General features: G+C 66.7%; 60 protein-coding genes (1 of these 60 cut by a window edge). 30 read left to right on the top strand and 30 right to left on the bottom strand.

Annotated elements, in window-relative coordinates; all coding sequences use genetic code 11:
• Both N825_RS22725 and N825_RS22720 read left to right on the top strand, forming a co-directional pair.
• Positions 1–87, top strand: the final stretch of a protein-coding gene (locus N825_RS22725; protein WP_037457390.1) for a zinc-dependent alcohol dehydrogenase family protein. 921 nt of this gene lie to the left of the window's left edge; only the last 87 of its 1008 coding nucleotides appear in the window; its start codon lies beyond the left edge, outside the window; the stop codon is at positions 85–87.
• 90 nt (positions 88–177) lie between these two features.
• Positions 178–1269 carry an Ldh family oxidoreductase gene (locus N825_RS22720; RefSeq protein WP_037457387.1) on the top strand — a complete coding sequence of 364 codons (1092 nt, stop codon included), beginning with the start codon at positions 178–180 and terminating at the stop codon, positions 1267–1269.
• Between the two features lie 70 nt (positions 1270–1339).
• On the opposite strand, the gene N825_RS22715 is transcribed toward N825_RS22720, so the two are convergent.
• From N825_RS22715 to N825_RS22705, 3 genes are all read right to left on the bottom strand, one after another.
• Positions 1340–1840 carry a CreA family protein gene (locus tag N825_RS22715; RefSeq protein ID WP_037457385.1) on the bottom strand — a complete coding sequence of 167 codons (501 nt, stop codon included), beginning with the start codon at positions 1838–1840 and terminating at the stop codon, positions 1340–1342.
• Between the two features lie 26 nt (positions 1841–1866).
• Entirely contained in the window at positions 1867–2079 is a 213-nt protein-coding gene (locus tag N825_RS22710; RefSeq protein WP_037457384.1) for a hypothetical protein, read from the bottom strand.
• A gap of 77 nt (positions 2080–2156) precedes the next feature.
• Entirely contained in the window at positions 2157–3077 is a 921-nt protein-coding gene (locus tag N825_RS22705) for a bestrophin family protein (RefSeq protein ID WP_037457382.1), read from the bottom strand.
• A 216-nt stretch (positions 3078–3293) separates the two neighbouring features.
• Between N825_RS22705 and N825_RS22700 the strand changes: the two genes are divergently transcribed.
• Positions 3294–3602 carry a BrnT family toxin gene (locus tag N825_RS22700; RefSeq protein ID WP_037457380.1) on the top strand — a complete coding sequence of 103 codons (309 nt, stop codon included), beginning with the start codon at positions 3294–3296 and terminating at the stop codon, positions 3600–3602.
• Positions 3550–3861 (top strand): BrnA antitoxin family protein, encoded by a 312-nt coding sequence (locus tag N825_RS22695; RefSeq protein ID WP_051512783.1) that lies wholly within the window; start codon positions 3550–3552, stop codon positions 3859–3861. Before N825_RS22700 ends, N825_RS22695 begins: the two co-directional genes overlap by 53 nt.
• 122 nt (positions 3862–3983) lie before the next feature.
• Here the strand turns inward: N825_RS22695 and N825_RS22690 are convergent, their stop codons facing one another.
• Positions 3984–4496, bottom strand: coding sequence for a MarR family winged helix-turn-helix transcriptional regulator (locus N825_RS22690; protein WP_051512782.1), 513 nt, complete (start codon positions 4494–4496; stop codon positions 3984–3986).
• Between the two features lie 84 nt (positions 4497–4580).
• On the opposite strand from N825_RS22690, the gene N825_RS22685 reads away from it, so the two are divergent.
• Both N825_RS22685 and N825_RS22680 read left to right on the top strand, forming a co-directional pair.
• Positions 4581–5126 carry a DUF417 family protein gene (locus N825_RS22685; protein WP_084164994.1) on the top strand — a complete coding sequence of 182 codons (546 nt, stop codon included), beginning with the start codon at positions 4581–4583 and terminating at the stop codon, positions 5124–5126.
• A 111-nt stretch (positions 5127–5237) separates the two neighbouring features.
• Complete coding sequence (locus N825_RS22680; RefSeq protein ID WP_037457375.1) at positions 5238–6086, top strand: hypothetical protein; 849 nt, start codon at positions 5238–5240, stop codon at positions 6084–6086.
• A 143-nt stretch (positions 6087–6229) separates the two neighbouring features.
• Here N825_RS22680 and N825_RS22675 read toward each other — a convergent pair whose 3' ends face one another.
• Positions 6230–6751, bottom strand: a complete 522-nt coding sequence (locus N825_RS22675) for a hypothetical protein (protein ID WP_157619490.1) — start codon at positions 6749–6751, stop codon at positions 6230–6232.
• Between the two features lie 139 nt (positions 6752–6890).
• On the opposite strand from N825_RS22675, the gene N825_RS22670 reads away from it, so the two are divergent.
• A complete protein-coding gene (locus tag N825_RS22670) occupies positions 6891–7646 on the top strand; it encodes a hypothetical protein (protein WP_157619489.1) in 756 nt (251 codons plus the stop codon).
• 74 nt (positions 7647–7720) lie between these two features.
• Here N825_RS22670 and N825_RS22665 read toward each other — a convergent pair whose 3' ends face one another.
• Complete coding sequence (locus N825_RS22665; protein ID WP_037457369.1) at positions 7721–8584, bottom strand: LysR family transcriptional regulator; 864 nt, start codon at positions 8582–8584, stop codon at positions 7721–7723.
• Positions 8585–8665: 81 nt separating this feature from the next.
• Between N825_RS22665 and N825_RS22660 the strand changes: the two genes are divergently transcribed.
• Positions 8666–8863: a YjiS-like domain-containing protein gene (locus N825_RS22660; RefSeq protein WP_037457367.1), complete on the top strand. Its 198-nt coding sequence runs from the start codon at positions 8666–8668 to the stop codon at positions 8861–8863.
• A gap of 33 nt (positions 8864–8896) precedes the next feature.
• Here N825_RS22660 and bla read toward each other — a convergent pair whose 3' ends face one another.
• Positions 8897–9784 (bottom strand): class A beta-lactamase, encoded by an 888-nt coding sequence (bla, locus tag N825_RS22655; RefSeq protein ID WP_037457364.1) that lies wholly within the window; start codon positions 9782–9784, stop codon positions 8897–8899.
• Between the two features lie 68 nt (positions 9785–9852).
• Positions 9853–10836: a LysR substrate-binding domain-containing protein gene (locus tag N825_RS22650; protein WP_051512781.1), complete on the bottom strand. Its 984-nt coding sequence runs from the start codon at positions 10834–10836 to the stop codon at positions 9853–9855.
• Positions 10837–11102: 266 nt separating this feature from the next.
• Here N825_RS22650 and N825_RS22645 point away from each other — a divergent pair, with 266 nt between their 5' ends.
• The 8 genes from N825_RS22645 to N825_RS22615 all read left to right on the top strand — a co-directional run bounded on the left by N825_RS22645 (position 11103) and on the right by N825_RS22615 (position 20311).
• Entirely contained in the window at positions 11103–12665 is a 1563-nt protein-coding gene (locus N825_RS22645) for an ABC transporter substrate-binding protein (protein WP_037457362.1), read from the top strand.
• Positions 12666–12736: 71 nt separating this feature from the next.
• A complete protein-coding gene (locus N825_RS22640; protein WP_037457360.1) occupies positions 12737–13687 on the top strand; it encodes an ABC transporter permease in 951 nt (316 codons plus the stop codon).
• A gap of 8 nt (positions 13688–13695) precedes the next feature.
• Positions 13696–15579: a dipeptide/oligopeptide/nickel ABC transporter permease/ATP-binding protein gene (locus N825_RS22635; protein ID WP_037457358.1), complete on the top strand. Its 1884-nt coding sequence runs from the start codon at positions 13696–13698 to the stop codon at positions 15577–15579.
• Positions 15579–16598: an ABC transporter ATP-binding protein gene (locus N825_RS22630; protein WP_051512780.1), complete on the top strand. Its 1020-nt coding sequence runs from the start codon at positions 15579–15581 to the stop codon at positions 16596–16598. Before N825_RS22635 ends, N825_RS22630 begins: the two co-directional genes overlap by 1 nt.
• A gap of 175 nt (positions 16599–16773) precedes the next feature.
• Positions 16774–17001 carry a hypothetical protein gene (locus tag N825_RS39075; protein WP_157619488.1) on the top strand — a complete coding sequence of 76 codons (228 nt, stop codon included), beginning with the start codon at positions 16774–16776 and terminating at the stop codon, positions 16999–17001.
• A complete protein-coding gene (locus tag N825_RS22625; RefSeq protein ID WP_198038842.1) occupies positions 16949–17611 on the top strand; it encodes a hypothetical protein in 663 nt (220 codons plus the stop codon). Before N825_RS39075 ends, N825_RS22625 begins: the two co-directional genes overlap by 53 nt.
• Before the next feature lie 258 nt (positions 17612–17869).
• Positions 17870–19126: a lactonase family protein gene (locus N825_RS22620; RefSeq protein ID WP_051512778.1), complete on the top strand. Its 1257-nt coding sequence runs from the start codon at positions 17870–17872 to the stop codon at positions 19124–19126.
• A gap of 12 nt (positions 19127–19138) precedes the next feature.
• Positions 19139–20311 carry a sensor histidine kinase gene (locus tag N825_RS22615; RefSeq protein ID WP_037457356.1) on the top strand — a complete coding sequence of 391 codons (1173 nt, stop codon included), beginning with the start codon at positions 19139–19141 and terminating at the stop codon, positions 20309–20311.
• Between the two features lie 70 nt (positions 20312–20381).
• Here the strand turns inward: N825_RS22615 and N825_RS22610 are convergent, their stop codons facing one another.
• From N825_RS22610 to N825_RS22595, 4 genes are all read right to left on the bottom strand, one after another.
• Positions 20382–20852 (bottom strand): SRPBCC family protein, encoded by a 471-nt coding sequence (locus N825_RS22610; protein ID WP_037457355.1) that lies wholly within the window; start codon positions 20850–20852, stop codon positions 20382–20384.
• Positions 20849–21193: an ArsR/SmtB family transcription factor gene (locus tag N825_RS22605; protein WP_037457354.1), complete on the bottom strand. Its 345-nt coding sequence runs from the start codon at positions 21191–21193 to the stop codon at positions 20849–20851. The genes N825_RS22610 and N825_RS22605 overlap by 4 nt, the downstream gene beginning before the upstream one ends.
• A gap of 119 nt (positions 21194–21312) precedes the next feature.
• Positions 21313–21915, bottom strand: coding sequence for a TetR/AcrR family transcriptional regulator (locus N825_RS22600; protein WP_037457351.1), 603 nt, complete (start codon positions 21913–21915; stop codon positions 21313–21315).
• Between the two features lie 18 nt (positions 21916–21933).
• A complete protein-coding gene (locus N825_RS22595) occupies positions 21934–22515 on the bottom strand; it encodes an NADPH-dependent FMN reductase (protein WP_037457349.1) in 582 nt (193 codons plus the stop codon).
• Between the two features lie 181 nt (positions 22516–22696).
• Here N825_RS22595 and N825_RS22590 point away from each other — a divergent pair, with 181 nt between their 5' ends.
• A complete protein-coding gene (locus tag N825_RS22590) occupies positions 22697–23752 on the top strand; it encodes an HAD family hydrolase (protein WP_037457347.1) in 1056 nt (351 codons plus the stop codon).
• 40 nt (positions 23753–23792) lie between these two features.
• On the opposite strand, the gene N825_RS22585 is transcribed toward N825_RS22590, so the two are convergent.
• Positions 23793–24824 (bottom strand): purine-nucleoside phosphorylase, encoded by a 1032-nt coding sequence (locus tag N825_RS22585; RefSeq protein ID WP_051512777.1) that lies wholly within the window; start codon positions 24822–24824, stop codon positions 23793–23795.
• Positions 24825–24943: 119 nt separating this feature from the next.
• Here N825_RS22585 and N825_RS22580 point away from each other — a divergent pair, with 119 nt between their 5' ends.
• Together N825_RS22580 and N825_RS22575 are read left to right on the top strand one after the other, a co-directional pair.
• On the top strand, positions 24944–26173 hold the full coding sequence (locus N825_RS22580) for an MFS transporter (RefSeq protein ID WP_037457346.1): 1230 nt from the start codon (positions 24944–24946) through the stop codon (positions 26171–26173).
• A 63-nt stretch (positions 26174–26236) separates the two neighbouring features.
• Positions 26237–27886, top strand: coding sequence for an acetolactate synthase large subunit (locus N825_RS22575; protein ID WP_037457344.1), 1650 nt, complete (start codon positions 26237–26239; stop codon positions 27884–27886).
• A gap of 85 nt (positions 27887–27971) precedes the next feature.
• On the opposite strand, the gene N825_RS22570 is transcribed toward N825_RS22575, so the two are convergent.
• Together N825_RS22570 and N825_RS22565 are read right to left on the bottom strand one after the other, a co-directional pair.
• A complete protein-coding gene (locus N825_RS22570) occupies positions 27972–28979 on the bottom strand; it encodes a TerC family protein (protein WP_037457342.1) in 1008 nt (335 codons plus the stop codon).
• Between the two features lie 216 nt (positions 28980–29195).
• Positions 29196–30077: a LysR family transcriptional regulator gene (locus N825_RS22565; protein ID WP_051512776.1), complete on the bottom strand. Its 882-nt coding sequence runs from the start codon at positions 30075–30077 to the stop codon at positions 29196–29198.
• A 154-nt stretch (positions 30078–30231) separates the two neighbouring features.
• On the opposite strand from N825_RS22565, the gene N825_RS22560 reads away from it, so the two are divergent.
• Together N825_RS22560 and N825_RS22555 are read left to right on the top strand one after the other, a co-directional pair.
• Positions 30232–32289: a hydantoinase/oxoprolinase family protein gene (locus N825_RS22560; protein ID WP_037457340.1), complete on the top strand. Its 2058-nt coding sequence runs from the start codon at positions 30232–30234 to the stop codon at positions 32287–32289.
• A complete protein-coding gene (locus N825_RS22555; RefSeq protein ID WP_037457338.1) occupies positions 32286–34010 on the top strand; it encodes a hydantoinase B/oxoprolinase family protein in 1725 nt (574 codons plus the stop codon). Before N825_RS22560 ends, N825_RS22555 begins: the two co-directional genes overlap by 4 nt.
• 27 nt (positions 34011–34037) lie before the next feature.
• On the opposite strand, the gene N825_RS22550 is transcribed toward N825_RS22555, so the two are convergent.
• Positions 34038–34934 carry a LysR family transcriptional regulator gene (locus tag N825_RS22550; RefSeq protein ID WP_037457336.1) on the bottom strand — a complete coding sequence of 299 codons (897 nt, stop codon included), beginning with the start codon at positions 34932–34934 and terminating at the stop codon, positions 34038–34040.
• A gap of 154 nt (positions 34935–35088) precedes the next feature.
• On the opposite strand from N825_RS22550, the gene N825_RS22545 reads away from it, so the two are divergent.
• A complete protein-coding gene (locus N825_RS22545) occupies positions 35089–35742 on the top strand; it encodes a hydrolase (RefSeq protein ID WP_037457506.1) in 654 nt (217 codons plus the stop codon).
• A gap of 94 nt (positions 35743–35836) precedes the next feature.
• Here the strand turns inward: N825_RS22545 and N825_RS22540 are convergent, their stop codons facing one another.
• Entirely contained in the window at positions 35837–36010 is a 174-nt protein-coding gene (locus tag N825_RS22540; RefSeq protein WP_084164982.1) for a HigA family addiction module antitoxin, read from the bottom strand.
• Positions 36011–36018: 8 nt separating this feature from the next.
• Positions 36019–36978 carry a LysR substrate-binding domain-containing protein gene (locus N825_RS22535; RefSeq protein WP_051512775.1) on the bottom strand — a complete coding sequence of 320 codons (960 nt, stop codon included), beginning with the start codon at positions 36976–36978 and terminating at the stop codon, positions 36019–36021.
• Positions 36979–37098: 120 nt separating this feature from the next.
• On the opposite strand from N825_RS22535, the gene N825_RS22530 reads away from it, so the two are divergent.
• The 5 genes from N825_RS22530 to N825_RS22510 all read left to right on the top strand — a co-directional run bounded on the left by N825_RS22530 (position 37099) and on the right by N825_RS22510 (position 41195).
• Positions 37099–38214: an NAD(P)/FAD-dependent oxidoreductase gene (locus N825_RS22530; RefSeq protein WP_037457334.1), complete on the top strand. Its 1116-nt coding sequence runs from the start codon at positions 37099–37101 to the stop codon at positions 38212–38214.
• A 32-nt stretch (positions 38215–38246) separates the two neighbouring features.
• Positions 38247–38543 (top strand): (2Fe-2S)-binding protein, encoded by a 297-nt coding sequence (locus N825_RS22525; protein ID WP_037457332.1) that lies wholly within the window; start codon positions 38247–38249, stop codon positions 38541–38543.
• Positions 38540–39979, top strand: a complete 1440-nt coding sequence (locus N825_RS22520) for an FAD/NAD(P)-dependent oxidoreductase (protein ID WP_245613204.1) — start codon at positions 38540–38542, stop codon at positions 39977–39979. The genes N825_RS22525 and N825_RS22520 overlap by 4 nt, the downstream gene beginning before the upstream one ends.
• Positions 39980–40009: 30 nt before the next feature.
• Positions 40010–40366 (top strand): RidA family protein, encoded by a 357-nt coding sequence (locus N825_RS22515; protein ID WP_245613203.1) that lies wholly within the window; start codon positions 40010–40012, stop codon positions 40364–40366.
• 184 nt (positions 40367–40550) lie between these two features.
• Positions 40551–41195 carry a hypothetical protein gene (locus tag N825_RS22510; protein WP_037457329.1) on the top strand — a complete coding sequence of 215 codons (645 nt, stop codon included), beginning with the start codon at positions 40551–40553 and terminating at the stop codon, positions 41193–41195.
• Between the two features lie 32 nt (positions 41196–41227).
• Here N825_RS22510 and N825_RS22505 read toward each other — a convergent pair whose 3' ends face one another.
• From N825_RS22505 to N825_RS22460, 11 genes are all read right to left on the bottom strand, one after another.
• Positions 41228–42046 carry a transglutaminase-like domain-containing protein gene (locus tag N825_RS22505; protein WP_037457327.1) on the bottom strand — a complete coding sequence of 273 codons (819 nt, stop codon included), beginning with the start codon at positions 42044–42046 and terminating at the stop codon, positions 41228–41230.
• Entirely contained in the window at positions 42036–42941 is a 906-nt protein-coding gene (locus tag N825_RS22500) for a transglutaminase family protein (protein WP_037457325.1), read from the bottom strand. The genes N825_RS22505 and N825_RS22500 overlap by 11 nt, the downstream gene beginning before the upstream one ends.
• Before the next feature lie 110 nt (positions 42942–43051).
• Positions 43052–43180, bottom strand: a complete 129-nt coding sequence (locus N825_RS40825) for a hypothetical protein (RefSeq protein ID WP_281174375.1) — start codon at positions 43178–43180, stop codon at positions 43052–43054.
• Positions 43181–43332: 152 nt separating this feature from the next.
• On the bottom strand, positions 43333–44352 hold the full coding sequence (locus tag N825_RS22495) for a Gfo/Idh/MocA family protein (RefSeq protein ID WP_037457323.1): 1020 nt from the start codon (positions 44350–44352) through the stop codon (positions 43333–43335).
• Complete coding sequence (locus N825_RS22490; RefSeq protein ID WP_037457321.1) at positions 44349–44690, bottom strand: cupin domain-containing protein; 342 nt, start codon at positions 44688–44690, stop codon at positions 44349–44351. The genes N825_RS22495 and N825_RS22490 overlap by 4 nt, the downstream gene beginning before the upstream one ends.
• Before the next feature lie 29 nt (positions 44691–44719).
• Positions 44720–45496 carry a 2-dehydro-3-deoxy-D-gluconate 5-dehydrogenase KduD gene (gene kduD / locus N825_RS22485; RefSeq protein ID WP_281174374.1) on the bottom strand — a complete coding sequence of 259 codons (777 nt, stop codon included), beginning with the start codon at positions 45494–45496 and terminating at the stop codon, positions 44720–44722.
• Positions 45493–46329, bottom strand: a complete 837-nt coding sequence (gene kduI, locus N825_RS22480) for a 5-dehydro-4-deoxy-D-glucuronate isomerase (RefSeq protein WP_037457319.1) — start codon at positions 46327–46329, stop codon at positions 45493–45495. The genes kduD and kduI overlap by 4 nt, the downstream gene beginning before the upstream one ends.
• A gap of 42 nt (positions 46330–46371) precedes the next feature.
• A complete protein-coding gene (locus N825_RS22475) occupies positions 46372–47115 on the bottom strand; it encodes a GntR family transcriptional regulator (protein ID WP_037457318.1) in 744 nt (247 codons plus the stop codon).
• Between the two features lie 31 nt (positions 47116–47146).
• Positions 47147–48442 (bottom strand): TRAP transporter large permease, encoded by a 1296-nt coding sequence (locus tag N825_RS22470; protein WP_037457316.1) that lies wholly within the window; start codon positions 48440–48442, stop codon positions 47147–47149.
• Positions 48433–49008, bottom strand: a complete 576-nt coding sequence (locus N825_RS22465; protein WP_084164980.1) for a TRAP transporter small permease — start codon at positions 49006–49008, stop codon at positions 48433–48435. The genes N825_RS22470 and N825_RS22465 overlap by 10 nt, the downstream gene beginning before the upstream one ends.
• Positions 49009–49022: 14 nt before the next feature.
• Positions 49023–50009: a TRAP transporter substrate-binding protein gene (locus N825_RS22460; protein WP_037457314.1), complete on the bottom strand. Its 987-nt coding sequence runs from the start codon at positions 50007–50009 to the stop codon at positions 49023–49025.
• A gap of 436 nt (positions 50010–50445) precedes the next feature.
• Here N825_RS22460 and acnB point away from each other — a divergent pair, with 436 nt between their 5' ends.
• The 3 genes from acnB to N825_RS22445 all read left to right on the top strand — a co-directional run bounded on the left by acnB (position 50446) and on the right by N825_RS22445 (position 55291).
• On the top strand, positions 50446–53034 hold the full coding sequence (acnB, locus tag N825_RS22455) for a bifunctional aconitate hydratase 2/2-methylisocitrate dehydratase (RefSeq protein WP_037457312.1): 2589 nt from the start codon (positions 50446–50448) through the stop codon (positions 53032–53034).
• 153 nt (positions 53035–53187) lie between these two features.
• The gene (lptE, locus tag N825_RS22450) at positions 53188–53757 is read left to right on the top strand and encodes an LPS assembly lipoprotein LptE (protein ID WP_198038829.1); all 570 of its coding nucleotides are present in this window, start codon (positions 53188–53190) and stop codon (positions 53755–53757) included.
• A gap of 172 nt (positions 53758–53929) precedes the next feature.
• A complete protein-coding gene (locus tag N825_RS22445) occupies positions 53930–55291 on the top strand; it encodes an MFS family transporter (protein WP_281174373.1) in 1362 nt (453 codons plus the stop codon).
• Here the strand turns inward: N825_RS22445 and N825_RS22440 are convergent.
• Entirely contained in the window at positions 55282–55647 is a 366-nt protein-coding gene (locus N825_RS22440) for an aconitase family protein (protein ID WP_037457308.1), read from the bottom strand. The two genes, N825_RS22445 and N825_RS22440, sit on opposite strands and share 10 nt — an antisense overlap.
• Positions 55648–55693 lie beyond the last annotated feature (46 nt).

Genomic DNA, 55693 nt, shown 5'->3' with positions numbered 1-55693 from the left:
AAGAGCTTTGGTCTTGGAGAGATCGCCGACGCGTTCCGGCTCCAGGAATCGGGTGGGCACTTCGGGAAGATCTGCCTCGAGTATTGAGGCGGGTTCCGACGGTTCGGAGTTTCCATCCCCTGGAAATCTGGTAATACCAGAAGCGACAACAAACCGACGGGATGGAGACGCTCCCCAATGGAAAAATTCGCCGATTACCGGCTCCGCGCGCCCGAGCTGGGCTCCTTCATCGTTCAACTGCTGTCCCGCGCCGGAGCCGACGATCCCAGCGCTGCGGCGGTGTCGCGCGCCGTGGTGGACGCGTCCGCTCGCGGATTCGACACCCATGGCGTGCGGCTGCTGCCCCACTACATGCGGACGCTGAAGGGCGGGCGGATCAACCGGAGCCCAAATCTCGGCTTCACCAAGTCCGCTCCGGCGATCGGCCACCTGGACGCCGACAACGGGTTCGGCCATCCGGCCAGCTACCGCGCGATCGAGGAAGGCATGGCGATGGCCGACGCCACGGGCATCGCGGCGGTGACGGTCCGCAACTCGTCGCACCACGGCGCCACCGGCTGCTACACCATCGTGGCGGCCGAGAACGGCTACACCGCGATCGGGATGACCAACACCGACAGCATCGTGGTTCCCCATGGGGGCACCAAGGCGTTCTACGGCACCAATCCAATCAGCTTCGCGGTGCCGGTCGTGGGTGAGCAGCCGCTGCTGCTGGACATGGCGACCAGCAGCGTGCCCCTGAACCGGGTGTTCCTGCGCCGCGCCACCGGCGCTCCCCTGCCGCCCGAGGTCGCCGTCGACGCCGACGGCGAGATGACCACCGACGCGCACGCGGCGCAGGCGCTGCTGCCGCTGGGCGGCTTGATGTTCGGCCACAAGGGGGCCGGGCTCGCCTGCATGGTCGATCTGCTGTGTTCGGCCTTCGCCGGCATGGGCCATGGCGCCACGCTGATGCCGTTCGGCGGCCCGGATTTCAGCACGCCCTGCCCCCTCGGGCACTTCTTCCTGATCCTGAAGCCGGAGCTGTTCCAGCCGCTCGATGGCTTCAACGACAGCGTCGCGGCCTTCCTGAAGGACTTGCGGAGCCAGCCGGCCCACCCCGGCACGCGCGTCATGGCGCCGGGCGATCCGGAGCGGGAAGCCATCGCCGACCGCGAGGCCAACGGCGTGCCGATCGACCCGGTGACCTGGGCGGCGCTCCAGGAGTTGGGCGGCGAGTTCGATCTGACAGCACCCGTTCCGGTTTCCCAGTCGTTCCACGAGGAGTGAGGGTGCGGGTTGGGGAATGACGCCGCGGCGTCATTCCCCCTTGGGTTCCAATCCGGCTCCGATCTCGAGCCTAATCGGGCTTTCCGTTGGTCCAGGAGACCTGTTCGTCGAACAGCGGGATGGTCGAGACGGCCATCTTGGCGCTACCCTCCTTGATCTGCCGCGAATAGGAGACGTAGACGAGCGAGTTGTTCTTCTTGTCGTAGATTCGACGCACGACCAGTGATTTGAAGATCAGGCTTTGGCGCTCGCTGAAGATCTCGTCGCCATTCTTGTCGGTGTCGATCTCTCCGATGACGATCGGCCCGGTTTGGCGGCAGGCGATCGATGAGTTTGACGGATCCTGGAACCAGTCTCCCTGCCGCAGCCGGTCGATCAGCCCTCGGCTGAAATAGGTCATGTGGCAGGTGACGCCCTGGATTTCGGGATCGCTGATGGCCTCGATGACGATGTCGTTGCCGGTCCAGTCGGTCCCGATCTTGCCAACCTCCTCGGCCGAGGCGGAAATCGGTGCGGATGTCGCCAAGGCCGCTGTCAGGGCGGCCGCGAGCGCGAGGGCGTTGCGCGGCATTCTCTTCCTCTTCTCCATGCGCGGCCTCAGTACCGGCCCGGCATTCCGCTGCCACCGCCGACCTGCTCGCCGCCGCCGCTGGCGCTATCACCGTCGCCTCCGCGGGTGGCGTAGTAGGCCTTGATCTCGGCGTCCAACTCGTCCCGGCGGCGCGCGTCGGGTGAATCCGCCGGCGCGTCGGTGAGCCGGGAGAACTCCTGCATGGCCTTCTCGAATTCCTCGGTGCTGTTGATCGGCATGGTGGCCTCCGTCTTTGGTTTGTTGATCTTGGGTCTGTTGGATGAGTAACACCCGAGACCGTGTCACGGCCCCGGTGTCACATCAGGCAGTAGTCGACCGGCTTGAGCGGGGCCGGAAGGTCGGTCTCGCCCACGGCTTCCAGAAGGTCGATCTCGACGCGCCGGCATATCGTGTTGAGCGGCAGGTCGTTGGCCAGCAGGCCGAACGGCTCCTCGATCTCGTCGCCGATCGCGTCGAGGCCGAAGAACGTGTAGGAGACCAGCCCGACCACGAAGGGCGTCATGAAACCCGTGGTGTCGACCAGACCGAACGGCAGCGCGAAGCAGTACAGGTAGGCGGTGCGGTGCAGCAGCAGCGCGTAGGAGAAAGGCAGCGGCGTGTGGCGGATGCGTTCGCACCCGGCCTGGACCCCCGCCAGCGCGGTGATGTCGCCTTCCATCTGGGCCACCATCATCGGGTCGAGGCGGCCGGCGGCGGCGAGGGCGGCGACATCGCGGCTGAGCAGGCGCAGGATTTGGTCGGGTGGGTTGGCCGAGGATGCCACGGCTTTGGCGTCGACCCCGGTCAGCCAGGAGGCGCTCTCGTCGTCGGTGGTGCCGCGCACGTGGTGCTTGAGCGAATAGGTGAACGCGATCAGCCGGCGCGCCATGACGCGCGGGAGGTCGTCATCCTCCGCGGCGGGCCGGGCGTGCGTGGTGAGCAGGCGCGCGACCGTGCGGGTCCGGATCACCAACTCGCCCCACAGCTTGCGCCCCTCCCACCAGCGGTCGTAGCTCGCGGTGTTGCGGAACCCCAGGAAGATGGCGAGCGCCAGACCGATCAGGCTGAACGGGATCGGCGTCAGCGTCACCTTGTGGTCGAACAGGGTTCCGTGCGCCATCGTGACCAAGGCCGCGACCCCGATGGTGCAGAACACCTGCCATTTGATGCGCGGGACGATCGAGCCCCGCATGATGAAGAATAGCTCGAATGCCGATGGACGTTTTCGGACGATCATGACGCTCTCGTTGTTCCGGTCTCAGGGAACAGCGACGCCATGGTTTTGTGCGGTCCGGGGGTGCGTGGGGAGTGCCCGTCCACGCGATGCGGCGCTTTCGATGGCCTGCGCCAAGGTGGTATGAGCGTGGCGCGGGGTGAGGGGATGGATGATCGCGACGCCGTCCATCAACCCGCTTGAGCTTTTCAAGTTTCGTAGCTACGATTGTAGTGCGGAATGCCGATTGAGGAAACCGCGCCGATGTTCGAGTGGGATGACAATAAGAACAACGGTAATATCGCCAAGCATGGAATCGACTTCAATGCGGCCATGGAAATCTGGAGCGGCCATGTGATCGAGGTCACCGACGTTCGACAAAAGTATGGTGAGGATAGGTTCGTAGCATTTGGGGAGTTGAACGGCAGAGTGCTGGCGGTGGTGTTCACATGGCGGGGCTCGACCCGCAGGATAATTTCAGCGAGGAGTGCGGATCGTGGCGAACGAGCAGAATATCACAAGGCGATCACTGACCGATCGAAGACCTGACCAGAGCGATTGGAAGCGGGTCCACGCCCTGACCGATGAAGAGATAGCGCAAGCGGTCGCGGACGATCCCGACGCCGCCCCGATCATGGACGCTGCTTGGTTCGCCGAGGCCGCGAAGCGGTTGCCGGCCAAGAAGCAGTTGACGCTACGCTTGGACGAGGATGTGATCGAGTTCTTCAAGGGCCAGGGCGACGGATACCAGACGCGCATGAACGCCGTGCTGCGCGCTTTCATGGAGCACGCCAAGCAGGCGGGGTGACGGTGCCTCGGGCCAGTTGGATCCTCCGCATCCGCTCATTCACGGATCGGCAACAAAGTTCGATCGCCGTGGCTCCGGACCAAGAGCCGGCGAACTGACGCAAAGCCGCTGATGGCGGTTGGTCACGCCTGAGAATCCAGCAACTCATCGACAGGACAGTTCCCACATACGGCCTCGTCGCAAAGACGACAGACCGAATAGGCGTGGTCGACGTTCTCCACGATCCCACGCAGCAGCTTCTCGGTCAGCGCGCCGAAAGTGGCGCGCTCGTCCGCGTCGAGCCGGTCGAGCAGCCGCTCGAGACTGTCCAGCCGCGCGGCCCGGATGGTCGCGCAGGCCCGTCTCCCCGCTTCGGTCAGTTTGAGCGCCACCGCGCGACGATCATGCTCGGAAGCCTCCCGGATCACCACCCCGTCGGCCACGAGACGGTCGACCAGACGCACCGCGCCCGGGTGCGAGAGCCCGAGCGCGCGCCTAAGCCGGTCGATCGACATGCCCGGATCATGGGCGAGCAGCGATATGGCGGCGGCCGCCGGCCCCGGTTCCGGCGCTGCGGCCTGGGCCTCGCGGAGCAGGGCATCGGTGATGGCCAGGGCGAGCGCGCCGACGATGTTGGCGGTCCTATTTTGGGTCATGAGGTAAATTATATGCGCGAAGCATAGACATCAATATTCAAATCATATTATATGCTTCACGCATATAATTTTTTGGAGGAACCCATGCCCAACAATCCCACTCGTCCCGCCTTCGGCGTGGATGTCTTTCTCTCTCGGACGGACCCGCGCAACCGGGCCGCATCCGCCGGTCGCGCCGTGGCTCTCGCTGGTGTCGTCCTGCCGCTGTTCCTGATCGGCATCCTGAAGTTCACACAGGTCGAGATCGACGCGCTCAAGCCGCTCATCGGTGGGACGCCCTGGCTCGCTTGGCTTTATCCCGTCTTCGGCGAGGCGGGGGCATCGTATCTGCTCGGTGTCGTCGAGATCATCACCGCGGCGCTGTTCGTGGCCTCGCCCTGGTCGGCGCTCGCGGGGGTCGCCGCCGGCGCGCTTGGCTCGTTGACCTTCGCCGTCACCACCTCCACCATGTTCGCGCTACCGATCTGGGAGGGGTCGCTGGGTGGCTTCCCGTGGCTCAACGCCACCGGGCAGTTCCTGATCAAGGACGTGGCGCTCCTCGGCATCAGCCTCCTCGTATTCGGTGGGGGCGCCGCAAGCCTTTCGCGGGGTCACAACCCTGGATCAGGCGGACACGCGGTTCGTGGATAGGCGGGCGTCGCCGCCCGTGCCCTTCCCTCGCCTGTGCCGCCCCATGACAGGCGCAAGGGGGTTTCGGAGGAGCGGTTTTCCACTATGATGGGATTTTCGAGAGGGTGATCCATGGCCAACCAAAACTGGTCCCGCTTTCCCAAGACCTACACGGTGGCGTCACGCCTCGGCGATGGCCGCAAGATGGCCACGCTTCAAGAACTCGAGACGGTGATTGAGAAGGTTCTCGACGGAAAGCTGGGGGACTTGGATGGCAACTCGAGCACCGACCCGGACACACCCAAGCTTCTGAACATCATTCTCGACAGGGATATGCCCGCCCGTAGCCTCGATCCCCAGTCGGAAACCGGGATTCACAAGCTTTTCGAGAACAAGACCAGACTTAAGACCATCATGGACTCTTTCCATGAGGAGAACAGAAAAACCGGCCTGGAAATAGGTGCGAAAGCGGCCGTCGCGGTTGAAAAATTCTATGTAGACTATCTCTGGCTCGAGGCGTTGTTGCGCTCCGGCGTATCGGTTTCCGAGAAGATCGCGGAGAAGGCTCTCATCAACACATCCCAGCACTTCTCCGTCGCGTACTATTTCCTGGCACGCAAGAATAAGCTCAACCGTCCAAAGGCCCCCGGTTTGGCGCCAGGCAACGCCCTCAAGGCCCTGCTGGCCTCCGACCCGGCGTCCCTACCGCCCCTGTCTCTGGAGGAATTGGTCGAGCGGATCATCCAGCGCACGGAGGATGAACCCACACGGTCGAGTCTCAGCCATGACTACGCCAGACCCTTCTATCACATCCCGTTTGGCGCCTATCCCTCGGCCGCTTTGAAGGTGCTGGGCGATGTGTTTCATGATCCGTGGATAGCCGTGAACACTTGGGCCGCCGCTCATGGGGGATGGGCCTACCATGACGAGATCGAGCGGACCGCCGAGGACGCGATCAAGGACTACAGGAGAGCGGCGTGACGTTTGGCGACGAATGCGCCGTTTAAGGCATCCTCAAGTCAGGTGGGAACCGTTGTGGAAACACTCTGGGATGGCCATTCCACTCTTGGATGGCCCATTCCCCAGGATGTCGCGCCATCCTGTTCCATTGACGGTCCGCACGCTCAGCGGGACCGGAACGACCAGGACATGCGCGCGATGATGTCCTGGTAGAAGGATTTCTGCTCCACCGGAATGCTGATGAACAGGGTGTTCGCCGCGGACTGGTCGCCGTCGATCTCGGTGCGCTGATAATAGATCCGATCACCGTCATGGCCGCTCAGCACGAACCAGTCCCCCTTCGAGCGCTCGTACGTGATCGAGGCCGAACGGGCCATGAGATCCCGTTTGGTCAGGGCCATCACTTCGCGGGTCGATGTTCCCGGCGCGATCCCAGCGCCAGACATCGAGAACCATGACAACCCGTCGTCCGAGGTGAAACGAAAGCCGTCGCGTGATGGGCTCATCGCGGGGAAGACCCGGGTGGGATAGCAGACGGTCGCTCCCAGGTGGGGATCGTCGAAGCGCTCGAACACGATGTTCCCCTGGTACGTCCTATAGTCGGCGCTGCCGGCCGGACACTCCGCCGCGCTCGGGCTGGCCGCACCTCCCGCCAGTATTCCGACGAAAGCCAGTGCCGCCAACACGGTCGACCGTCCTCGCCCGACCTTCCGGAGGGATTTCGGACGCTCTCTTTCCAAACAGGAACCGACACGCCGCATGTTCTGTTGGGGTCGTGCTCGTCCAGGAATCCTCATTTTCGCCTCACCTGTTAAAGGGAATCACATGGCACGTTCGTCTAACAGGATCACCCACGCGACGTTGATGGCCCTGACGCTTTTCTCCGCCAGCCCCGTCCTGGCACAGCAGGGGGACACGATGCCGGAGGCGGGGCAACCAACCGCCGGTGACCAGACTCCTGGTGGACAATCCGCCAGCGGTCTACTGGCGCGGCAGGACGGGGACGCGTTCGGACCCGTGCGGTTCGAAGCGGGCAAAGCTCCCTTCGCGCTCCGCAACAACAACTGGGTCGCCATCAAGGGTCCAAACATCAGGGGAGAATGGCCGGGACAGACAGGCGCCAACCGGCACGGCTTCGCCCGGTTCGACGACCCGGCATACTCGATCAGCGGCTTCATCGAACTGATGAGGATCTATCACGACCGCCACGGCGCGAAATCGGCGGTGGAGATCCTGCAGCGCTACTCGCCATCGGGGGACTGCTCGGGCGCGCCATCCTTGCCACCCAATGAGCGGCGTGACGGCGGCGGCTGCGTCGAGAACCAGAAGAACGCTCCAGTCACGGCGACCCGCGCTGCGCGCGCCGTCGGCCTCGCGCCGACCGACGACCTCGACTTGTTCGGCTCCAATGGGGAGATCAAACACCCGGACCGCCTGAGGGCGCTGATCGACGCCGTCGTGACGCAGGAGGTCGGAGCCAGTCACTGTCCCCAGCCGCCGCGGGGCGAGGGCTGGATCGGCTGCAAGGTCGATGACGACATCTACGCCCGCGCGGTCGATCTGCTGGATGGCAATGGCTGATTGAAACTTGGCCAAGACAGCACCCACGCGTCATCCGGCGGCGGTCGGACGCCGATCATCTCTACGCCGTCCGCTCAGGCCGTGCCGAAGGCAGAGCGGATCGCCGCCTCCATGGCGAGGGAGGCTTCCGTCACCGCCTCCCGGCGCCGCAGGATCAGCGCGGACGGTGGCAGCGCTGGAAAGTGGTCGCTCTCCCTCAGCACGCGCATCGGGGGCTCCACGGTGCTTTCCGCCAGGACGCCGACCGCCAGTCCGGCGGAGATCGCCGCCTTGACGCCGGAAATGCTCTCGCTGGTATAGGCGATGCGGTAGGGCCGGCCGATCCGCTCCAACGCCTTGATCGCCGAATCCCGCCACCAGCAATCCCGATCGAACAAGGCGAGCGGCGCCGGTTCGGCCGGATCGAGTTTCAGCTCGGGATGGGCCACCCAGATCGTCCGCTCGGTCAGCAGCACGGTGCCGACACGATCCAAAGGATCGGCGGCGTGGACGGCGAGGTCGAGTTCGCCGCGCTCGATCGCATTGGGGAACCGTCCGCTGAACCCGCAGCGGACGATCACCTCCACCGCCGGATGGCGGGCCGCGAATGTCGCCAGCACCTTTTCCAGGACGCCGGTCCCGTAATCCTCCGGGATGCCGACGCGGACACGTCCCAGGAGTGGCTTGGCGAAAAGATCGCCGATGCGGTCGATCTCGGAAAGCGCCCGCTTGGCCGCCGGCAGCAAGGTCTCGCCGGCTTCGGTCAGCGTCATGCCGCGCGCCTCCCGGTGGAACAGCTTGACCGAAAGCGCGTCCTCGAGCTTGCGGATCTGCACGCTGATGGCCGACTGCGTCCGCCCGAGCCCATCGGCGGCCCGCGTCAAGTTACGGGCCTCGGCCACGATCAGGAAGGTCTGGAGAAGATCGCTTTCGATCCTGGAGCGTTCGTTTTTATTCATGCCAACGATAATATCTATTCGTTTGTGAGAACGCTAGCGGAAGCCGATCCTCATGACATGAGCGGTCATAGGGAGGATCCCATGGACAACGGTGTCACCTTCGCTTCACTGGCCGGCATGGCCAGGAACCTGATGGGCTTTCTGGAAGAGAATGCGGTGAAGAGGTCGAGGGGCGGTGATTACGAAGAGCTGAGCAGGCTCCATGATCATCTGCTGGATGACGTTGGACTGACCCGCCACCAAGTGGAGGAGTTGAGGCGCAAGCGGGGATCGGCCTGAAGTCCAACAGGCCGATCCCCGCCTCGCTGGCGCTTACGCCTTGGCCCAGCCCGTCACCACGCGGGCGACTGCGGCTATCGCGGCACTCCGGTCGTCCATGGAGGCCTTTGTCTCGGTCAGGTAGACGCTGACAACCAGGGGCGCGCGTCCGGGCGGCCAGAACACGCCGATGTCGTTGGCCGTGCCATGGTCGCCGCTGCCGGTCTTGTCGCCGACGCGCCAGTCCTTGGGTACCCCCGCCCGCAGGCGGGCGTCGCCGGTCTTGTTGGCGACGAGCCACGCCGCGAGGTGGTCGCGGGAGGCTGGCGACAGGGCGTCGCCGAGGACCAGCTTCCGCAGGGTCTCGGTCATCGCGGCCGGGGTGGTGGTGTCGCGGGGGTCGCCGGGAGTGCTCTCGTTCAATTCGGTCTCGATCCGGTCGAGCCGGGTCATGGCATCTCCCAGCGAGCGGGCGTACTCGGTCATCCCGGCCGGCCCACCGATATTCGCCAGCAAGAGATTGGCGGCCGTGTTGTCGCTTTGGGTGATCCCCGCCTCGCACAGCTCAGCCAGCGTCATGCCGTCGCCGCCGACGCGGTCCTTGGTGACGGGCGAGTAGGTCACGAGATCGCCGGCCCCGAAGCGGATGCGGCGGTCGAGCTTCTCGCGCCCGGCATCGACGCGCGTCAGGAGGGCGGCGGACGCCACCACCTTGAAGGTACTGCACATCGGGAAACGCTGGCCGGAGCGATATTCGAGGCGGCGACCCGTTCCGGTATCGTGGACGGCCACGCCCAGCCGGCCGGAAATCCCAGTCTCGATCCGGGCGAGATCGGCCGCCGGACCGGTTTCGGCGGCGGCGGCGAGGGGCTGGCGAACCAGCGTGGCTCCGGCCAGGAGCGTTCCGAGGCCCAGCGAGAAGTGGCGGCGCGTCAGTAACATTCGAAGTCCTTATCTGCAACCAAAGGCTAGCAATCGGCCCCGTGTTTAGCAGGTGTGGCACAGGGATTCTACCCGGCCGTCGGCAGCCAGGGGCCGGTCAGATCGCTGAAGGCGCGCCTCGCCTCGGATGTGGGCAAGGCGTCGAAGCGGTCCATCAGATCCGCCAGGAAGCCGCCGCCGGCATCGCGCGCCATGTCCCTGAACTGTTCGGCCAAGCCCGTGACCGGCCGTTGCGGCGGGAACACCATCAGCGTGCGGAAGGTTATGCGCGGCACGAAGGGCTTGACCACGAGGCTGCCGACGGGAACCGCGTCCAGGCAGAACGGGTTGACCAGACCGACGCCGGCGCCGCGCTGGACGAAATGGCAGACCGACAGTGCGTAATGGGTTTCCACCACGATCCGGCGCCTAGCACCCAGCCGATCGAAGATGGTGTCGATCCGGCGCCGCGCCCTGTCGGTGCGGGAAAGCGAGATGAACGGCTCCTCCGCGATGTCCTGGGCGGTGATGACCGGACGGTCGGCCATCGGGTGGCCGAGCGGCAGGACGCAGACGGCGGGCGGCATCGCGAACAGCTCGGTCACCACGCCGGCGGTCTCGATCTCCTCCGCCGCGAACCCCAGGTCGAACTGCCCGGTCGCCACCAGATCGCGGACGGTGTCGGAATTGGCGGTCTCCATCGTGATCGATACCTGAGCCGCCCTGCCGTCCAGGAACTCCGCGATCAGCTTCGGGATCAGCGAGAAGCCCAGCGCCGGCAGGGCCGCGATGCGCAGGTTGCCGGTGCCGTAGCTGCGGATGTCGGCGGCGGCCACCTTCAGCCGGTCGAGCGCCAGGAAGGAGCGGTCGACCTCCTTGTGGAACAGGATGCCCTCCTGGGTCGGGACCAGCCTGCCGTTGACCCGCTCGAACAGACGCAGCTGGGTCGACTGTTCCAGCTGCTTCAGCAGGCGGCTGATCGCCGGCTGGGAGACGCCCAGCAGTTCCGCGGCGCGGGTCGTGGTGCCGACCGCCATGATTGCGTGGAAGGCCTCGATCTGTCGGAAGAACACCGCTCACCTATAACAAGGATGAATAGGTCTGTAAGGACTCCATATTTGCGGCTATATGGCCCTTTCGCCTAGCATCATATGCAATGAAGCCCAGGAAAGAAAAGGGCGAGAAGAATCCAGGAACAGGTGGTCGTGTTCCAAGCATAAGCCATGGCTAATCGATTGGCATGAATGTGTTTTGGACTGTCGCCGCGGGAGCACTCGATTTCCGCCACCAGGAGATCCGTGTCGTCTTTTTGAATGGCAGCAGTGGAGGCTGAAAAGTAATGCGGCATACTTCCTCGAACGGCGGGTTCGCCACCACGCGCAGGACGTTCCTTGGCGGCGTCGGCGCCGCCGGCGCGCTGATCATGGCCGGCGGGTTCCCGATCGGCATCGCGCGCGCCCAGTCCGGCAAGAGCCTGTCCTTCGCGCTGTCCTCCTATCCGCCCAGCCTGCATCCGTTCGAATATACCGGCACCGCGTCGCTGACCGTCAAGCTGCTGATCTTCCGGGGCCTGCTGTCGTATGACACCGACGGCAAGATCCGCCCGGAACTGGCGGAATCCTGGACCCAGCCGACGCCGACCACCTATGAGTTCACCCTGCGGGAAAACGCCCGCTTCCACGACGGCTCGCCGGTCGAGGCCGAGGACGTCAAGTTCTCCTATGAGACGATCGGGGCCGAGAAGTCCACCGCCCATCTGCGCGTCGATTTCCAGAACGTCTCCGCGATCGAGGTGATCGAGCCGCGCCGGATCAGGATCACGCTCACCTCGCCGCGCGCCACCTTCCTGGACCTGCTGGCCAACGGGTACGCCGTGATCGTGTCGCGGAACTCCAAGGCGCCCAACTTCGTCGGCGCCGGCCCGTTCGAGGTCGCCGGGATCGAGCGCGGCACCTCGATCCAGATGAAGGCGTTCGGCGGCTATTACAAAGCCGGGCACCCGAAGGTCCAAGGCATCCGCTTCATCGCCATGCCGGACGAGAGCCTGCGCCGCGCGGCGCTGGAATCCGGCGATGTCGACATCATCGAATACGTGCCGACCCAGGATTTCGCGCGGTTCCGCGACAGCGCCGGGACGACGCTTGAATCGGTCGACGGCCCGTTCATGTACCTGACGTTCAACGCCCAGAAAGGCCCCTTCGCCGACGCCCGCGTGCGCCGGGCCGTAGCCTATGCCATCGACCGCGACGCCTTGAACGCCGCGGGATTCTCGGGTGTTGGGAAACCCATCTACGGCCTCGCGATTCCGCCGAACCCGGCCTATGACCCGGACGCGGTCAAGGACCGCTGGAGCCACGACCCGGACAAGGCCAAGGCCCTGCTGAAGGAGGCCGGCGTCGGCGGCGGCCTGGTCACCTCGCTGCTCGCCACCTCGCAATACAGCCAGCACAACGACACGGCGCTGGTCGTCCAGCAGAACCTGGCGGAGGTCGGCATCATGGCCGAACTGAACCTGCCGGACTGGGGCACCCGCGTGACGCTGGGCAACCGTGGACAGTACGAGATCGCGGTGCAGGGCACGGCTGGGGCCTACAACGACCCGGACGCCATGACCGCCTATATCGCGGGAGGTCAGTCGGCCAGCTACACCCGCTCGTTCGGTTTCGAGAATGCCCGGATCGACGAGCTGCTCCAGAAGGGGCGGTCCGAACTGGACGTCGCCAAGCGCCGCGAGATCTACGCCGAGGTCGAGACCCTGGCGCTCCAGGAAGTCCCGATCCTGCCGCTGCTGTGGCGTCCGCAAGCCTACGGCCTGACGAAGAAGGTGAGCGGCTTCAAGGCGCTGCCCGGCTTCCTCAGCTTCCAGACCGGTCTCGTCCTGGAAGACGTCGAGCTGGGCTGAAGCCGGGATACCGGGCGCACCCCTCCATCCTCTCCCAAGGCCGGCCCCCAGGGGTCGCCCGTGAGGTTCGCATGCATTACATCCTGCGCCGTTGCATGACGGCGACGGCCACACTGTTCGCGGTGGCGACGCTGATCTTCCTGCTGCTGCACATCGTGCCCGGCGATCCGGCCGAGATCCTGCTGAGCGGCGGCGGCGTGGCGCCCAGCCCGGAAAGCGTCGAGGCGATGCGGGTCCAGCTCGGGCTCGACCGGCCCCTGCTGGAGCAGTATGGGAGCTATCTCGCCCGCATCGCGACCGGCGACCTGGGGCAGTCGTTCCAGGACGGCTTCCCGATCGCGACCGAGATCATCACCCGCCTGCCCCGCACGTTGGAACTGGTGCTGGCCGCGACCCTGATCTCCGTCATCATAGGCTTGCCGGCGGGATTGGCGGCGGCGCTGAAGCGGGGCGGCGCGCTGGATGGCTTCCTGTCGTCGCTGGCCAGCTTCGGGTTGTCGATCCCGATCTTCGTGACCGGCACGCTGCTGATCCTGTTGTTCTCGCAGACCCTGCGGATCGTGCCGGCCGGCGGCTATGTCGACTTCCTGGAAAGCCCGGCGGAGCATGTCATCTACCTGTTGATGCCGGCGGCCAGCATCGCTGTCGGGCTGATCCCCGTCGTCTTCCGCATGGTGCGGGCCTCGATCCTGGAGTTCCTGGAGAAGGAGTGGGTCCGCACCGCCCGCGCCAAGGGCCTGTTGGAGCGGACCGTCCTGATCCGCCACGTGATCCGCAACTCGCTTTCGCCGGTGGTGACCGTGCTGGGCCTCCACATGGGCACGCTGCTGGGCGGCACGGTGCTGGTCGAGTACGTCTTCAACTGGCCGGGGCTGAGCGGAATGCTGGTGCGGGCGGTCGAGCAGCGCGACTACCCCGCCGTCCAGGGCATCGTGCTGGTGATCTGCCTGCTGTTCGTCCTGATCAATCTGGCGGTCGACCTGATCTACGGGATTCTCGATCCCCGCGTGCGTTACGAGTGAGTCCTGGGATGATCAAGCACACGACCCTCATCTTCGCCGCCCTGTTCCTCACCACCATCGTCCTCCTCGCGGTCGCGGCCCCGATGCTGCCTCTGGTCGATCCGGTCAAGATGGACATCCTGGGCCGCATGGCCGGACCGTCGCTGGCCCACCCGCTGGGGCAGGACGAATATGGCCGCGACGTGCTCAGCCGGATCGCGTTCGGCGCGCGGGCCTCGCTCGGCGTGGCGCTGACCGGCGCCATCCTGGCGGCGCTGGTCGGCGTCACTCTGGGACTGGTCGGGGCCTATTTCCAGGGATGGGCGGAACAGGCGACGATGCGTCCGCTCGACGTGATCCTGTCGTTCCCGCCCATGCTACTGGCCCTGCTGGCGGTCACCCTGATGGGCCCCGGCGTCCAGACGCTGTCGGTCATCCTGGCGCTGCTGTTCGCGCCGACCTATGCCCGCGTCACCTTCGGCGAGGTGCTGACGGTGCGCAACCAGGAATACATCGAGGCCGCCAAGGCCCTGGGCCACCGGCCCACCCGGATCCTGGCTCGGACCATCCTGCCCAATGTCGCGGGCCCCATCCTGGTGCAGTTCTCGCTGGTCGTGGCGGCCGGCATCGTATTGGAATCCGGCCTCAGCTTCCTGGGGCTGGGCGTCGTGCCGCCGACGCCCTCCTGGGGCCTGATGGTGCGCGGCGCGCGGCCCTTCATGGAGGCCAATCCGCTGGGATTGATCTGGCCCTGCGTGGCGCTGGTCCTGACCGTCTTCTCAATCAACCGGATCTGCGACGCGATGCGCGACCTGTTCGATCCCAAGGCCTCGGCCGCGGTACTGCCGGTCTCGCGCCTGCTGGCCGGAACCGGCATCGGCCGGTCCCGCGCGCGGCCGGCGGCGCCCGCCGCCTTCGACGGCACCTTGCTGGACATCCGCCACCTGTCGACCGAGATCTCGACACCGCGCGGCACCATCCGGGCGATCGACGGCGTGTCGCTCCAGGTCAAGCCCGGCGAGGCGGTGGCGCTGGTCGGCGAGTCCGGGTCGGGCAAGTCGATGACCGGGCTGTCGGTGATGCAGCTGCTGCCACGCAAGGTCGGGCGGATCGCCGATGGCGAGGTCTGGTACGCGTCGCGCGACGGCCAGCGCACCGATCTGGCCCATGTCCCGGCCAACCTGTTCCGGAGATTCCGCGGCCGGGAAATGGCGATGGTGTTCCAGGAACCCATGGCGAGCCTCAACCCGGTCTACACCGTCGGTTTCCAGCTGATCGAGGCGCTGACCGCGCATGGCCAGATGACCAAGCGGGACGCCTGGGACGGGGCCAGACGCATGCTGGAGCGGGTCGGCATCCCCGATCCGGAACGCCGCCTGAACGAGTATCCGCACCAGCTCTCCGGCGGCATGCGGCAGCGCGTCGCCATCGCCATCGCCCTGTGCGGCGATCCCAGCCTGATCATCGCGGACGAGCCGACGACCGCGCTCGACGTGACGATCCAGGCGCAGATCCTGGACCTGCTGGAGGAGATCCAGGCGGCCGCCGGCATCGGCTTGGTCTTCATCACCCACAACCTGGGCGTCGTCGCCGAGATCGCCGACCGGGTGGTCGTGATGTATTGCGGGCAGGTGATCGAGGAAGGTCCGGTCGACGACATCTTCCACAATCCGCGCCATCCCTACACGCGTGGACTGCTGGCGAGCGTGCCGCGGCCGGAGGACATGGCGGGCCAGCACAAGCGCCTGTCGTCCATCCCCGGAACGGTGCCCAGTCCGCTGGCCCTGCCGCCGGGCTGCCGCTTCGCGCCGCGTTGCGACCACGCCACCAGCGCCTGCGTCGTGGCGGTGCCGGAACTGGAGGCGGTTTCGGCCAACCAGAACACCCGCTGCATCCGCTGGAAAGAGATTTGATGACCGAAGCCATCCTGGAAGTCACCAACCTGCGGAAGCACTACACCTCGACCCGCGGGTTGTTCAGCCGCGGGAGCGCTCCGGTCAAGGCGGTGGACGATGTCAGCTTCTCGATCGCTCCCGGCGAGGTGCTGGGGCTGGTCGGCGAGTCCGGGTCGGGCAAGAGCACGGTCGGCCGCACGGTGCTGCGCCTGCACGAGCCGACCTCCGGCACCATCCGCTTCGGCGGCGAGGACATCACCAAGGCCCCGGCTGGGCGGATGCGCGAGCTGCGGCGGGAGATGCAGATCGTCTTCCAGGACCCGTTCGGCAGCCTGAACCCCCGCTCGCGCGTCAGCGAAATCATCGGCGAGGCGCTCGACCTGCTGGGCTCCCTGCCCCGCGACCAGAAGCGGGACCGCGTCGTCGACCTGCTCCAGCAGGTCGGTCTGTCGGGCGATCACCTGCGCCGGTTCCCCCACGAGTTCTCGGGCGGCCAGCGCCAGCGGCTGGGCATCGCGCGGGCCCTGGCTGTGCGGCCGAAGCTGATCGTGGCCGACGAGCCGGTGGCGGCGCTGGACGTTTCGATCCAAGCGCAGATCATGAACCTGCTGGTCGATCTCCAGCGCGAGATCGGCGTCGCCATGCTGTTCATCTCCCACGACCTGGGGCTGGTCGAGTTCATCGCCGACCGGGTGATGGTGATGTATCTGGGCCGCATCGTCGAGGTGGCTCCCGCCCGCGACATCTACGCCAACCCCCGGCACCCCTACACCAAGGCGCTGCTGTCGGCGGCCCCCGTCGCCGATCCAAGGCTGGCGAAGCGGCGGGAGCGGATCCTGCTGCAAGGCGAGTTGCCGAGCCCGGCCAACCCTCCCAGCGGCTGCACCTTCCGCACCCGCTGCCCCTTCGCCCTGCCTGAGTGCGCCGGCGAACGGCCGGCCTACCGCAAGGTCGCCGACCAGCATTTCCACGCCTGCATCCGCGACGACATCGCGGGCGGCGAGGAGGTCCGTGAGGTCATGGCGCTGGCGACCTGAGGGTATCGGGATGGTCATTCCATGACCCTACCGGGTGGACTCGGTGACCTACGAGACGCCGTGACCGCTCGACCGTCTTGTCCGCCGGTCATTATCCGCTTGCCTCACCCGGTGACCGGCATTAAATCAACATCGCATACCAAGATGAGGTCGCCGAGATTAGGGAGTGGATGCCGTGAGGGTTATCGGCAGACGCAAGATCGAAGAGTTTGGCGCGCGGTGCCCATCCCCCGACACGATCCACTGGATTGCCGACTTCGCCCGCCGCGCTCCGCGTGTTGTTCCGAAAGGAATCTACCGCTATCGCAGTCACGAGGAGGCCGACCGGGACGTGAAGGAATGGGTGGCCAATGGCGTGGTGGAGCGACTTCAAGAAATGGCTCGGCGGCGCAAATCCACCTGATCACGTCGTCGATGCCGATTTGCCCACCTGTCGCGCGGCGACATGGGAAGATGTCCTAATGGTCACCGGCCTGCTGGAGCGGCACGCGGCCAAATACGTCCTGGTCGGTGGCTACGCCTTGATGGTGAATGGCATTGTTCGCCAGACCGGTGATGTTGACATCTTGGTGGAGAATTCCGTCGAAAACAACGCCAAGTGGATCGCCGCCATGGCTGAGCTTCCGGACCGCGAAGCCGCCGTGCTGATCGGTGAGGACGCCCCCTTCCCTAGGGAGGATGGCCCGTATGGCGACGACGAAGGCCCCTGTGTGTTGCGAATCGCCGACGTCATTGTGGTGGACGTCATGCGGAGGGCGTGCGGCCTGACATTCGCTCAGTTGGAGGAAAACATCGTTCGCGTCGATGTCGGCGACGGTCCTGAGATCAGCGTGCTCGACCTCTACGGTCTGTGGTTGACAAAGCAAGCTCCGCGCGACAAGGACCGTGCCGACAAAGCGCAAATCGAGTATGCGTTGACCCAACTGCAGGCTTGGCCCGCCGATCACGAGGCGCGTCTCGTGTCCCTTCGAAAGACGATGGAATCGAGGAACATCCCATCGTTCGAGCCCTGAAGCGGAGCGCATGGCACACCGGGGGGATCCATCGCGGCCTCGGCGAAAAACAACTGCGCCAATCTACGAAGGTCTGATCGAGACAAATGACGGCATCCGACATGTGGTGGGTCCGTGAGCCAAACATATCGGCATGGTCTTTCGTTGTTACTGAAATTCTCCCCCTCGGCGTGATTGGGAAACCCGGTCTATGATGCCGGCAACGACAACGAGTGGGGCGGCGTCACGCGCCCCCGGCCTGGGGTGGAGACTTGATCGATGCGGGAAGAAAAGCGGCATGACCTGGAGCGGGCGGATGGCGAACCGGCGGCGGGCGGTCCGATCGACCGGCGCCAATTCATGGCGACATGCGCCACGACCACCGCGGCGGCGGCGCTTTTGCCAGCCTTGACCGGAGTGGCCGTGCCGAACCCCGCCGCCGCGGCGACGCCCGCGCGCTTCGCTTATGTCGGGTCCTACACCAAGGAGCCACCGAGCGGCGGCAGCGAGAACCCGGTCGGGCTATCGGTGTTCCGGGTCGATCCGGAGTCCGGCGCATTCACGCTGATCCAGCAGGTGCCGAGCGCCAACCCGTCCTTCGTGGCGCTCGACCCAACCCAGCGTTTCCTCTACCTCATAAACGAGATCGACGACTACCAGGGCCAGAAAACGGGATCGGCCGAGGCGTATTCCATCAATCCCCAGACCGGCACCATCGCGCTGTTGAACCGGCAATCCGTGATGGGCACCATCCCGGGACACCTGACCGTCGATCCGACCGGCAAATACCTGATCGTCGCCAACTACATGGGCGGCAACTTCGTGACCCTGCCGATCGAGGCCGATGGAAGCCTGGGCGCCGTCAAGGGCACCTTCGCCAACAAGGGCGACGGCCCCAACGCCGAGCGGCAGGAGGGTCCCCACCCGCACATCGTCGTCTTCGATCAGGCCGGACGCTTCATCGCCACCGCCGATCTGGGTGTCGACAAGGTCCAGACCCTGCGGCTCGAAAACGGTAACCTGTTCCTGGTCGGCGAGGCGTCCATGGCGCCCGGAGCGGGACCGCGCCATGTGGTGTTCCACCCCAACGGCCGCCTGCTCTATGTCATCAACGAGTTGAACGCGACCATCACCGCGCTGGAATACGATCCAGCGACCGGTGAGCTGGGCCGCCAGACGCAGACGGTCTCGACCGAGCCCACAGGCTACACGGGGCCGCACAGCACCGCCGAGATCGCCATCCATCCCAATGGCAAGTTCCTCTACGGCTCGAACCGGGGTCACAACAGCATCGCCGGGTTCGCGATCGATCCGGCCAACGGCATGCTGACGCCGATCGGCCACACGACGCACGGCATCGCGTTCCCGCGCAACTTCGCCATCGATCCGAGCGGGGCGTGGCTGCACGTCGCAAACCAGAAAGGCGACGACATCGTTCAGTTCAGGGTCGACCAGGGGACGGGGCGGCTCACGCCGACCGGCCACGTGACGCGATCGGTGACGCCGGTGGCTATCGTGTTCTCGACCAAGGCCTGAGGCTGGGATCCGGTGGTCGAGCGGCAGCCGGGATGGGCGGAACAGCAGGACGCGCTGGCCGAGTTCGGCCAGTTCGCCCTGTCCTCGCTGGACCTCGATCACATCCTGCGAAAGGCGTGTGAGCTGGTGGCGCGTGGGCTTCAGGCCCCGATCGCCAAGATCGTGCAGAACATCCCTGGTCGCGACGACCTGTTGCTCCGGGTGGCGCTCGGGATCCCTCCCGAGATCGCCGTGGCCGGGGTCACGACGGTTCCGGGCGGCAAAGGGTCCGCCGCCGGCTATGCCCTGCTGGAGGACGGGCCGGTCATCTCCCACATCCCGACCGAAACCCGGTTCGAGGTTTCCGAGGTGGTGCGCAGGTGCCGGGTGGTCGTCTCGGCGAATGTCGTGATCAAGGGAGCGGGCGAGGCGTTCGGGGCGCTGGAGGTCGATACGCTGACCGAGCGGACCTTCACGCCATCCGACATCAGCTTTCTGCGGAACCACGCCAACCTGATCGCCGCGGCGGTCGAGCGGCATAAGGCCCACCGCGAGCGCGTCGCCGCCGCCGAGGAGCGCGCCGTCCTGCTCCGCGAACTCCAACACCGCACCCAGAACGACATGGTGGTCATCACGTCGATGCTGAGGATGGAGGCGCGGCGCGCCAAGCATAACGAAACCCGGCGCCGGCTGGAGAGCGTCGGCCAGCGGGTCGAGGTCCTGGCGCTGGTCTACCGCCGCCTCTACCTGACGGGATCGGCCGACGCGGTGAACCTCTCCACATACTTGGACGAGTTGGTCGAGCGGCGCTTCCTGATGCACGGCTTCGAGAAGGACGACACCGTCAAGCTCGACCTGCGGCTGGAGCCGATCGAGGTCGATCACAATCAAGCCGTCGCGATCGGGCTGATCGTCAACGAACTGGTCACCAACAGCCTGAAATACGCCTTTCCGCTGCGCCAGGGGCTGGTCACCGTCACGCTGGAACGCATCGAGCCGGACAAGGCGCGACTGACCGTGGGGGATGACGGGATCGGACTATCCGCATCCGACAAGGCCAAGGACCGGGGACTTGGTTTGGAACTCATCCCCGTGCTCGCGAAGATGGCTCAAGGCCAGATGGACATGACGCCGCGCAGCGTCGGGACGGCGGCGGTCCTGACGTTCTCCCCCGCCGCCTCCCCCGCCGCCGCGGATGGGGTTTGAAGGGCCGTGTCCGGAGATGGGGTGTGGCGCCGCCGCCGGCCGGGGAGCCATGCCTCATCCTTCCGGCGGATCACTCCAGATTTTCGACGACGGCCGCCAGTTGGTCGATGGCCGTCCCCCAACCTTCCTGAAAGCCCAATTCATCGTGCTTGCGGCTGTCGTCAGCGTTCCTATGCATCACCTGGGCCGAATAGCGGGTGCCGTGACCTTCGGCCGCGAAGGTGATGATCGCGGTCAGCGCCAGCCAAGGCTCCGTTGGCCGCCAGCCCTCCGAAAGGGTCGTTGTCCAGACCAGACGACGTTCGGGAACGATGTCGAGGAAGCACCCCTCGACATGGGGCTTGAAGTCACCGTCACCCTCGCGCATCCGTGTCTCGAAGCCGCCGCCGGGACGCAGATCCAGCTTGATCACCTCACATTCGAAGGGACGCGGGATCCACCACTTGGCCAGATGCTCGGGTCTGCTCCACGCCTTCCAGACCTTGCCCGGCGTGGCGTTGATGAAACGCGAGATGGATAGGTCGTTGTCGGCGGCGGTCATGCGTCATCATCCTCGGTCATCTGGTTTTCCACGTAAGCGGCCAGCCGGTCGGCGCCCGCCCGCCAGAGCGCGCGCTGCTCGGACAGCCACGTCTCGACCTCCAGCAGCCGCTGGGGCCTTATGCTGCAAGTCCGCACGCGGCCGCTCTTCCCCGTCGCGATCAGTCCGCTGTCCTCAAGCACTCGCAGATGCTTCAGGAAGGCGGGCAGCCCCATGTCGAAGGGTTCCGCGAGTTCCTTGACCGCCTTGGGTCCTGTCATCAGACGGTGGATCACCGCCCTTCTGGTCGGGTCCGCCAGTGCGTGAAAAGCGGTGTCCAAAGACGCGCCACGGTTTTCCATGTGGTGAACCATATCACTTGGTTCACCGATTGGCAAACTATAGTTTGGCGATCGGGGCGGGCTTGGGTGCGCGGCGGGTCGGCGGTCAGATCGTCCCGACGGTTTTCACCCGGCAAGCCTCACCGCGCATAGCCCCGCGTGAAGACGGCGAGCGCCTCGTCGATCAGGTGGTCGATCTCCCGCTGGGTGACGGGTGTCGGCAGGCCGCAGACCGCCCGGTGCAGGGCCTCGAACAGGATCATGTCGTGGAACAGCGTGGCGGCGCGATGGGGCTCCACCGGCGCTTCGGCCGGCTGGCGCGAGGCGATGAACTCGGTCAGGATGCGGCACGAGGTTTCCGGACCATGGGCGCCCCAGGCGCGGCCGATCTCCGGGAAGCGGGCGGACTCGGCGATCACCAGCCGGTAGAGCGCCAAGTGCCAATCCTGGAGCAGTTCCGCCAAGAGGGCGGAGCCAAGGACGCGAAGGCCCTGCTCCAGCGACAGGCCGGTCAGGTCGCGGGCCTTCAGCTTCGCGTTGATCTCGTCGCACAAGGTTTCGACGACGGCGACGAACAGGCCGTCCTTGCCGCCGAAGTGGCTGTAGACATTGGTCTTCGAGCCCCCCGCCCGGGCGATGATGTCATCGACACTGACACCGTCGTAGCCGCGCTCCAGGAACAGGTCGGTCGCCGCCCTCCGGATAAGGCCGCACCGTTCGGTTCCGCGCCGGGTCGTTCGCATCGGACGGCGGCCTTTGGCTCAGGCCGCTTGGGACAGGCGGACGATCCTGATTTCCTCGATCAGGTCATCCACGGCGGCCAGCGCGAAATCGATCGACGCGGCGTCGGTCAGGCGGCCATCGGTGATCTTTTCGTGGACTGCGGGAATGACGACCTGGGGCCGCGCGATGACGCGGGCGAGACAGCCCGACAGCGTCTCGCGGACTTGGTACTGGGCGCGGACGCCACCCGTGAAGCCGGGAGAGGCCGTCATGATCAGGGAGGGCTTGCCCTTCAGCGGCGACTTCATGGCCGGGCGCGACGCCCAGTCCAGCGCGTTCTTCAGCACGCCGGACATGCCGTAATTGTACTCCGGCGATACCGCGATCAATCCGTCGGCTTCGGCGATGGCGCGCTTGAAGGCGAACACGGAGTCGGGCGCCGTCTCGTTGTCGATGTCCTGATCGTAGAGCGGAAGGTCGTTCAGCGGATGGATGATCAATTCCGCCTTGCCGCCGAGTTTGTCCTGGAGCGTGCGTAGGATGGCGGTGCAGTTGGAGGCCCGGCGCAGGCTGCCGGAGATGCCGAGGATGCGGACGGGAGACGGGGTGCTCGAAGTCATGGCTGTTCCAGAAGGTCGGGTGAGTGTTTTGCCAGATTCATACCATACGGTATCGTATTTGATCCAATGCTTATTTGGCGTGATCGGGAATGCGAAGGTCGCATTCTCACAAGCCGAAACCGCCAAATTCCCGAAAATTGCGGGCTGTCGCCGCTTTCGCGTCACTGGAGGAGGGGAACCGATGACCTTGTTGAAGAGCCTGCTGGCAGGAGTCCTGCTGATCGGATCGACGGTCGCCGCCGTCGCGCAAGAGCTTCCGCACTGGCCTCCCGAGGCGGCGGCCACGCTGAAGGAGATGATCGGCAAGCACGCCAACAAGGGCGCCTACGCCGTGTTCGACATGGACAACACGTTGTACCGGTACGACCTCGAGGAATCCCTCCTGCCGTTCCTGGAGATGAAGGGCGTGCTGACCCGCGATCGGCTGGATCCCTCGCTGAGACTGATCGAGTTCCGAGACAAGCCGGACCACAAGGAAAGCCTCAACAGCTATTATTACCGGCTGTGCGAGATCGACGATCAGGTCTGCTATCCCTGGGTGGCCCAGGTGTTCTCCGGCTTCACGCTGCGGGAGCTGAAGGGCCATGTCGACGAGTTGATGGCCTACGGCAAGCCGATCCCCAGCGACTATTACGATGGCGAGACGGTCAAGGCGATCGAGATCAATCCGCCCAAGCCCTACACCGGCCAGCGGGAGTTGGTGAACCTGCTGATGAAGAACGGCATCGAGGTCTACGTGATGTCCGCCGCCAGCGAGGAACTGGTCCGGATGGTCGCCTCCGATCCGAAATACGGCTACAACATCAAGCCGCAAAACGTCATCGGCGTCTCGATGCTGCTGAAGGACCGCGCCACCGGCGCCCTGACGACGGCGCGGAAACTGGTCGCCGAGAAGAAATACGACTGGCCGGCGACGATGGACATGGAGATGACGCCCTACCTGTGGGCGCCGATGACCTGGTTCTCCGGCAAGCACGCCGCCATCCTGTCCTATATCGACGAGTGGCGGAAGCCGGTCCTGGTCGCCGGCGACACGCCGGTCAGCGATGGACCGATGCTGTTCCAGGCGACCGACGTGGAGAACGGCGGCGTGCGCGTCTGGGTTGACCGGCGGGAGAAGTACCTGAAGCAGATCCAGTCGATGCAGGCGGCCAACGCGGCGCGGCAGAAGGAGCTTGGCCTGCCGGTAACAGCCGACAAGAACTGGGTGACGGTGAAGTCCCAGGACATCCAGTAACCGGAACCGAAATCGGAACGGCCGCGACGGCGGCCGGTCCTCAGTTGCCGGGGGCCGGCACTCCCTCCCGCCAGTCGGCCCAGTGGGCGACGATGTGGTCGGTCATCCGGGCCCCGACCGAGGCGATGTTCTCGACCGTCTCGGCGAAACCGCCCGCCGTCTGGCCGGGAGCCGGGTCGAGGTGCTGGAGGGTGGTCTCGGTGGGGTTGCCCTGGTCATAGTTGACGGCGCCGCGCAGGCTCATCACCCGCTGGTCGCCGTGGAGCCGCTTGATCACCAGCGTGACCGCGGCGGCCTCCATCTCGGTGATCACGTAGTCGTCGGCGCCGTAGAGCTTGGCGATGTACTGCGCCTGTTCGGACATGCCCGGCCCGTGGAAGAAGGTGTCGCCGGTCATGTGGGTTCCGGTGCCGACGAAGGGCGCCCGGCGGGCGGCCTCCTGCGGATAGCGCTGGCGATAGGCCCGCGCGGCGTCGGAATCCTTGAGAGGGGTGTCGGCGGTCAGGCGCATCGCCCAGGCCACCAGATCGGGGTTGAGGTGGAACAAGCGATACGCCTCGTAACCCTTGCGCGGCATGAAGGTCGAAGCGCCCGGCTCGCCTTCCTCCGGAGCCCAGCGGTGGCCGAGATCGTAGTCGACCAGCCACGTCGCCCAATTGACCTCCCCGATGGTGCCGCGCGCGGGCGGCGTGCCGGCGACGCCGGAGATGATGAAATAGGCTTGCGACAGGTCGAACCGCGGATCGAGCAGGATCGCCTGCATCGACGAGGACGAGTTGACCTTGCCCATGCCAAGGACGGAGCCGCAGACGCCGTCGGCGTCGCAGTGGACCGGATTGAGGGCGCCCTTGACGGGGGTCGGTTCGCTGGTCTTCCAGTAGCGTTCGTACCAATGCTGGAACTCGCCGGCGCGGTCGCCGGTGTTCTTGCCGATCTCGAACATCGACGCCACGAAGACCTTGACCTTGATGGGAGCCGTCTCTGCGGCATTGGCGCCGGAGCCGAACGCGGTGACGGCGAGGGGAAGGCAAAGGGGGAGGACCAGGGCGAGGCGGCGGGCGGCGTTCCGCATTCAACGAACTCCATCGATCGGAAAAGCGGCAAGATAAGCCAAAGCCCGGGGCGTTTCCCTCACCCATTCAGTGAAAAATGGATGCATGCGGTTCCGGCCGCGCGGTGGTATGACCGGGCATGCCCTTCGTCGCCTTCCTTCAGGACAACGCCCGCTGGCTGGCCGCCGGGCTCCTGATGTTCTTCTGCTCCTCGCCCGGACAGACCTTCTTCATCTCGCTCTCGGCCGGCGACATCCGGGGCGAGTATGGCCTGTCGCATGGCGAATTCGGCTCGCTCTACATGGCGGCCACCTTGGCGAGCGCGCTGACGCTGACGCGGATCGGGCAGATGGTGGACCGGCATGGCACGCGTCGGATCGTTCTGGCCGTCGTGCCCATGCTGGCGCTGGCGGCGGCCTGCATGGCTGTGTCCTGGCACGTCGCCACGCTGGCCCTGTCGTTGTATCTGCTGCGCCTGTTCGGGCAGGGCATGATGAGCCATACGGCTTTCACCGTGATGGGACGCTGGTTCCGGGCGCGGCGGGGACAGGCGATGTCGCTGACGACGCTCGGCATGAACGCGGGGGAAGCCGTGTTCCCGCCGCTGTTCGTGCTGCTGTCCGCATCGCTCGGATGGCGGAACGTCTGGTGGTTGACCGCCGGCGCCCTGATCCTGGTGGCGTTGCCGGTGATCTCGGCGCTGAGCGCGGTCGAGCGGACGCCCGAGCCGCCGGGGCCGCTCGCCACCCGGACGACCGTGCGGGACTGGACCCGGGCGGAGGTGCTGCGCGATCCCCTATTCTACCTGACGCTGCTGGCGATGGTGCCGCCGGCCTTCATCGGCAACAGCATCTTCTTCCATCAGGTCCATCTGGTGGAACTGCGGGGCTGGTCCCTGGAGGTCTTCGCCTCGTCGTTCACGCTCTACGCCGGGTTGACCATCGTCTTCACCCTCATCTCGGGCCAATTGGTCGACCGGATGTCGGGGGTGGCACTGCTGCCGGTCTACCTGCTGCCGCTGGGGTTTGGCTGCGCGCTGCTCGGCACCGTCGAGGCGCCGTGGATCTGCTTCGTCTTCATGGGCTTGTACGGGGTGTCGAACGGCTTCTCCTTCACCCTGTTCGGCACGCTGTGGGCGGAACTGTACGGAGTGCGGCATGCCGGATCGATCCGCGCGGTGATCATGGCGATCCTGGTCTTCGCCTCGGCGTTGGGTCCCGGCGTCACCGGGTTCCTGATCGACCTCGGCGTCGACTACCCGTCGCAGATCGTCGCGATGGGTGTCTACTGCGCGGCCGTCTCCCTGTTGATGGTGCCGGTCGGGCGGCGGCTGCGGGCGCGGGTTCGCCATGACGTCGGTTCCACTTGAACATGATCGCCGCGGCATCAAGTGCCACTGGAAACGGGTGACCAACCACGGGAGTGATGAACGATGACCAAAGGCTCGGACCTGCTGGTCGCGGCGCTGGAGAACGAAGGCGTCGATCGGATTTTCGGCATCCCCGGCGAGGAGAACCTGGACGTGGTCGAATCGCTGCGCCAGTCCAAGATAGAACTCGTGCTCCCCCGCCATGAACAGGCCGCGGCCTTCATGGCGGCGACCCACGGCCGGCTGACGGGCCGACCGGGTGTCTGCATCGCGACGCTGGGTCCGGGAGCGCTGAACTTCTCGACTGGCGCCGCCTATGCCCATCTGGGCGCCATGCCGATGATCATGATCACGGGACAGAAGCCGATCATGACCGCCCGACAGGCGCGCTTCCAAATCGTCGACGTGGTGGCGTCCATGAGGCCGCTGACCAAGCTGACGCGGACGATCGTCAGCGCCGCGTCGATCCCGACCATCGTCCGCGACAGCTTCCGCGTCGCCATGGAGGAACGGCCGGGACCCGTTCATCTGGAACTGCCGGAGGATATCGCCGCCGAGGACGCCGACGCGCCGATCGTCCCGGTCCACCCGATCGACCGGCCCGTGGCGCATCCCGCGGCGCTCGACCGCGCCGCCGCGATGATCCTGGCCGCGAAGCGCCCGCTGATCATGATCGGGGCCGCCGGCAATCGGCCCCGACTGGTGGGCGCGTTGTCAGATTTCGTGCACCGGGTGCGCCTGCCCTTCTTCAACACCCAGATGGGCAAGGGTGCCGTCACTGGCGGCTCGAACCTGTACATGGGCACGGCGGCGCTGTCCGAGCGGGACTATGTGCACCAGGCGATCGACAGGGCCGACCTGATCATCTCGATCGGTCACGACACCGTCGAGAAGCCTCCCTTCATCATGGGCGCCCAGGGACCGACGGTGATCCATATCGGCTTCACCACCGCCAGCGTCGAGCAGGTCTTCTTCCCGCACGCCGAGGTGATCGGCGATATCGGCGCCAGCCTGCCGATGCTGGCCGACCGGCTGGAGGGCAAGCTGGAGCCCGATGGCTCCTTCGCGGAGCTGAGGCAAAGCATCCTCGCGCACATCAACGACCGCGCGGAGGAGGACCGCTTCCCAGTGACGCCGCAGCGCTTGGTCCATGACGTGCGGGCGGTGATGCCGGAGGACGGCATCGTGGCGCTCGACAACGGCATGTACAAGATCTGGTTCGCCCGCAACTACCGCACCCATGTCGCCAACACGCTGCTGCTGGACAACGCGCTCGCCACCATGGGTGCTGGATTGCCCTCCGCGATGATGGCGGCGCTGTCGCACCCCGACCGGCGCGTCATGGCGGTGTGCGGCGACGGCGGCTTCATGATGAACTCGCAGGAGATGGAGACCGCCGTCAGGCTCGGCCTTAACCTGGTGGTGGTCGTCCTGGACGACGGCGCCTATGGCATGATCCGGTGGAAACAGGCGGTCGACAGCTTCACCGACTATGGCATGACCTTCACCAACCCCGACTTCGTGACCTACGCCCAAGCCTATGGGGCGCGGGGGCATCGCGTCGAGGCGGTGGCGGATCTGGCGCCGACGCTGGAAGCCGCCCTTTCTGCGGGCGGCGTCCACATCGTCGCGGTACCGGTCGACTACTCCGAGAACACCCGCGTCCTGGTGGACGAACTGCGCGCCGCCGTGCCCGAGCGGACGGCGGGGTGAGACGAACTCGTTCGGCGGCCGTGAAAGCGGAGGGGGAGGCCGCCGAAATCCGGCGGCCTCCCCCGTCAACGACGCCAAGCCCTGGTTAGCCGTCGGCCTCGCGGGGGCCCGCCGGCAGGGCCGGCTCGCGGTGGGTCTTCCACAGCGAGAAGAGCACGCCCGCGGTCAGCAGGCCGAAGGTCACCGACAGCGAGATGGCGGGGTCGAGCTTGCCGTAGAACTGGTTCCAGAAGATCTTGCCGCCGATGAAGATCAGCACCGCCGCCAACGCGATCTTGAGATACTTGAACCGGTGGACCATCGCCGCCAGCGCGAAGTAGAGGGCGCGCAGACCCAGGATGGCGAAGATGTTCGACGTGTAGACGATGAACGGGTCGGTGGTGATGGCGAGGATCGCCGGCACGCTGTCGACGGCGAAGACCAGGTCGGCGAATTCGACCATCATCAGGGCCAGCAGCAGCGGCGTCGCGTGACGGGCCAGCTTGCCGGTCGAGGGGTCGGGCAGCGTCACCCAGAAGCGGTTGCCGTGAAGCTCGGACGTCACCCGCAGGTGCCGGCGCAGGAAGCGCAGCATCGGGTTGTCCTCGACCGCGGGCATGCTGTCGCCGATCACCAGCATCTTGATGCCGGTGGCGATCAGGAAGGCGCCGAAGATGTAGAGCAGCCACGAGAATTCGGTGACCAGCGCCGCGCCCAGGCCGATCATGATGGCGCGCAGCACGATGACGCCCAGGATACCCCAGAACAGCACCCGGTGCTGGTAGAGGCGCGGCACCGCGAAGTAGCTGAAGATCAGGCTGATGACGAAGACGTTGTCCATCGCCAGCGCCTTCTCCAGCGCGAAGCCGGTGAAGTACTGCATGCCGGGGGTGGGGCCCAGATACCACCAGACCCAGCCGCCGAACGCGGCGGCGATGGCGATGTAGAAGGCGGAAAGCCAAAGGCTCTCGCCGACGCCGATCTCGTGATCCTTCTTGTTGAGGACGCCAAGGTCGAAGGCCAGCAGGGCCGTCACGACGCCGAGGAACAGCAGCCAGACCCAGGTCGGCTTGCCCAGGAAGGGGTGAAGAAAAAATTCCGTGAGGAGTTCCATGTCAACCTCTGCGAGGACGACGACGGCCTTGGATCAAGCCGCCGCGTCACGTCCGACATCACGACCCGGGAGGGGTCGCCAGAGGGGCCCGGACTGAAACAACGCATGAGATGGAGGTGGTTTCTCTTGGCGCAAGGGGTGGTATCGGTTTTTTCTCTTCATTAACATTCCACCGGCGACAGCTTCTGCTTGGAAGCCGCTGGGGGAACCCGCCGGTCAGGCGAGGCCCCATTCCGCCAGCACCGCGTGGCGCAGGATCTCCACGGCGGGATCGGGACGGTCGCGCCGCTTCGTCACCAGATAGAGCGGCACCTCGCGCCGGCCCTTCTCCCAGATGACCACCCTGTGGTCGTCCGCGACCTTGCGCGCGACCTCCTCGCGGAGGATGCAGGCGCCGACCCCCGAGGCCACCAGCGTGACGATGGTCTCCTCGCGGTCGGCCTCGGTGATGTGGGTCAGGGACAGGTTGCGCTGGGCGAACATGTCCCTGACGATGTGCGGGTAGGAGCCGTTCTCCGGCGTCCAGATCCACGGCAGCCGCGCGATGTCGGTCCAGTCCGCCCCCTCCACCCGGTCGCGCCACGCGGCCGGCAGCGTCACCAGATAGGTGATGCGGGCCAGTTCCACGGCGTCGGCGTCGGACGGCAGGTTGGGTCCCAGGAAGAAGCCGGCGTCGAGCGTCCCCGCCCGCACGCTGGTGGTGACCCAGCCCGATAGGCCCTGCTGGACGTCCACCCTGATGCTGGGCGCCTCCTGGTGGATCCGGGTCAGGATGCCGCCCGTCCGCATCAGGTCGGCGCCGACGATGATTCCCAACCGCACCCGCGACGGCGGGGCCGCGACCACCGCCCTGCCCTTCTCCAGGAAGCCGGACATGGCCGCCAGCACCTCCTCCGCCGGGCCGAGCAGTTGGGCGCCGGCGTCGGACAGGCGGATCTTCTTGCCATCCCGGATGAACAGGTCGGCGCCCAACTCCTGTTCCAGCGCGCGGATCTGGCCGCTGACCGCCGGCTGGCTCAGGTTCAGCCGCTCGGCGGCGCGCGTGAAGTTGGAGAACCGGGCGACGGTCGCGAACGCCCTGAGATGAACCAGATCCATACCCGTGTCCCACACCTGCACCTGACCGCCGGGCGATGCGCTTGGACGGTCATCATAAGCCCTGCTTATCAAAGACCATCGGAAATGACCATTGGCCGAGATACCTGCCGGCCGCCTAGGCTCCCGGCGGATCGGAATACCTTGGGAGCGCTTCATGTATCGAATTGGCGTCGACGTCGGTGGCACCTTCACCGACTTCACCGTGCTGGATCAGCGGTCGGGCGAGGTGTCCTTCCACAAGGTCTCGTCCACCCCGTCCGACCCGTCGGAGGCGATCCGCGTCGGGATCAGCCAGTTGCTCGACCAGTTCGACATCGCGCCGAACGAAGTTGGCTTCGTCGGTCACGGCACGACCGTCGCCACCAACCTGATCATCGAGCGGAAGGGCGTTCCCACCGCCCTGATCACGACCAAGGGCTTCCGCGACGTGCTGGAGATCGGCCGCCAGACGCGGCCCAACCTCTATGACTACCGCGACGTCAAGCCGGCCCCGCTGGTGCCGCGCGCGCTGCGTTTCGAGGTCGAGGAGCGGATCGGCGCCGACGGCGCCGTCAAGCGGCCGGTGGCGCTGGACCAAGTCGACGCGGTGATCGAGCGGATCAAGGCGGCCGGCGTCAAGGCGGTGGCGATCTGCTTCCTGCACGCATACCGCAATCCGGAGCACGAGACGCTGGTCCGCGACCGCGTCCGGGCGGCGGCGCCCGACATCTACGTCACCGCGTCGTCCGACCTGCTGCCGGAGTTCCGCGAGTTCGAGCGGTTGTCCACGACCGTCCTCAACGCCTATGCCGGCCCGCGCATGCAGACCTACCTGGACCGGCTATCCAACGGCGTGCGCGAGTTGGGCATGCCCGTAACACCCTACACCATCCATTCCAACGGCGGGCTGATGTCGATCCCGACCGTCCGCCAATACCCCGTGCGGACCTGCTTGTCGGGCCCGGCGGCCGGTGTGGTCGGCGGCGCCATGGTGGCGCGGGAAGCGGGGTTCGGCGAGGTCATCACCTTCGACGTCGGTGGCACCAGCACCGACGTGTCGCTGATCGCCGGAAGCCGGCCGCAGTTCACCTCCAGCCGGACGGTGGCGGACTATCCGGTCAAGATCCCGATGGTCGACATCCATGTGATCGGCGCCGGCGGCGGCAGCATCGCCTGGCTGGACGACGCCGGAGCCATGAAGGTGGGGCCGTTCAGCGCCGGCGCGGTCCCCGGGCCGGTCGCCTATGGCCGCGGCGGTACCCTGCCGACGGCGACCGACGCCAACATCGTGCTGCACCGGCTGAACCCCAAAACGCTGCTGCGCGGCAAGCTGCCGGTGGACGAGGCGGCGGCCCGCCGGGTGATCGAGGACAAGCTGGCGATCCCCTTGGGCCTGTCGGTCGAGGAGGTCGCCTCCGGCATCCTCCGCATCGCCAACGCCAACATGGGCCGGGCGATCCGCTCCGTCTCGACCGAGCGCGGTTTCGACCTGTCCAAGTTCGCCCTGATGGCGTTCGGCGGGGCCGGCCCGCTGCACGCCTGCGAGGTCGCGGCGGAATGCGGTGTTCCCACCGTCATCGTGCCGCGCGAGCCGGGCACCATGTGCGCCCGCGGCATCCTGCTGTCGGATGTCAGCCTGGACTTCGTCCGCACCCGCATCGCCGCCGCCAGCGCGGAGGTCTGGGACTCTGTCGGCGGGTTCTTCGAGGACATGCGGGCCGAGGGCGACGGCTGGCTGGACGGCGAGAAGGTGGCACCGGAGATGCGCCGGTTCCAGCAGCAGGTCGACGCCCGCTACGAGGGCCAGAACTTCGAGGTCAGCGTCGAGGTGCCGGCCGGCGAGGCCATGGCCCTGGAGACGTTCCTGGAGCGCTTCGCCGCCGCCCACAAGACCGAGTACGGCTATGACATTCCCGGCCGCACGGTCGAGATCGTCAATTGCCGGACCAAGGCGGTGGGTCTGGTCGCCAAGCCCTATGACGACTTTCGGGCACCGTCCGGCAGCACGCTGGAAGGCTCGCTGATCGAGCATAGGACTGTGTGGTTCAACGCCGACACCGGCAGGATCGACACCCCGGTCTACGAGCGCGGCAAGATGCCCCTGGAGACGATGGTTTCCGGCCCGGCGATCGTGGAGGAGATGAGTTCCACCACCGTCATCCCGCCGGACACGCGCTTCCAGCTCGACCGCAACGGCAACATCATCATCTCCATCGTCGGAGGCAAGCAATGACCGGTTCCCAGGGCACGGCCAATCGGAACAACGCCACCCAAAACAGCAGGATCGCCGATCCGATCGGCATGGAGGTCTTCACCAACCGCCTGCTGACCATCACCGAGGAGATGGGCAACACGCTGATCCGGTCGTCCTTCTCGACCAACATCAAAGAGCGGCGCGACTGCTCGGTCGGCCTGTTCGACCGCGCCGGCCGCCTGGTGGCGCAGGCCTCGCACATCCCGATCCACCTGGGATCGCTGCGTGGCAGCGTCCGCGCCGTGCTGGAGCGCTTCCCGGTCGAGACGATGAATCCGGGCGAGGCCTATATCAGCAACGATCCGTACCTGGCCGGCGGCACGCACATGCCGGACATCTCGATCGTGACGCCAATGTTCGCGGACGGCGAGGTCCGGTTCTTCGCGGCCAACATCGCCCACCACTCCGACGTGGGCGGCAGCGTGCCGGGCTCGATCTCGGCCGGCGCCCGCACCGTGTTCGAGGAGGGCATCCGCATCCCGCCGCTCAAGGTCATGAAGGGTGGTGCGATCGACGAGGAGATGCTGTACTTCATCGCCCAGAACACGCGGGAGCCGGAGGAGCGCATCCTGGACCTCAAGGTCCAGATCGCCACCAACCAGCGCGGCATCCAGGCTTTGGACGACCTCGTCCGCCGGATGGGCCTGGACGCCGTCACCCAAGCGATCGAGGATGTGCTGAGCTACACCGCGATCCGCCTGCAGCGCCGGATCGCCGAACTGGAAGGCAAGCGGGGAAGCTTCACCTGCCATCTGGACGACGACGGCTCGGGTGGCGATCCCGTGCCGATCAAGGCGACGGTCTGGGTCGAGAACGGCACCCTGGTGGTCGATTTCGACGGCACCGGCCCCCAGGCCAGGGGGGCGCTGAACGTCACGACCAGCGCGCTGGAGGCGACCGTCTTCTACGCCACACGCGCCCTGCTCGATCCGCGGCTGATGCCGAACGAGGGCATGATGCGGTCGATCGACATCCGGGCGGACAAGGGGCTGATCGTCAACGCCCAGTTCCCCGCCGCCGTCGGTGCCCGAAGCATCACCTGCCAGAAGGCGGCGCGCGCGATCTTCGGCGCCTTCCGCGAGATCCTGTCCGAGGACAAGGCGCTGTCGTCGGGCAACGACGACCTGCCGACCATCGTCTTCTCGGCGCGGCACGCCCGGCGCGAGGGCACCTATGTCTATCTGGAGACGCTGGGCGGCGGCGGCCCGGCCTCCAGCCAGATGGACGGCATGAGCGCCATCCACGTCCACGTGACCAACACCTCGAACCTGCCGGTCGAGGCGCTGGAGAACGAGTACCCGCTGTCCGTCGACGAATACGCCCTGGTCGAAGGCTCCGGCGGCGCCGGCCGGCATCGCGGCGGATTGGGCATCGCGCGCCAGATCTCCGCCTTGAGCGATGGCACGATCTTCTCGGCCCGCTCCGACGGCCACAAGTTCGCGGCCAGCGGCGTCGCCGGCGGCAAGGACGGGGCCACCGCCCGGCTCTACCGCAACCACGGCACCGACCGGGAGGAATCGTTGAACTCCAAGGTGACGCATCTGGTGCTGACGACCGGCGAGAGCATCCGCATCGAGACCCCCGGCGCCGGCGGCTTCGGCGATCCCGCCGAGCGAGACCGCGAGGCGATCGAACGCGACATCCGTGACGGCTTGATCACTGCGGAGGCGGCGGCCGTCGATTACGGTCCCCGCGGCTGACCGCGGCTCCAGGCGCAGGCGTCGGCCTCACACGGGGCCGGCGCCAGTGAAGGGCGGTTGCTGGTCGAAATACTCGATCAGGAGTTCGGTCAGGATCCGGATTTTCCGGGCCGGATGCTGACCTGGCGGGCGGACGACATAGGCGCCCGCCGGGGGTGGTGGATGACGTGTCATGACCGGCACGAGCGCCCCGGAGGCCAGATGTCCATGGGTGAGGCAGTCGGGCAGGTACGCGATCCCGAGCCCCGCCGTCGCGGCGGCGACCAGGGCCACGCCGTTGTCGGCCTTGAAGCGTCCCTGCGGACGAACCGTCACGATCTTGTCACCATCCATGAATTGCCAGGATTCGGTGCCCTGCATGAGGGCTTCATGGGCGACGATCTCCTCCGGTGTCTCGGGCGACCCATGCTCCTTGACATAGTCGGGACTGGCGACGAGCTTCCCGAAGATCGGACCCACGCGTCTCGCGATCAGATTCGAGTCCGGTAGATAGCCCACGCGTATCGCGCAATCGTAACCCTCGGCGATCAGATCGACGAAGCGATCACTATAGCAGGTCTGGATTTGGAGCCGGGGATGGCGTCGCGCCATTTCCGCGAGCACGGGAGCGAAGTGGGTCGGGCCGAATGACAGCGGCGCCGCGACCCGCAAGCGGCCACGCAGGTCACCGGCGGGCAGGATCGTTTCCTTGGCCACGTCGATCTCGGCGCAAACCCTGGCCGCATGGTCCCGGAAAGTGGCCCCGGCCTCCGTGAGGGCGGCCCCGCGTGTCGTTCGCGCGAGAAGCTGGACGCCAAGTTCCGCTTCGAGCCGGAGAAGGCGACGACTGACGATCGACTTGGACACGCCGAGCCGAAGGGCCGCCGGTGAAATCCCGCCGGCATCGGCGACCTCCACGAATGTCCGCAACTCCTCGATATCCAACCCAGCGTTCCCCATTCCGCGACACAGCTTGGCATGAAAGGACGCTACCGCATGCCGTTAGGGAACGGCAATGTCGTTGGCGGGCAATGGCGCCGCTGGCGCATGTCTCCCGCAAGAAACAAGGCCGCCCACGATGGCGGCGAGGGATGTAATGATGACGTTTCGTAACGGCCTTTCTTCGCTTCTTCGTCCCGAGGACTCGGTCCTCGTTCTGATCGACCACCAGCCTTACCAGCTCGCGAACGTGAACAGTCACGAACCGCAGATGGTGATCAACAATACCGCGGGTTTGGCGAAAGCCGCCAAGGCCTTCGGTGTCCCCACGATCCTGACCACCGTGATCGCCGAACGCGGCGGTCTGCTCTTCCCTCAGATCACCGATGTGTTCCCTGGGCAGGAAGTGATCGACCGCACGTTGATCAACACCTGGGAAGATCGGAAGGTCGTGGACGCGGTCAAGGCGACGGGTCGCAAGCAGCTGGTCATCGCGGGGCTCTGGACCGAGGTGTGCGTCGCGATGCCGACGATCCAGGCCCTGGGCGAAGGCTGGGATGTCACCGTGATCACCGATGCGTCCGGCGGAGTTTCGGTCGAAGCCCATGCGGTCGCCATCCAGCGCATGATCGCCGCCGGCGCGAACATGATGACTTGGCTGGCGCTGGCGGCCGAATGGCAGCGCGACTGGGCCAGGGCCGATCAAGCCGCCGCGTTGACGGAAGTCATCAAGCAGCACGCCGGCGGCAGCGGCATCGCGTACCTGTGGGAGCAGCAGCTGCTCAACACGCCCGTACCCGGCACCGCGCGATGATCTGAGCGGGGATGCCGGGATCGCCGATCACGCGCATCGCGGAAAGCGGATCGCTGATCGCGGCCCCGGCATCCCGCATCACCAGAAGGGCCGGTTAGCCTGCGGTCGCGGCGGTGACGCTCCCACGATCGTCGCACAGCTCGTCGACGTGTTCGCGTTGAACGCCCATCGCCTCGGCCAGGGCGCTTTGGGTGAGACCCAGCGGCACCATGAACTCTCCGGTCAAGACCTCTCCGACGGTGGCCGGCTTCCGTTTGGTCGTCAGCATGCTTCACCTCACCTGTGGGTATGACCGTCAAGGATGGGCACCGTTAGCCCAAGTTGGTCCTCGCCGGCGACCTTGGCGGTCACGGCGACCATCTCGGCGATGACGGCTTGGACGGTGCGGTCCAGTTTGCTGCTTTCGCGCATCGCGATGGCGAAGCGGAACTGACGGCCGTCCAGATCGACGGGGAGGGAGACGCCGCCGCGGGCTTGGTGGTCGCGGGCCGTGAAGGAGTCCACCACCGCGACGCCCAGGCCGCGCAGGACGAAGGCCGAGACCATCTGGGACAGGTGCGTGTCGACGCGGGCGGTGGCGGTGAAGCGGCCGGCGCGCGTCAGTTGGTCCAGCATGTCTCCCGTCACGGTATCGCCAGAGAAGCGGATGAAGGGCCAGTCCGCCAGATCCTCCAGCGTGATGGCGCGCCCATCGGACAATGGGCGGCTGGCCAGCGGATGCCCCGCCGGCAGGATGCAGCGGTAGGGAACGTCCAGCATCTCCACCGCCGTCAGCTCGCCGAGATTCGCGGGGGCGACGAGTCCGAGCGTCGCCTGCCGGCTTTCCACCAGACGGAGCACGTTGATCGTCCGCACCGCCAGCACCCGCACGGACAATTCCGGCCGGGCCGCCAGCACGCCGACCAGGGCGTCGGGGATCAGCGTATGGGCCAGCGCCGGCATCGCGGCGATGATCAGGCCCATGCGCCGGCCGCGGCCGATCTCGCGCGCCCGATGGTCGATCCGCTCCATACCGCTGAAATAGCGCTCGACCTCGTCCAGCAGGTCGAAAGCGGCCAGCGACGGCGTCACGCGCCCATTGGCCCGCTCGAACAGCAGATATCCAAGGTCGGCCTCGAGGTCGCGGATGATCCGGCTGACAGCGGGCTGCGATACGTTGAGGCTGTCGGCGGCGGCGGAAACGGTGCCATGGAGCATCACCGCGCGAAACGCTTCGATCTGCCGGTGGGAAATCATTCTCTATAACATCGCGGCATAGCGGGAGAGTTTGTTGATATTGGACTTATGGGGGGCCGTCAATGACCATGCGGCATCCTCCAGGGGCGATCTTCAACAGGCATGGGACGACACCCAGTAATGTCCGGAACATCTGAACAAGACGTCATCGTCGTGGGCGGCGGGCTGATCGGGATCGCGTCCGCGCTGGGTCTGCGCCAGCTGGGACTGTCGGTCCTGCTGCTCGACGAGGGCGACGTGGCGCATCGGGCGGCCCGCGGCAACTTCGGCCTCGTCTGGCTTCAGAGCAAGGGCGGCGGTTCCGGGGATTACGTCCGGTGGACCCGGCGCAGCATAGACCATTGGCCGGACTTCAGCCGCGAGCTGACGGAGCTGACCGGCATCGACCTGGGCTATCGCCGGCCCGGTGGCTATCACCTGTGCCTGTCCGACACGGAATTCGCCAGCCGGTCGGCCCTGGTCGATCGCATCGCACCCAACCAGCCGGACGACGCCAAGACCGTCATGCTCGACGCGGCGGAGGTCCGCCGGCGCATCGACGGGGTCGGCGAAGGGGTGGTTGGCGCGTCGTATAACGAACTCGACGGCGACTGCAATTCGCTGGCGTTGTTCCGGGCGCTGCACGAGGGCTTCAACCGGCTGGGCGGCAGATACAAGCCGAGCGTCCGGGTCGACGCGGTCGAGCGGGACGGCGGCGCCTATCGGGTGCGGACCGGCGAGGACAGCTTCGGGGCGTCCAAGGTGGTGTTCGCGGCGGGGCTGGGGCTGAACCGCTTCGCCGGTCAGGTCGGGATGCCCGAGATCGTTCGGCCCCAGCGCGGCCAGATCATCGTGACCGAGCGGCTGCGGCCGTTCCTGTCGATGGTGTTCTCCCAGATCCGGCAGTTGCCCAACGGCACCGTGCTGATCGGCGACACCAAGGAGGACGCCGGGTTCGACAACGGCACCACCTCGATCATCATGCGCGAACTGGCCGAGCGGGCGGTCAAGACCCTGCCCCACTTGGCCAACGTCAACATCGTCCGCGCCTGGGGCGCGCTGCGCGTGCTGACCCACGACGGTTTGCCCTGTTACGAGGAGGCGCCGGACTGGCCGGGCGTCTTCTTCGCGACCTCGCACAGCGCCGTGACGCTGGCGCCGGGACACGCCCGGGAGTTCGCCCGCTGGGTGGCTTTCGGCGAGGCGCCTCCGGACCTGCTGGGCTTCTCGTCGGCCCGGTTCCGGGCGGCGGCCTGACCCTCCTCCCTTCCATCCATCCTGGAGTTTCCATGTTCCACAGGCTGCCGGTTCCGGACGGGGAAACCGTGTCCTTCACCATCGACGGGACCCCGGCGGAAGCCCGCGTGGGCGATACCGTCGCGGCGGCCCTGCTGGTCAACGGCGTCCCCCATTGCCGCACGACACCGGTTTCCGGCAGTCCGCGGGGCCCCTATTGCATGATGGGCGTCTGCTTCGACTGCCTCGTCACGATCGATGGCGTCGGCAACCGCCAAGCCTGCCAGGAGCGCGTCGCCCCGGGAATGCGGGTGGCCACCCAGATGGGGTCGCGGGAGCTCGATCGATGACCGCCAGCCCCATGACCAGCCAGAAACCCGCCGATCTCGTCGTGATCGGCGCCGGACCGGCCGGTCTCGCCGCCGCGGCGCTCGCCGCCGGCCATGGCATCCGCACCCTGCTGCTGGACGAGCAACCGGCGCCGGGCGGCCAGATCTACCGGGGCGTCACGCGCACGCCGATCGGCGATCCGCGCGTGCTGGGGCCGGACTACCGGCGCGGCCAGGATCTCGTCGCGGCGTTCGAGAGCAGTGGAGCCAAGCGGGTGGTGGGCGCCTCGGTCTGGAGCCTGACGCGGGACGCCGAGGCGGGCCTGGAGATCGGCTACTCCGTGGCGGGAGCCGGCACCTTGATCCAGGCGCCGCGGGTGATCCTGGCGACCGGCGCGATGGAGCGCCCGTTTCCCATTCCCGGCTGGACGCTGCCCGGCGTGATGGGGGCTGGGGCGGCGCAGACCCTGCTGAAAACCTCCGCCCTGGTGCCCGACGGTCCCTTGGTGCTGGCGGGCACGGGACCGCTGCTCTGGCTGCTGGCGGTCCAGTATGTCCGCGCGGGGGTTTCCATCGGCGCGATCCTGGACACGACGCCGCGGGCGAACTGGCGCGCCGCCCTGCCCCACATGGCCGGCTTTGTGCGCTCGTCCTACGCGATCAAGGGATTGAAGCAGCTGCGCGAGGCGCGCTCGAAGGTCCGGGTGATCTCCCAGGTCACCGGATTGCGGGCGCTGGGATCGGACCGGATCGAGGCGGTGGCGTTCCGCCGGGGCGATGGGGCCGAGGAGCGGATGCCGGCGGCGACGCTGCTGCTGCACCAAGGCGTGATCCCGAACCCCAACCTCGCCAGCGCCGCTGGCTGCGCCCAGGACTGGAACCCCGACCAGCTCTGCTGGATGCCGCGCACCGACGTGTGGAACGCCTCGACCGTCGACGGCGTCTGGATCGCCGGTGATGGCGCCGGCATTGGCGGCGCCATCGCGGCGGAGCATCAGGGCCGGCTGGCCGCGGTGGCGGCACTGAGCGCGATGGGCGTCCTCGACGGTGCCGGCCAGGACCGCGAGGCGGCGCCGATCCGGAAGGCGCTGGCCGGGGCGACGCGCGGCCGGCGCTTCCTGGATGCGCTATACCGGCCGGCGGACCAGTTCCGCGTTCCCGAGGACGACACCCTCGTCTGCCGGTGCGAGGAGGTGACGGCGGGTCAGCTGCGCGAGGCGGTGCGGCTGGGCTGCACGGGCCCCAACCAGACCAAGACGTTCCTCCGCTGCGGCATGGGGCCGTGTCAGGGCCGCCTGTGCGGCACCACCGTCACCGAGTTGATCGCGGCGGAGCGGCGGGTGCCGGCCTCCGAGGTCGGCCACTACCGGCTGCGCCCTCCCATTAAGCCCATCACGCTGGCCGAGCTGGCGGCGGTGTCGAAGGACGACATCCCCGCCGTCGCGGCGGAGCGCTGAGAACCTCCCCTTCGAAGCAACGGAAGAAGAATGATGATCGAACGTATCGAGAAGACCAAGATCATGCACCGCGTCGTCCGCCACAACGGCGTGCTCTATATCGGCGGTCTGATCGCCGACGATTGCGACGGCGGCATGGGCTCGCAGACCCGCCAGATCTGCGCCAAGCTGGACAAGCTGCTGGCGACGGCCGGCTCCGACAAGACCAAGCTGCTGTCCGCCACCCTCTATGTCACCGATATCGACGCCAAGGCGGAGATGAACGAGGCTTGGCTGGAATGGCTCGACGGGACCGACCTGCCGGCCCGCGCCACCATCGGCGTCGCCACACTGGGCGGCCCGACCGTCAAGATCGAGATCGTGGTGACGGCCGCCGCCACGGAGTGACGTCGAATCCCATGCCATAGGCCCATAAATCCATAGGATGGGATGGCGAAGGGGGTCCGGATGGGGCATGGTCGCGCTTATGGACGCGGCCCCTGCCCGTCCGTGTGATCGCGCCGGTACCCGGCACGCTTCGCTCCCATCGGACCAGCGGTGGAGCGGATGACACGATATCCTTGGAGACCCCATGGCGAAGATCCCCGTCGAGGCGCACGACACCATTTTCAAGCGCTGGGAGTCGGGCGAGACCCTGGCGGCGATCGCCAAGGACCACGGCGTGTCCGGACCGGCGATCCGCTACATCGTCAAGAAGATGGAGGAGGCGAAGGGCGGGTCGTCTCGGCCCTCCAAGCCGAAGGCCGATCCCGCGGCGGATGGCGCGGACGGCGACGCGAAGCCTTCGAAGCCCGCCAAGCGCGATGACGAACCCGGCCCCGACGACTATCCCGACACCCCGGAACCCGAAACGCTGGCATCGGACCTTCCCCTGGTCGACCTTGCCGAGCGGGATGAGGCGCCCGTCATGCCGAGCATCCGTCCGGCCCTGCCCGACGAGGAGGACCTGAGCCCCGAAGCCCAAAGCTTCCAGGCCGCCCAGAAGGCGTTCTCGTCCGGCGGTCACCGGCTGGGGCGAAGCAATCCCAAGGCGGAACGCCTGGAGGAGATTGAGATCGTCGCCTGGACGGAGGATGGCGAGGATGTCATCGACACGGTCCAATCCAGGGATCTGGCGCTCACGCGCGTCAAGGAGATGCATCGCCAAGCGTTGAACCAGGGAACCGACGTGTACCTGAAGCTCAGGGCGGCCAGTTCCCGCGCCTCCGACGACTGAGCGGGGGCGCGGGCGAAACCGGCGTCGAGCCGCTACTTGGCGGCTTCGACCACCTCGTCGGTCCAGACCGTGAAGCCGGTCAGGGTGTTGGGTCCGAAGGTCGTGCTGATCGCCACATCGACCGCGTCACGGCCGCGCGCGAGCAGCACCCTGCCGATCCGGGGGGTGTTGTTGCGAGCGTCGAACGTGTACCAGCGGCCACCCAGGTAAGCCTCGAACCAGCCGGCGAAATCCATCACGCCATGGGGAGGCGGCACACCGATGTCGCCGAGGTATCCGGTGCAGTAGCGGGCCGGGATGTTCATGGCGCGGCAGAAGGCGACCGCCAGATGGGCGTAGTCGCGGCAGACGCCGACCTTCTCGTTGTAGGCCTCCCACGCCGTCCGGGTCGACCGGGCCTGCATGTAATCGAACTTGATGTGGTTGTGGACGAAGTCGCAGATCGCCTGGACCCGCGCCCAGCCGGGCTCGGTCCCACTGAACAGCTTCCAGGCGGTGTCGCTGAGCAGTTCCGTCTCGCAGTAGCGGCTGGCGAGCAGGAAGACCAGCGCCTCCTCCGGCAGTTCCTCCAGCGTGTGCTGCCGGGCGGAGGGCACGACCTCGTCGGGCTTGCCGCTGTCCCGGACCACGGCGGTGGTGGTGATCCGCGTGACCCCGGCCGGCGCCGTGACCCTGCTGCACCAGTTCCCGAAGCCATCGCGGTACGCGGTGATGGGAAGCGGCGGATCGGTGACGAGATGGTCCGGCACCAGAATGTCGGACGCTCGGGAGTAGTGGATGTTCAACATCAACAACATCGGCGTCGGCTGCGGGCAGTCGTAGACCAGTTCGTAGCCAACCTTAATCTTCATGGTTCGGCCCTTTCATGTTGGTGATTGGCAATTCGTCGCGGACGCTGACGGTCACGTCCATCCCCAGGAAACTGCCCTTGGGTCCCGTGTAGGTCCCCCACAGCGGCAGGGCCTGCGCCGGCGCCCAGGCGACCGCGACCCGGATGAGGTTGCGGTTTCCGATGATGCTGTTGGTCGGATCGAAATCGACCCAGCCGGCACCGGGCAGATAGACCTGCAGCCACGCGTGGGTGGCGCCGCCACCGACGACGAGGTCGGCGTCGGTCCCGGCACCGGGCACATAGATGTAGCCGCTGACGAAACGCGCGGCGATGCCGAGCGAGCGGACGCCCTCCATCATCAGGAACGCGTAGTCGCGGCAGGTTCCCGTCCCCTTGGCCAGGGTCTCGACCGGGGTTTGGACACCCCGCTCCAGCCGGCGCGAATAGGTCAGCTGCTCGCGGATGCCCAAGGTGATCTTCCGCAAGAGATCCATGGTGCCGATGCAGCCGTTCTCCGGAAGGAACCCCGCCGCCCAGCGGTCGATCTCGCCGGCCGGATACTGTCGTTCCAGCGCGCGGACCAAGTCCAGGCGCTCCTCCCTGGAATAGGCGAAGGGAAAGGTCTGCGCCGACTCCGCCAGCGCGTAGTCGGGATGGGGCGCCTCGATATGCTCCAGCGTCACCTCGCTGTCGAAGACCAGTTCCTTGGTCTCGGCACCGAAGGTCGCGATCGCCAGCGAGTTGTCGAAGACGTCGTGCAGCCAGCGGAGGTTCTTGGGTTTGGGCAGGATCTCCAGCCGCGTCGTGATCAGCCGGAGATCATGGCTCTCGCGTGGCCGGAACATCATCTGATGCTCGCCCAGCTTGACAGGGCTGGCGTAGCGGTACCGGGTGATGTGGCGAACAGTCAGCAATCTCGGCGAGGGCGGGCGCGCCCCCGGGGCTGGCCGGTCGGAGGGGTGGCGGTCTGTCAGGAGGGGCGTCCTCTTGAGCGGCGCATCCAACCCCTCCCCTTTGGCGGCTGTCAGAGAGCCGACTTGGGCGGAGTGCGGCGATCGGCTGTCGGAATGATCGTCGTCTTGACCGGGGCCGCGGAAGTCGTCTTCTTCGGCTTCTTGACCTCGCGGTTGCTCTTTTTCTGTCCCTTGGCCATGAGAATTCTCCAAATCCGGCGGTGCGTTCCGGCGGAGAGGCCGATTGCCCGCCCCGCGTCAGAATCCATGAACCTGAAACGCGGCCATGACCTTTACTTTACCACATCTGGCCCGAAGGAAACGAAATTACCAGCGGCGCCGGGAAATATCGTCAAGTGGCAATCCGTTTATTTTCCCCACTCTCAATGAGCATTTCAATCAGACGATGCACCCGCAGCGCTTCGCGGCCATTGACGCGAGGCTGGCGGCCCTCGTCCAGCGCGTCGAGGAAGTCGGCCAAGACCGCGCGGTGGTGCTGGTTGGGGAAGGCCATGGGGTCGGCGCCGCCGCCCAGCGTGGCGCCGTCGCCGCCGACGCGGATCTCCTCGCCGTCGTGGGTGTGGGCCTCCAGCAGGTCGCCGCCGAGGATCGCGGAGCCGCGGGTGCAGGCGATCTCGATGCGCTCGGGGAAGCCGGGATAGGCCGCCGTGGTGACGTTCAGCGTCGCCATCAGCCCGCTGGACCAGCGGAGCGCCGCGCAGACCACGTCCTCGGTGTCGATCCGGCGGAGCGGCGTGGTTGCGGTGAAGCCGATGACGTCGGACGGCAGGCCGAGGAGGCTGACGAACAGGTCCAGTGTATGGATCGCCTGGGTCAGCAGCACGCCGCCGCCATCTCGGGCCTTCATGCCCCTGCCCGGCTGGGCATAATAGTCGTGGTCGCGCCACCAGCGGACCGAGACGGCGGCGGTCAGCGGGTCGCCCAAGGTTCCGGCGGCCAGCAGGTCGCGCAGCCTCTCGGCGGCGTGGCGGAAGCGGTGTTGGAGCACGATTCCCAGCGTCAGGCCCGCCCGCTCCATCGTCTCGACCACCGCGAGGGAGGCCGCGGGCGTGGCGGCCAGCGGCTTTTCCAGCAGCACGTGCTTGCCGGCCGCAGCAGCCCGCGCCACCAGATCCGCGTGGCTGTCGGGCGGGGTCAGGACCATCAGCGCCGAGACGGTCGGGTCATCGAGCAGGGCGTCGATCGTCTCGACCACGGGCAGGCCGTGGCGGGCGGCGAAGGCGAAGCGCCGCTCCGGCGAGGGGCTGAAGGCACCCGCCACCTCGACGCGATCGGAGAGATCGAACAGGCTTTCGACATGGGGCGCCGAGGCCATCCCCAGCCCGACCACGCCGAGGCGGCGTCTGGTCATGCCAGGAAATCCCCGCGCGCGGGGGTGAAGGTGTCCAGCAGGATGCCGGGCTCGACGCAGACGGCGCCATGGACCGCGTCGGCCGGCACCAGATAGCCGTCGCCGGCCCGCAGCCGCTGGGTGCGGCCGCTGATGGTGACGTCGAAGGCGCCGCTCTCCACCATGCTGCACTGGATGTGCGGGTGGCTGTGCTCGGTCCCGATGGCGCCGGCCTGGAACTCGATGCGGGCCATCATGATCGAGCCGTTGTAGCCCAGCAGTTTCCGCCGGATGCCGTTGCCGAGATCCTGCCAGTCCAGGTTCTGGTCCAGGATGAAGACGTCGGTCTGTTGGTCCATGATGTCTATCCTCTCAAGGTTTCGCGAACTCAGCGGGCGAGCCAGCCGCCGTCCACTGGCAGCGTCACGCCATGCACGTAGTCAGACGCGGACGAGGCCAGGAAGACGGCGGCGCCGCCGAGATCCTCCGGCTTGCCCCAGCGCCCGGCGGGGATGCGGGCCAGGATGTCGGTGTTGCGCTTGTCGTCGTTCCGCAGCGCCTCGGTATTGTTGGTCGCGAAGTAGCCGGGCGCTATGGCGTTGACGTTGATGCCCTTGGCCGCCCACTCGCAGGCCAGCAGCCGCGTCAGGCCGGCGATGCCGCTCTTGGAGGCCGTGTAGGACGGCACGCGGATGCCGCCCTGGAAGGACAGCATGGAGGCGATGTTGATCACCTTGCCCGGCCGGCCGTCCGCCAGCAGTTGGCGCGCGAAGGCTTGGGCCAGGAAGAAGGCGGACTTGAGGTTGACGTTCATCACGGCGTCCCAGTCCTCCTCCGTGAAGTCGATGCTGTCCGCCCGGCGGATGATGCCGGCGTTGTTGACCAGCACGTCGGCCCGCCCGCTCCACTCCACCGTCTGGCGGATGATCGACGCCACCGGCTCGATCGACCCCAGATCGGCCTGGATCGCCAGGAAGGGAGCGCCGGTCTCCGCCACCAAGCCGGCGGTCTCGTCCATGGCTGAGCGGCCGACCGCCGCGATGCCGGCGCCGGCCCGCGCCAGGGCCACCGCGATCCCCTGCCCGATCCCCGTGTTGGCGCCGGTCACGATGGCCGTCAGGCCGGTGAGGTCGAAGGGATTGCCCCTGGAAATTCCCTCGCTCACCGCAGCACGTCCATTGGGACCATGTCCATGTCGGTGAAGTCTTGGTTGTCGCCCGCCATGGCCCAGATGAAGGTGTAGTTGCTGGTGCCGACACCGCTGTGGATCGACCACGGCGGCGAGATCACGGCCTGGTCGTTGGCGATGACCATGTGCCGGGTCTGGTCCGGCTCGCCCATGAAGTGGAACACCCGGGCCTGCTCCGCGAGGTCGAAGTAGAAATAGACCTCGCTGCGGCGGTCGTGCACGTGGCACGGCATGGTGTTCCACATGTTGTTCGGGTTCAGCACCGTCATGCCCATCACCAGCTGCGCGGTCTTGACCACGTCGGGGTGCAGCAGCTGGTAGATCGTCCGCTCGTTGGACTGCGCCGGATCGCCCAGCGCCACCTTGCGGGCGGCGGACAGCGGGATCCGCATGGTCTCGAACCGCGCGTGGGCGGGCGTGCTGTTCAGGTAGAACTTGGCGGGATTAGCGGAGTCCACGCTCTCGAACCGGACATCGACGCTGCCCATGGCGACATACAGGGCGTCGCGCGGTTCGAGGTCGAAGGTGACGCCGTCGACCACGACGCGGCCGGCGCCGCCGACATTGATGACGCCCAGCTCGCGGCGCTTCAGGAAGGTGTCGGACCCGATCGCCTTGTGGGTCTCCAGCGTGATCGGACCCGCCACCGGCATGGCGCCGCCGACGACGAAGCGGTCGACATGGCTGTAGGTCATGACCACGTCGTCCGCCTCGAACAGGGTCGGCACGAGGAAGTGCTCGCGCAGCGTCTCGGTGTCGAAGTTGCGCACAGCATCGGGATGCGCCACGTGGCGGATGGTCATCTTCATGGTCGGGGCCTTTTCAAATACGGAGGGTGTGGTGTGGCGCCGTCATTCCGGCACCATCGTGAAGTATTGCCGGTGGGCGGCGCTGACGGCGTCGACCGCCGCCCGCAATCCGTCCAGGTGGGCGCCGATGCTCCGCACCGCGCGCTCGGCGTCATGTTCGGCGATGGCGTCGACCACGGCGGCGTGCTCGGCGATGACCCTGACCAGCCGGCCGGGCTCCGGCAGGGTCAGGCGGCGGCAGCGGTCGACCTGGATCTTGACCTGCTGGATGATCGTCCAGAATCCCGGATAGCCCGAGATCTCCGCCAGCAGGGCGTGGAACGCCTCGTCCGACTGGTGGAAGCCCTCCTGGTCGCCGGCCTCGCGCATAAGGCGCTGACGATCAAGATTGGCCTGGAGCGCCTTGATGTCGGCCGCCGTGGCGCGGGTGGCGGCATGGCGGACGGTGCCCACCTCCAGCGCCTTGCGGATCTCGATCGCCTCGGACAGCCGGTTGAGCGGGATACGCGAGACATAGGTGCCAGACTGGGGAAACACCTCGACCAGCCCGTCGTCGGCCAGCTTCAGGATCGCCTCGCGCACGGGAGTGCGGCTGACACCGTAGCCCTCGGCGATCGCCTTCTCGACGATCGCCTCGCCGGGCGTCCTCCGCATCGAGACGATCTCGTCACGCAGTTCCCGGAAGACCACCGAGGCCATGGTGGCGCCGCGCCGGGACGACCGGAGCCTGACGCCCCCCGTCCGCCCCGGCGGGGCCGTTTCAGCGTGTTCCACCGTCGAAGTCATGTCCGCCGTCTCCCGTCTCGCCTTTGCCGTGTCAATGCACCGGCGAACCCAGCACGAGGCTGGGCAGCCAGGTTGAGAAGCCCGGTATATAGGTCACGAACAGCAGGGCGATGGTCAAAGCGGCGTAGAACGGCAGAATGGTCCGCATCACTTGGCCGACGGTGATGCCGCCGATGGCGCATCCGACGAACTGCGTGGTGCCGACCGGGGGCGTGTTGAGGCCCAGGGCGCAGTTGATCAGCATGACCATGCCGAACTGGACCGGCCCCATGCCCATCGCCATGGCGATCGGCAGGAAGATCGGTGTGCAGATCAGGATGGTCGACGCCATGTCCATGAAGGTGCCGAGCACGAACAGGATGATGTTGATCATCAGGAAGATGACGATCGGATTGGTCGAGAGCCCGGCCAGCGTCTCTCCCGTCAGGTCGGCCAGCTCGTACAGGCTCATCAGGTGCTGCAAGGTCGCCGACAGCCCGATCAGCAGCAGGATGACGCCGGTGGTCTTGACCGCCTTGGCGGCGGCGACCATCAGCTTCTCCCAGGTCATGGTGCGATAGATCACGAAGGTCAGCAGCAGCGACCAGCAGACCGCGATGGCCGCCGATTCGGTTGGCGTGAAGACGCCGGTGGTGATGCCGCCCAGGATGATGACGACCACCATCAAGCCCGGCAGGGCCGCGATGAACGAGGTCAGGATCGCGTTCCAGCCATGCCACGCGCTGGCGGCGTAGCCGCGCCGGACCGCGACGAAGTAGGCGGCGACCAGCATGCAGACCGTCAGGAACAGCGCCGGAACCAGTCCGGCCAGCATCAGGCTGGTGATCGACACCTTTCCGCCGGTGGCGAAGGCGTAGATGATCATGTTGTGGCTGGTCGGCATCAGGGCCCCGACCAGCGAGGCGTGGGTGGTGACATTGACGGCGTAGTCGGTGTCGTAGCCCTCCCGCTTCATCATCGGGATCATGACGCCGCCCATGGCCGAGACGTCGGCCACCGGCGAGCCGGACACGCCGCCGAACAGCGTGCAGGCGACGACGTTCGCCATGCCCAGCCCGCCGCGCACGTGGCCGACGGCGCTCTTGGCCAAATCGACGATCTTCTGCGCGATGCCGCCGTGGAGCATCAACTCGCCGGAGAAGATGAAGAACGGGATGGCCAGGAACGAGAAGATGTTCATTCCCGAGACCATCCGCTGGAACACCACGGCGACCGGGATGCCCTCGAACGAGATGGCGGCGACGCAGGCCAGGCCGATGGCGAAGGCGACAGGGACACCCAGGACCAGGAGCAGCCCGAAGCTGCCGGACAGGATCATCAATGCCATGACGGCTCGACCTCGCTGTGCTGGATGGTCGCGATCATCTGTTCCAGCGAGAACAGGGTGATCAGGACGCCGGCCAGGACGACCGGGATGTACTGGATGCCTTGGGACAACCCATGCATGGTTGGGATGCTGTATTCCCACACCGAGAGCATGATCTCCCAGCCATAGACGATCATCGTCAGCGCGAAGATGATGATCAGGCAGTGGATGATGATCTCGCAGACGCGCTGGAGGCCGGGCGGCAGCAGGACCACCAGCGATTCCATGCCGATGTGGCCGGCGTCGCGGACTCCCGCCGCCGCTCCCAGCATCGTCACCCAGATGACCAGCAGCAGGGCGGTGCTCTCCGCCCAGACCGGCGTGTCGTTCAGCACGTAGCGGCCGAAGACCTGCCAGACGACGGCGGCGACGATACCGAACAGCCCGGCCACGGCCAGCTTCATGCACACGCGGCTGAGCACGGCGTTGAAGGGGGTCAGGAAGGGGATGTTCGTCTTTCGGGCCAGGGAGGGCGTGGCTGGCACGCCCTCGATCTGCCCATCCGAACGGCTGGGAACGACGGTCATGGTGCCAGGAGCCCTTACTTCTGAGCCATCGCGCGGTTGGCCAGATCCTTCAGGCGGTCATCGCTGAGGAACTTGTCGTAGACCGGCTTCATGGTCGCCTGGAAGGCGGCCTTGTCGACATCGGCCACGACGGTGGCGCCACCGGCGACCACATCCCCCTTGGCCTTGGCCTGACGCTCGTCCCACAGCTGGCGCATGTAGGGGACCGACTCCTTGGCCGACTTGCGGATGATCGCCTGCTCGTCCTTGGACAGGCCGTCCCAGATCTTCTTGGAGAAGACCAGCACTTCCGGCGCCATGGAATGCTCGGTCACGCTGTAGAACGGCGCCGTCTCGAAGTGGCGGAACGACTGGTAGGAGGAATAGTTGTTCTCCGCCGCGTCGACCAGACCGGTCTTCAGCGCGGTGTAGACCTCCGCCGCCGGCATCGGCGTCGCGTTGGCGCCCATGGCGCCCAGGATGGCGACCCACAGGTCCGACTGCTGGACGCGGATCTTCATGCCCTTGACGTCGGCCGGGGACCGCACCGCCTTCTTGGCGTAGATCGAGCGCGAGCCGCTGTCGTAGAAGGCGAGGCCGATGAAGCCGGCCTTCTCGAACGAGGCCAGGATCTCGTCGCCGATCGGGCCGTCGAGCACGGCGCGCATGTGCGCCTCGTCGCGGAACAGGAAGGGCATCGATGGGACCAGCGTCTCCGGCACGATGTTGTGGAACGCGGCGGTGTTGACGCGGACCATGTCCAGGCCGCCGAGCTTGACCTGCTCGACCGTGTCCTTCTCCGACCCCAGCGCGCTGTCGCCGAACACCTTGATGGCGTATTTGCCATCGGTCGCCTTCTTGACCAGTTCGCCGGCGTAAACCACGGCGCGGACGGTCGGATAGTCCTTGGGGTGGACGTCGGCGGAACGGAAATCGCGGGCGATGGCGGCGCTTCCCGCCGTACCGACCGTGAACGCGGCGGCCATCAAGAGGCCTGCCAGGAACTTCTTGCTCACCTTCATTGGGTCATTCCTCCTGAGAACACGGACATGTCTTGGGATGTCGGGAGAACCCGGCACCGGCAGTCTCGATTGGGGAGGAGTGTCCGAGGGCGGATGGCCGCGGCCATGCGGCGGTCATCGAGCGCGTCGAACTGGTCTTCCTCCCTGGATCCCCGGGCTCTGTCTGTCTGCGGCCCGTTTCGTAGTTCCAATATACTAATATGTTAGTTTGTCGCGCAAGCGGGATTTTGACGGCTTTCGAAAAGGACGTGAATAAGATAAGTTTCGCACGCCTTTGGGATTAATGCTCGCGATCGTTCTCCGTCCGGCCACGACGCCGGAGGGCCGCGGCAATAAACCTGATCGCCTAGCCAGGCGGAACCCGGCACAACGGCGGGAGCGATCGGAGCCATGAAGAGCGAAGTCCCGCGACAATCTTAGACGAGAGGAACCAACCGTGCTTGAAGCCTACCGCCAGCATGCCGCAGAGCGTGCCGCACTCGGGATTTCGCCCCTGCCGCTGTCCGCCCAGCAGACCGAGGACCTGATCGGCCTGTTGAAGGCTCCCCCCGCCGGCGAGGAGGAGTTCCTGCTCGACCTGTTGACGCACCGCGTCCCGGCTGGCGTGGACGATGCCGCCAAGGTCAAGGCCGCCTTCCTGGCGAAGGTCGCCAAGGGCGAGGAGGCCTGCGCGCTGGTCCCGGCGGTCAAGGCGACGGAACTGCTCGGCACCATGCTCGGAGGCTTCAACATCAAGGCGCTGATCGACCTGCTGGCGAGCGACGAATGCGGCGCCGCCGCGGTCCAGGGCCTCAAGACGACCCTGCTGATGTTCGACTATTTCCACGACGTCAAGGAACTGGCCGACCAGGGCAACGCCAACGCCAAGGCCGTGCTCCAATCCTGGGCCGACGCCGAGTGGTTCACCTCGCGCCCGGAGGTTCCGGAGAGCCTGACCCTGACCATCTTCAAGGTGACCGGCGAGACCAACACCGACGACCTGTCGCCGGCCCCGGACGCGTGGTCACGGCCCGACATCCCGCTGCACGCCCTGGCGATGCTGAAGAACGCCCGCCCCGGCATCGACCCCGACGAGCCCGGCAACCGCGGTCCGGTCAAGCAGCTGGAGGCGCTGAAGGCCAAGGGCAACCTGGTGGCCTATGTCGGCGACGTGGTCGGCACCGGCTCGTCCCGCAAGTCCGCCACCAACTCGGTGCTGTGGTGGACCGGCGAGGACATCCCCTTCGTCCCCAACAAGCGGTTCGGCGGCGTCTGCCTCGGCACCAAGATCGCGCCGATCTTCTACAACACCATGGAGGACGCCGGCGCGCTGCCGATCGAGCCGGACGTCTCCAGGATGGACATGGGCGACGTCATCGAACTGCGCCCCTATGACGGCAAGGCCCTGAAGGACGGCGCGGTGATCGCCGAGTTCACCGTCAAGTCCGACGTGATCTTCGACGAGGTCCGCGCCGGCGGCCGCATCCCGCTGATCATCGGCCGCGGCCTGACCGCGCGGGCCCGCGAGGCGCTGGGCCTGGAGCCGTCCACCCTGTTCCGCCTGCCGTCGACCCCCGCCGACAGCGGCAAGGGCTTCACGCTGGCCCAGAAGATGGTCGGCCGCGCCTGCGGCTTGCCGGAAGGCGCCGGCATCCGGCCGGGGACCTATTGCGAACCCCGGATGACCACGGTCGGCTCGCAGGACACCACCGGCCCGATGACCCGCGACGAGTTGAAGGACCTGGCCTGCCTGGGCTTCTCGGCCGATCTGGTGATGCAGTCGTTCTGCCACACGGCGGCCTATCCCAAGCTGGTCGACGTCAAGACGCACCAGGAACTGCCGGCCTTCATCTCCACCCGCGGCGGCGTCTCGCTGCGGCCGGGCGACGGCGTCATCCACTCGTGGTTGAACCGCCTGCTGCTGCCCGACACCGTCGGCACCGGCGGCGACAGCCACACCCGCTTCCCGATCGGCATCTCGTTCCCGGCCGGGTCCGGTCTGGTCGCCTTCGCCGCCGCCACCGGCGTCATGCCGCTGGACATGCCCGAGAGCATCCTGGTGCGCTTCACCGGCACGATGCGGCCGGGCGTGACGCTGCGCGACCTCGTCAACGCGATCCCGCTCTACGCCATCCGCCAGGGCCTGCTGACGGTCGAGAAGAAGGGCAAGAAGAACATCTTCTCCGGCCGCATCCTGGAGATCGAGGGGCTGCCCGACCTGAAGGTGGAACAGGCCTTCGAGCTGTCGGACGCCTCGGCCGAACGCTCCGCCGCCGCCTGCACCGTGCGGCTGAGCGAGGCCCCGATCATCGAATACATGCGCTCCAACATCACGCTGATGCGCTGGATGATCGCCAACGGCTACGCCGACCGCCGCACGCTGGAGCGCCGGATCAAGTCGATGGAGGCCTGGATCGCCGATCCCCAGCTCCTGGCCCCCGACGCCGACGCCGAATACGCGGCGGTGATCGAGATCGATCTGGCCGACATCGCCGAGCCGATCGTCGCCTGCCCGAACGATCCGGACGACGTCAAGCTGCTGTCGGAAGTCGCCGGCGACACGATCGACGAGGTGTTCATCGGTTCGTGCATGACCAATATCGGCCACTTCCGCGCGGCGGCCAAGGTGCTGGACGGCAAGTCCGACATCCCGACCCGGCTGTGGATCGCGCCGCCGACCAAGATGGACGCCATGATCCTGAACGAGGAAGGCTATTACAGCGTCCTCGGCAAGTCGGGCGCCCGCATGGAGATGCCGGGCTGTTCGCTCTGCATGGGCAATCAGGCGCAGGTCCGCAAGGGCTCGACGGCGATGTCGACCTCGACCCGCAACTTTCCCAACCGGCTGGGCATCGACACCCGCGTCTATCTCGGCTCGGCGGAACTGGCGGCGGTCTGCGCGCTGATGGGCAGGATCCCGACCGTGGCCGAGTACCTGGAGCAGGTCGAGGTCGTCAACCGCAAGGCCGCCGACATCTACCGCTACATGAACTTCGACCAGATCCCGGCCTTCCGCGAGGTCGCGGACACGGTCGCGGTCGCCTGACCGGTTCGGACGGACACGGACGTGAAAACCCCCGTCGGGCGACCGGCGGGGATTTTCTTTTGGTGGCATGGCGCGAGGGCGGATCGAACAACCCATTTCGGGATTCCACGAAAGATGAGGTGACAGCTCGCCACCATCATGCACAAGTGCGGCATGCGATACGTTATTCCTCTCCTGACCATCCTGCTCGCCGCCTGTCAGACCGCACCCGGCGACGTCCATCCCCGGATGCCACAAATGGTGGTTCCCACCGACTCCAGCGATCCCGCTCAGCCTCGGGATGGCACCCTCCAGCAGGGCATCGAGGTCGGCGAGATCGCGCTCGAAGGCGCCGCCGCGGGCCAGATCGGCGGCGTGGGTGCCATTTCCCGCGACGACCTGCGCGAGGCGCTGATCAACACGCTCGCGAGCCGGGGGCTGCTGGCCGCCAGCCGGCCGGTCCACCGGCTCGACATGCGGATCACCGACGCGACGACGCCGACCATACCGGGGCCCTTCGAGACGCGGATCACCATCACCGCCACTTATGTCCTGAGGAACGCCCAGACGGGGACCGAGGTCTGGCGCGCCAACGAGGCGACGGTGGCCGAACGGAAGATCACGTCGGGCTTACCGGAGCCCGTGCTGATGGAGCGCGACGCGTTGGAGGAGGCGATCCGCGAGAACATCGCCCGGATGCTGGGCCTGCTCTATCAGCGGGAAGGGGCCCTGGCGCCACTCTGACAGGCCGGCATCTCCCCGCCGGGGGTCCGACCGCATGGAACCCGCGGGCTCGGCAACCCTGCCCCGCACCCATCACCTTTTCACCGCTTCGGTTGTTGGCGGGTGATGCCGGGACCTTCTCCATGGGTCACGGCATCACCGACAGGTCTCTGTCCGCAAGCTGGAGAAAATCGTGGGAACAACAGCCGGGCCACACTCCACGTCGGGCGACCATGCCGCCGAGGGTACCGCAGCCGCCGCGGCCGCCGCCCTGAATCGGGAGGATCGCAACCGCCGCATCAAGGCCATCGTCGGCGCCTCCTCCGGTAATCTGGTGGAATGGTACGATTTCTACGCCTACGCCTTCACGTCGATCTACTTCGCGGCGGCGTTCTTCCCCTCGGGCGACCGCACCAGCCAGTTGATGGCGACGGCGGGCATCTTCGCCTTGGGCTTCTTCATGCGGCCGCTCGGCGGCTGGCTGTTCGGCTGGATCGCAGACCGCCATGGCCGCAGGAACTCGATGGTCATCTCCGTCCTGCTGATGTGCGCCGGATCGCTGATGATCGCGGTCTTGCCGACCTATGGGACGATCGGCGCCGCGGCTCCCGTGCTGCTGCTGGTGGCGCGGCTGGCGCAGGGGCTGTCGGTCGGCGGAGAGTACGGCACGGCGGCGACCTACATGAGCGAGATCGCCGACAGGGACAATCGCGGCTTCTACTCGTCGTTTCAGTACGTCACGCTGATCGGTGGCCAGTTGCTGGCCCTGCTGGTGCTGGGAGCGCTCCAGTTGGGCCTGTCCGGGGACGAGCTGCGGGCGTGGGGCTGGCGGATCCCGTTCGTGATCGGGGCGGTCACCGCCGTCGTCGCGATGTATCTGCGCCGCTCGCTCGACGAGACCGCGTCGGCCGACGACATGAAGCGGAAGGAGGCGGGCTCCCTGCTCGAACTGCTCAAGCATCGGCGCTCGGTGCTGATCGTGCTGGGCTTCACCATGGGCGGGTCGCTGTATTTCTACACCTTCACCACCTACATGCAGAAATATCTGGTCAACACCGCGCATATGGAAGCCGGCGTGGTCAGCGTCGTTATGACGGCGGTGCTGGTGATCTACATGCTGCTCCAGCCGGCCTTCGGCGCCCTGTCCGACCGGATCGGACGGCGCAACAACATGCTGCTGTTCAGCGTGCTGGCCCTGGTCGGATCGGTGCCGCTGCTGCGCTGGCTGGGCCAGACCACCAATCCGTGGTCGGCCTTCGCGCTGGTCTCGGCCGGGCTGGTCATCGCCAGCTTCTACACCTCGGTCGGCGGCGTCGTGAAGGCGGAGCTGTTCCCGAGCACCGTGCGGGCGCTCGGGGTCGGTTTCACCTACGCGGTCGGCAACGCGGCCTTCGGCGGCACGGCGGAATACGTGGCGCTCTGGTTCAAGTCGGTCGGGCGCGAGGACTGGTTCGGCTGGTACGTCACGGCGCTCATCGCCGTAACGCTGGTATCCTCCATCCTGATGCCCGACACCCGCCGCCACAGTCACCTGGACGGCACGGCTCAGGACTGAGGTTCGGCCCCTGACCCGGCCCTGGCGGCCTCCCTCAGGTCGTGGAAGCTGGCGAGCTTGCCGGCCAGGGCGCTGGCCGCGACGGTGTACGGACCGCCGAGCCAGACCTTGCCGGGGCCGGAGCGGCTGGGGAAGTTCCGGTTGGCCGAGCTGATCGAGACCTGATCGGCTCGGGTCGACTGGCCGGGACCACAGTTGGCGCAGGCGCCGCAGCCGGGCGGGATGACCTCGGCGCCCACCGCCTCGAACACCTCGATGTAGCCCTTTTCGCGGCAGTATTCGCGCACCGCCAGCGTGCCGAACTGGAGATACAGGCGGGTGCCCTCGGGCACGCGGAGGCCGTGGTCCAGGCCCAATACCGTTCACTTAGGGAAAATGTGTATGCACCGGCCATACTCGTAA

The organism is Skermanella stibiiresistens SB22, from assembly GCF_000576635.1.
In the GTDB taxonomy this organism is placed as follows: domain Bacteria; phylum Pseudomonadota; class Alphaproteobacteria; order Azospirillales; family Azospirillaceae; genus Skermanella; species Skermanella stibiiresistens.
Note: the sequence above shows the minus strand (reverse complement) of the source record. Positions and strands in the feature narration are given on the sequence as shown.

Bases quoted from the DNA above. Each gene is read 5' to 3' on its own strand.
- N825_RS22490 (WP_037457321.1), bottom strand. From the start codon at position 44,690: ATGGACCAACAGACCGACGTCTTCATCCTGGACCAGAACCTGGACTGG.
- N825_RS22700 (WP_037457380.1), top strand. From the start codon at position 3,294: ATGCCGATTGAGGAAACCGCGCCGATGTTCGAGTGGGATGACAATAAG.
- N825_RS22610 (WP_037457355.1), bottom strand. From the start codon at position 20,852: ATGACCGCCGCCGACAACGACCTATCCATCTCGCGTTTCATCAACGCC.
- N825_RS22670 (WP_157619489.1), top strand. From the start codon at position 6,891: ATGGCACGTTCGTCTAACAGGATCACCCACGCGACGTTGATGGCCCTG.
- N825_RS22470 (WP_037457316.1), bottom strand. From the start codon at position 48,442: ATGGCATTGATGATCCTGTCCGGCAGCTTCGGGCTGCTCCTGGTCCTG.
- N825_RS22525 (WP_037457332.1), top strand. From the start codon at position 38,247: ATGTTCCACAGGCTGCCGGTTCCGGACGGGGAAACCGTGTCCTTCACC.
- N825_RS22575 (WP_037457344.1), top strand. From the start codon at position 26,237: ATGACCAAAGGCTCGGACCTGCTGGTCGCGGCGCTGGAGAACGAAGGC.
- N825_RS22590 (WP_037457347.1), top strand. From the start codon at position 22,697: ATGACCTTGTTGAAGAGCCTGCTGGCAGGAGTCCTGCTGATCGGATCG.
- N825_RS22460 (WP_037457314.1), bottom strand. From the start codon at position 50,009: ATGAAGGTGAGCAAGAAGTTCCTGGCAGGCCTCTTGATGGCCGCCGCG.
- N825_RS22465 (WP_084164980.1), bottom strand. From the start codon at position 49,008: ATGACCGTCGTTCCCAGCCGTTCGGATGGGCAGATCGAGGGCGTGCCA.
- N825_RS40825 (WP_281174375.1), bottom strand. From the start codon at position 43,180: ATGGCCAAGGGACAGAAAAAGAGCAACCGCGAGGTCAAGAAGCCGAAG.
- N825_RS22530 (WP_037457334.1), top strand. From the start codon at position 37,099: ATGTCCGGAACATCTGAACAAGACGTCATCGTCGTGGGCGGCGGGCTG.
- N825_RS22560 (WP_037457340.1), top strand. From the start codon at position 30,232: ATGTATCGAATTGGCGTCGACGTCGGTGGCACCTTCACCGACTTCACC.
- N825_RS22685 (WP_084164994.1), top strand. From the start codon at position 4,581: ATGCCCAACAATCCCACTCGTCCCGCCTTCGGCGTGGATGTCTTTCTC.
- N825_RS22645 (WP_037457362.1), top strand. From the start codon at position 11,103: ATGCGGCATACTTCCTCGAACGGCGGGTTCGCCACCACGCGCAGGACG.
- N825_RS22495 (WP_037457323.1), bottom strand. From the start codon at position 44,352: ATGACCAGACGCCGCCTCGGCGTGGTCGGGCTGGGGATGGCCTCGGCG.
- N825_RS22705 (WP_037457382.1), bottom strand. From the start codon at position 3,077: ATGATCGTCCGAAAACGTCCATCGGCATTCGAGCTATTCTTCATCATG.
- N825_RS22585 (WP_051512777.1), bottom strand. From the start codon at position 24,824: ATGCGGAACGCCGCCCGCCGCCTCGCCCTGGTCCTCCCCCTTTGCCTT.
- N825_RS22630 (WP_051512780.1), top strand. From the start codon at position 15,579: ATGACCGAAGCCATCCTGGAAGTCACCAACCTGCGGAAGCACTACACC.
- N825_RS22660 (WP_037457367.1), top strand. From the start codon at position 8,666: ATGGACAACGGTGTCACCTTCGCTTCACTGGCCGGCATGGCCAGGAAC.
- N825_RS22640 (WP_037457360.1), top strand. From the start codon at position 12,737: ATGCATTACATCCTGCGCCGTTGCATGACGGCGACGGCCACACTGTTC.
- N825_RS22520 (WP_245613204.1), top strand. From the start codon at position 38,540: ATGACCGCCAGCCCCATGACCAGCCAGAAACCCGCCGATCTCGTCGTG.
- N825_RS22595 (WP_037457349.1), bottom strand. From the start codon at position 22,515: ATGACTTCGAGCACCCCGTCTCCCGTCCGCATCCTCGGCATCTCCGGC.
- N825_RS22690 (WP_051512782.1), bottom strand. From the start codon at position 4,496: ATGACCCAAAATAGGACCGCCAACATCGTCGGCGCGCTCGCCCTGGCC.
- lptE (WP_198038829.1), top strand. From the start codon at position 53,188: ATGCGATACGTTATTCCTCTCCTGACCATCCTGCTCGCCGCCTGTCAG.
- N825_RS22715 (WP_037457385.1), bottom strand. From the start codon at position 1,840: ATGCCGCGCAACGCCCTCGCGCTCGCGGCCGCCCTGACAGCGGCCTTG.
- N825_RS22665 (WP_037457369.1), bottom strand. From the start codon at position 8,584: ATGAATAAAAACGAACGCTCCAGGATCGAAAGCGATCTTCTCCAGACC.
- N825_RS22535 (WP_051512775.1), bottom strand. From the start codon at position 36,978: ATGATTTCCCACCGGCAGATCGAAGCGTTTCGCGCGGTGATGCTCCAT.
- bla (WP_037457364.1), bottom strand. From the start codon at position 9,784: ATGTTACTGACGCGCCGCCACTTCTCGCTGGGCCTCGGAACGCTCCTG.
- N825_RS22720 (WP_037457387.1), top strand. From the start codon at position 178: ATGGAAAAATTCGCCGATTACCGGCTCCGCGCGCCCGAGCTGGGCTCC.
- N825_RS22605 (WP_037457354.1), bottom strand. From the start codon at position 21,193: ATGGAAAACCGTGGCGCGTCTTTGGACACCGCTTTTCACGCACTGGCG.
- kduI (WP_037457319.1), bottom strand. From the start codon at position 46,329: ATGAAGATGACCATCCGCCACGTGGCGCATCCCGATGCTGTGCGCAAC.
- N825_RS22635 (WP_037457358.1), top strand. From the start codon at position 13,696: ATGATCAAGCACACGACCCTCATCTTCGCCGCCCTGTTCCTCACCACC.
- N825_RS22710 (WP_037457384.1), bottom strand. From the start codon at position 2,079: ATGCCGATCAACAGCACCGAGGAATTCGAGAAGGCCATGCAGGAGTTC.
- N825_RS22580 (WP_037457346.1), top strand. From the start codon at position 24,944: ATGCCCTTCGTCGCCTTCCTTCAGGACAACGCCCGCTGGCTGGCCGCC.
- N825_RS22565 (WP_051512776.1), bottom strand. From the start codon at position 30,077: ATGGATCTGGTTCATCTCAGGGCGTTCGCGACCGTCGCCCGGTTCTCC.
- N825_RS22475 (WP_037457318.1), bottom strand. From the start codon at position 47,115: ATGACTTCGACGGTGGAACACGCTGAAACGGCCCCGCCGGGGCGGACG.
- N825_RS22505 (WP_037457327.1), bottom strand. From the start codon at position 42,046: ATGAAGATTAAGGTTGGCTACGAACTGGTCTACGACTGCCCGCAGCCG.
- N825_RS22570 (WP_037457342.1), bottom strand. From the start codon at position 28,979: ATGGAACTCCTCACGGAATTTTTTCTTCACCCCTTCCTGGGCAAGCCG.
- N825_RS22625 (WP_198038842.1), top strand. From the start codon at position 16,949: ATGGCGTGGTGGAGCGACTTCAAGAAATGGCTCGGCGGCGCAAATCCA.
- N825_RS22540 (WP_084164982.1), bottom strand. From the start codon at position 36,010: ATGCTGACGACCAAACGGAAGCCGGCCACCGTCGGAGAGGTCTTGACC.
- N825_RS22510 (WP_037457329.1), top strand. From the start codon at position 40,551: ATGGCGAAGATCCCCGTCGAGGCGCACGACACCATTTTCAAGCGCTGG.
- N825_RS22620 (WP_051512778.1), top strand. From the start codon at position 17,870: ATGCGGGAAGAAAAGCGGCATGACCTGGAGCGGGCGGATGGCGAACCG.
- N825_RS22555 (WP_037457338.1), top strand. From the start codon at position 32,286: ATGACCGGTTCCCAGGGCACGGCCAATCGGAACAACGCCACCCAAAAC.
- N825_RS22680 (WP_037457375.1), top strand. From the start codon at position 5,238: ATGGCCAACCAAAACTGGTCCCGCTTTCCCAAGACCTACACGGTGGCG.
- N825_RS22600 (WP_037457351.1), bottom strand. From the start codon at position 21,915: ATGCGAACGACCCGGCGCGGAACCGAACGGTGCGGCCTTATCCGGAGG.
- N825_RS22515 (WP_245613203.1), top strand. From the start codon at position 40,010: ATGATGATCGAACGTATCGAGAAGACCAAGATCATGCACCGCGTCGTC.
- N825_RS22545 (WP_037457506.1), top strand. From the start codon at position 35,089: ATGACGTTTCGTAACGGCCTTTCTTCGCTTCTTCGTCCCGAGGACTCG.